The organism is Chryseobacterium sp. MMS23-Vi53, from assembly GCF_047651245.1.
GTDB lineage: Bacteria > Bacteroidota > Bacteroidia > Flavobacteriales > Weeksellaceae > Chryseobacterium.
Genome location: NZ_CP180265.1, coordinates 3,443,014 through 3,500,684, shown reverse-complemented (window position 1 = coordinate 3,500,684; position 57,671 = coordinate 3,443,014). Strand labels below are relative to the sequence as shown.

Sequence of the window (57,671 nt, the reverse complement as noted above, 5' to 3'; positions counted from 1 at the left end):
TATACTTTCTTGCACGAATTCTTTTCGCATTGTCCCATGCAAAAACCAATGCAGAGATAATTACTCCAACCAAAACTGCCAAAGCTAAATTGTGAAGAACAATCGTAATTAAAGCAACCGTAATTCCAACAAAAATATCGGATTTCGGCATTTTGTTGACAATTCTAATTGAAACCCACTGAAAAGTACTGATTGCAACCATCATCATCACACCAACCAAGGCAGCCATCGGAATTTTTTCTATAAATGGCGCTCCAATCAAAATGATAATTAAAATCATAGTCGCAGCAATAATTCCCGAAAGTCTTGCTCTTGAACCTGCATTTAAATTTACCAAAGTTTGTGCAACCATCGCACAACCACCCATTCCACCGAAGAAACCGTTGGTAATATTTGCGATACCTTGCGCAACAGATTCTTTATTCGCACTTCCTTTAGAATTGGTTATTTCATCGACCATTGATAACGTTAAAAGTGATTCAATCAAGCCGACTCCGGCCATAATCAAGGCATACGGAAAAATAATTTGCAAAGTTTCTATTGAAAAAGGGATACTCGGAATGTGAAAACTTGGAAGATTTCCACCGATATGGGCAATGTCTGCAACTGTTTTGGTATCGATATTAAAACCTAAAACGACTGCAAAAACTATTAAAATAGCAATTAAAGAAGCGGGAACTGCTTTTGTGATTTTTGGGAAAAAGTAAACAATCGCAATCGTTAAAGCAACCAATCCCGACATTATAAATAAAGATGTACCCTGTAACCAACTAGTAACTCCATTGGAGTTTGTAATTTTAAATTGTTCGACTTGTGCCATAAAAATAATGACTGCTAAACCATTTAAAAAACCGTACATTACAGGTTGTGGAATAAGTCTTACAAATTTTCCAAGCTTGAAAACCCCAACCAATAGTTGAAAAATACCCGCCAAAACTACTGTTGCAAAGAGATATTCTACACCGTGAGTTTTAATTAAAGCGATTAATACAACGATTGTTGCTCCTGCTCCACCAGAAACCATTCCAGGACGACCTCCCAAAATAGCGGTTACCAAACCCATCATGAAAGCAGCATAAAGTCCGGTTAAAGGGGAAAGTCCTGCAAGAATGGCGAACGAAAGCGACTCCGGAATCATAGTCATTGCGACTGTGAATCCTGCTAAAAGTTCATTTTTATAATTTATTTTCTTCGAAAAATCGAATAAAGTGATAATATTTTTCATTGAACTACAAAGGTATGGAGTTGATTTTTTTTACACAATCATTAAGTTTCATAATTTAATTTTCAATAAAAAATCCGCATTAATATTATCTTTTTCGTAAATGAACCTTAGTGAATTATTTCACCATACCATCCATATATTTTGTGGTATCATTAACCAGATTTAATTTTTAACAAAATTTTTTAATTCATTTTTTTGATTTGAACTCTATTTTTTCTATATTTGGTTTCAAAGCCGTTATTTATTTTTATGTAAATTTTTAAATAATTTAGAGTAATAAATTAAAAATTTAAAGCATAATAAGACGACAATTAAAAATTTAATTTATAAAGAGAAAATTGCATGGAAAAAGCTTTAAACAGGTAATAATATATTATTTCTACTTTTATCAAAAAGAGTTTAAAAATATAAAGATTTTACTAAGCGAAATGGATGATATTAAAAGGATGATCGCTGAAAGCATTGACGAAGTTTGATATGAATGCGCAAAAATTCTTTAGGACATAAATCAAAATCAACAATCTGACCTACTAAATTTGTTTATAATTTTTAAGGATCTTGTGAAAGATCTTGACATTATTGATATAAATATTGATTCTATTTTACTTAATTTTTTTTTATTACGCTATATTTTAATAAAATTTGAAACTAAAAATTTACTTTCCTGTTTTGTTTTTGCATGCAAATTGTTTAATAAAAGCTAAGGTTTATTTAATAAAATGTTATACAAAGAAATACACATAGGACAATTTATTAAAGAGAGAGTGGATGATCAGGGGATTACAATTGAAAGAATTTGTAATTTTCTGAAAAAAGACGAAGAATTTATTGAAAAAGTTTATACAAGCAAATCAATAGATACTGATCTCCTTTTAAGATGGTCGAAATTATTGGAGTACGATTTTTTTAGGTTGTATAGTTCACATCTTATCCTTTATTCACCGCCGTCGGCTGTAAATAAAAGTGCAACGCAAAAATCTGAAAAAATTCCTTATTTCAGGAAAAATATCTATACACAGGAAATTAAGGAATTTATTATTAAAAGAATTCAATCTGGAGAAATGACTCAGAGTGACGTAATTAAAGAATATTCTATTCCCAAAAGCACGCTTCACAGATGGCTTCAAAAGAATGATACAAATTAAAAACAGAAAAATCGAATGCGTCCCAATTATATGAAAATTTACCAGGATATGCTGAAGCAAGAGCATCCTGATAAATTACAAGATCCTAAAATTCAGTCACTTCTAAAAAATTTAAAGACTACGGAAGATGTTCTTAATTTTAATGAATTGGTTTTTAAACATACCAAAGAAAGTCTAAGAAATAACCAAAAACTGAAAACTTATGACAAAAAAACGATGCTGAAATTATTACAATATCAGAAAAAGCATGGTTTTTCAACAAGTTTCATGTCTAAAAAGTATAAAATAAGCAGAACAACGCTCGCAAAATGGAGAAAAACATTTGAAGAAGAGATTAATTGAAAATTTAAAACCGGTAAAGTTTACCGGTTTTTTTTATGTTAATTTATTTTCCTAATTTAAACATTATCTTTACAAACTAATAATCAATCATAAAAGCTTTAAGGGGCGAAAGTTAAATATGATATCATCACACTCACTCATTAAAAACTGTATATATCTATTTGCTATTTTATTTTCAGAATTGATTTTCTGTCAAAATAAAGAGCTTAATAAAATAGATGATTTTTATAAAAGGTCCGACAAAGCCTTTGAAAATTATGATAATCTAAAAGCATTTAATTATGCTTTGTTGGGAAAAAATTTGGCTTTCAAAAAAGGTGATTCAAAATATCTTGCCGAAGGCTATTACAGACTTTCCTCCATCCTGTCTGATCTTGCTCTCACAAAAGAAAGTCTTTATTATGCAAATAAAGCTTCTGAAGAAAAATATACTCAAAAAGATAAGGTTCTTCAAGCAAAAATTCTGGATATAAAATCTTATAATTATTATATTACAGGACTTAGCCAGACTTTAAAAGAAGAACTAAAAGCTATAAAAATTATTGAAAATGAAAACAGTGTAGAAGCCAACGAACTTCGAGGAAGGTTGTACTCTAGTATCGCAGGATATTATGAAAATACAAAAGAAGATTTCGATTCTGCATTTATTTTTTACAAATTGGCAGAAAATAATTTTCGAAAAGTTCCAGAAAAAATTAATCTCGAAAATTTATCCTACTATTATATTAGGAGAGGTACCTTTTCTATCAAGAAAAATGATATTAATCCCGAACTCACAAAAGATCAAAAGAAAAGCAATTACGATTCGGCATTTTATTACTATAATAAGTCGTTCGAATTAGCTACAAAATACAAATCAGCTACTTTACAGCCACAATATCAATCCTTTGGAGACTATTATTACAGTATAGATGATTATCCAAAGTCCTTGGAATTTTATTTAAAATCCATTAAAGAAAAAAATTCCATTAACGAACCTTACAATATAAGAACTTATAAAAATATTTCGGAATTATATGAGCTTTTAGGAGATAAGCAAAATCATATAAAATATAGTAAAATTTTTGATCAGAAAAGAGCTCAATTGGAAACCGGAAATTCTAAAAATATAGATTATATTGTAAAAACAATTTTAAAAGATAAGCAAAAAGAATTCGACGATAATCAAAGAAAAAAAAATATTTGGATTTTTGGTGGCATTGCAGGTTTACTTATTTTCATGTTTTTTATTTATAAAATCTTACACAAAAAATTACAACACAAGCAAACAATTATCTCTGAGGTTACCTATACTTTACAGGAAAAAGAAAATCTTATTTCTCAAAAACATATCGAAACAACAGAACTAAAACAAAAAGTAAACGATGCTTATGGTGAAGTGATAGATCTTGCTAAAAACAATGATCCATCGTTTTATTTTCGTTTTCTGGAAGTTTATCCGGATTTCCAAAAAAAATTATTGGAATTTAGTCCGGGACTTCGAACATCAGAACTTGTTTTGTGTGCCTATACTTTTTTAGGTTTTAATATTAAGGATGTAGCAGATTACACATTCAAATCTGTGAATACTGTTCGTAATAGAAAACAAAATTTAAGAAAAAAATTTAACCTCTCAACGGAACAAGATATGGGAATTTGGTTAAGAAATTTAACTGGTGAAAAATAAAGAAAATAATTTATTCAACTAAAAACCAATTATTTAACCAAAAATAGTATATAAATAGTATACTATTTTTTTTGTGTTTTGATGAATTTTTTTTCTCTTTGTCCCAGAAAATCAATCGAAGCATTTGAGAATAATTTTAAAACACAAATGATTCAAAAAGAAAAAAATTAACCAATAGCGAAATTGATTTTTCAACACAAACACAAATGAAAAAAGAAATTCTGTGTCGGGTTTTAGCCCCAAATAACTCGACATAGATTTTTGAAAAACACAAATGATGAAAATCACCAATCAATTGGTAAAAAGTAAAAATGAAAGAAAAATTCTGTGTCGGGTTCAGCCCCAAATAACTCGACATAGATTTTCGAAAAACACAAATGATGAAAATCACCAATCAATTGGTAAAAAGTAAAAATGAAAGAAAAATTCTGTGTCGGGTTCAGCCCCAAATAACTCGACATAGATTTTCAAAAAAAACAAATGATGAAAATCACCAATGAAATTGGTTTTGACAAAAAAACACAAATGATGAATTAATAACAGCTTACAAAGGCAGAGATACCTCATCCTTTATCACTGCCTTTCTGTTATTAAATTTAAACCTTTGCCTTTATTTTTTCCAAGCATTAACATTTTTAATAGGATATTTTAAAACAAAAAAGAATATAATGCGAAAATAGAATTTTTACAAGATGATACCACAAATTATCCTTAATTTTAAATATCATATCGAATTCTAATTTAAAAAGCAAAAGTCACTATGAATCAAAAAATTAAACATTTATTATTTGCTTTTTTTATTTTATTTTCTATTTCAGGATTTTGTCAGAACAATAAATATAAACAGATTGATGAATTACTATTAAGAGCACAAAATAGTAGAAAAAGATTCAAAAATTTGGATCAGTTAAAATATGCTGAGCAAGCATATATATTATCTAAAGAAACTGGAGATTCTCAAAAAATAACCGAAAGTTGCTACTCTATAGCAAGTGCTTTATCTTTTCTGGAGCTGCCAAAAAAAAGTTTCGAATATATTCAAAAGGCTACTCAACAACCTTATTACCAAAAAAGTAAATTGATGCAAGCTCAGATAAAAGAGGTAAAAGCTTTCAATTATTATGGACTTGGACTCACTTCTCAGTTTTATAAAGAATTACCGGAAATTATAGAGCTTTTAAAAAATCAAAATGATAAAGAATCTGCTATCTTAAGGCAAAGAGCTTATTTGAATTTAGGAGTAAGCAAACCAGATTCTGTTAAAATATATTCCCAATTTTCATTAAGAGAGTTAAAAAAATTTCCAGAAAAAGAAGTTTATGCTGAATTATCTGATATATACAAATATATTGGTACAGATTGTCTTGATAAGAAGTCTGATTCGGCTTTATATTATTTTGAAAAGAGTATTAAAATCAATCAAAAATATGGTGAAAATGCCCTTTTCATGGATTTTACTAACATTGGAGATTTTTATTCCCAAAAGGAAAATTTGAAAGTAGCTATTAATTATTATCTGAAAGCTATAGAAAATATCAAACAACAATCCATAAGTCCATATAATTTTATTAACAATGATCTGTATCGAAAAATCTCAGAATTATACGGAAAATTAGGCGATTTTGAGAAGAAAAGCCAATATCAAAAACAATACATCTTATTGCAAAATAAATTAAATTCTGAGCAAAGTAAAAATATAGACTTAGCTTCCAAAATAGTTTTAGCAGACCAGGAAAGTGAATATAAGACAGCACAAAGAAAGAAATTCATGTTGATCGGTTTAGGCATTTTAGTTTTCATTATAATATGCTTCATTATTTATAGATTACTAAAAAAACGCATTATGCAGAAAGAAGATTTCATCCATAAAGTCACAGATAATCTTAGTAAAAAAGATGAAATCATCTCTATAAAAAATACTGAAGCCGAACAACTTAGAGAAAAAGTGAATGATGCATATCTCGAAGTAATGAATCTCGCAAAAGAAAATGATCCGTCATTTTATTTTCGTTTTCAGGAGGTATATCCTGAGTTTCAAAAATGCTTACTGGATTACAGACCGAGTCTTAAAGCTAGTGAATTGATTCTTTGTGCTTACACATTTTTAGGATTTAATACAAAAGATGTTGCAACATTTACTTTTAAATCGATCAATACAGTACGAAATAGAAAACAAAATCTTCGTAAAAAATTCAATATTCCGACAGAAGAAAATATGGAAAATTGGTTGAAAAATTTAATAAAATAAATTTAACCCACACAATATCAAAACTTTAATAAAAAGTAGTATACCGATGGTATGCTGCTTTTTTTGTTTTCACATCATTTTTGCTTCTCTTTGTACAAGAAAATCAAACGGAGCATTTGGAAAAAATAACACAAATGATCATAAGCAAAAAACATATAATAAGGGATTAAAATGCTCCGTAAGATTTTTACAAAATTCTATCAGTAAGAATTGCCCCAATTATTCTGATAAACTTTTTAACGTACACTAATGATGAAAATTTAATAGTAGAAAAGGTAATATTTGTCATTTATATATTACCTTTCTACTTTTCTTAACCACTTCTTATTGATTCTTTACCGTAATTTTTAACATTTATAGGATTTATTTATTATTTTATTAAGCTTTATATAAAATAATATTAATAATGACAACTTTGTTTAATTTTTCATTGATTTTTTCACAAAGTACTTTATTTTTGTATATATCAAAAAACGCATAAATTATAGAGCTTTAAGGGGCAAAGTTGCTATGATAAAAACTTTTACTTTTATTCGAAACAGTATTTTCCTGTTTATTTTTCTATTGTCGAATTATGTAATTGGGCAAAATAATCATCTGAAAGAAATCGAAAAACTACTTCTTGATGCAGAAAAGTATCATCAACAATATAAAGATATCAAGGAGCTGGAAGCAGCAAAAAGAGCAAATATTTTAGCAAAAAAAATAAATAACTCCGCAAAAATTGCGGAGAGCAGCTATATCATATCAAGAGCTTTATCTTGTTTGGAACTTCAAAAGGAAAGTTTTTTCTACATACAAAAAACTTTGGATCAAAAGTATACGAAAAATAATGATCTGCTGCAGGCAAAATTGAAAGAAATCAAAGCTTACAATTTTTATGTTTTATCGCTTAAATCTCAGAGTAACAGAGAATTAAAAGACATTGAAAAGATTCTTAAAAATAAATCTGATTCTTCATCTATAAGAGTTTTAGCAAGAGCATATGGAAATATTGCCAATCATTATTTTGATGAAAATAAAAATGATTCTGCATTTTTTTATTATAAATTAGAAGGTCTGGAATTACATAAATTACCTGAGAAAAATTCTTACAACTCATTATCGGACTATTATATTGCGGTAGGGAATGCTTTTTCTCAGAAGAAAATCATGGATTCGGCTTTCATCTATTATCAAAAAAGTTACAATTTAAAATTAAAATATAAAAACCCTATTCTTTTTACACAATATATGATTTTTGGAAATTATTATAGCGATACAAAAGAATACTCAAAAGCATTAGAATTCTATTTGAAATCTTTTCAGAATATGAAAGAGCATTCCATTAATTCTATTCCTTTCAATTTTATTAATAAAAAAGTATCAGATATTTATGGTATTCTAGGAGATAAAAATAAGCAAAAAGAATATGGTTCGATTTATCTTGAAAATGAAAACAAAATAAATATTGATAAGAAAAACAATGTAGATTATGCATTATCAACAATTATTAAAGATGAAGAAAGTCGATTAAAAAAACTTGAAATAAGAAAATATTTATGGATTTTAGGAGGAATTTTAGTCTTATTAATTATTTTCATATTTATATATAATATTTTACGGAAAAATTTAAAATATAAAGAAAAGTTAATTACACAAGTTCACAGCACTTTACAGGAAAAAGACAATATTATCTCTCAAAAAAGTATGGAAACTCAAGAACTCCAGCTAAAAATAAATGATGCTTATAATGAAGTTATTGCACTGGCAAAGAATAACGATCCATCATTTTACTTTCGTTTTCAAGAAGTTTATCCGGATTTTCAAAAAAAATTGATAGATTATAGTCCGGGGCTTAGAACAACAGAACTTGTCCTTTGTGCTTATACCTTTCTGGGTTTCAATATAAAAGATGTTGCAGAATATACTTTTAAATCCATAAATACCGTACGAAACAGAAAACAAAATCTTCGTAAAAAATTTAATATTCCTACCGAACAGGATATGGGAATATGGCTGAGAAATTTAACGGTAACAAAGTCGGATGATTAATATTTTACTTTTAAGAAAATATCAAACTATAAAATAACAAATTAATATTCAATAAATTACATAAAAATAGTATACAAATGGTATGCTATTTTTTTTTCTATTACTTCAAAAATCCTTCAATTTGTACTTATAAAAAGTAAAAATGATGAAAAATTAATAATAGAATAAAAAGCAATATAAAAATACATTTTTAGTATTGCTTTCTATTGTTAATAGTTAAGATTAAAAAAAAACAACCGTCTAGAAATATCCAAAATTCATATAACATTTATAGTTAAGTTCATTTTTCTTAAAAATTTTCATTTTAAAGTCCAGTTTTGAAATCTGGACTTTTTTAATTCCTTTTATGACTTAAATTGAAATAAAATTTAAACGGAAATCCAACCCCTATATAAATAGTGAACATTTCCTCTCCTAAAAACAAGTAATCAATGAATTTTCAAATCTAAAACAAAAACAGTTTAACAATAAAATTAACCACTAAAAATCAACAACTTACACAAAATAGTATTTAAATGGTATGCCTTTTTTTTTGAATTTGCATGATTTTTCTTTCTCTTTGTATCAGTAAAATTGATCTACAAATCTTACTTTAAAAACATTAAACACAAATGATGAAAAATTTTTATATCAATAAATTTGCCCCCATTTTTTTTGATATAAACATAACCAAAAACACACATGATGAAAAAAATAAATTTGCATATTATGCAAATAGTTAGATTAAATTTTACTAAGAACACAAAATGAATTTTATTTTTTTAAGAAATTAAACGTTTCATTGAGATTAAAATTCATAAATGATGAAAACCTTTAATGAAAACAAGGGCAATATCTTAATTGATTATTGCCTTTGTTTTTTAAAACTAGCTATTCGAATAATATCCTTTTTACTATATTTCTAAACAACAAATCCGATGAATTTTCTATTCATCGGATTATTTTAAAAGTGAATAAGGCAACAGGCAAAAAAGGTGTGCTCTTTTAAGAGCGCCGCTCTTACCCATATTAGGGGCAGTGAGCCGGCAATTCAACATCTGCTAGAGACTTACGCTTTCTCACGAAAACTTTTGCCCGGTTGGTTTTCAACCCAACTTCGCTAGTTCGGTAACCCGAATTACGCTACCTTAGGACCGTTATATTACGAAGAAACCTTTTTCTACGACACTTATTTGTTTAAATTTTATAATAAAAGAGGCAATATGCGAGAAAACTCTTATAAACCTTTTCGGGTTTATTCTGGAGTCGAACCAACATCATAAGATTAACCGAAGTAAGTTTTCTCTAACGGCACTCTTTTGTTTTTTTAAATCAAGGTAATACTTGCAGAATCCTTTCTTTACCATTTGCTCTACCTTCTGAGCTACATCTCGTTTACAACAAAGATGGCAGGAATCGAACCTGCGACCCAATGAGCCACAATCGAAGTATGATTCTAAAACGACACTTGATTTTTTATGTTTCAATAATAATTTTAAAATCGAGCAATTTTCAAAAAGAGATTAGGTTTTCAATGTAAAGTAGAAGTAACTCTTTTTTACGGCATCGATTATTTTTAAGTAAGGTAAAAAAGCAAACAGACACTTACAGCGGCGCGCTACTCATTTACGCCATTCCAAATGTTCGGAAACAGGACTCGAACCTGTATAACCGCTCCCAACGAAGCAATTCTATTTTACGACACTTACTTTTTAGTTTTCCATTGGGTTTTTCTGTATTTTTTCCAATTTCTCTGAAACTTAATTTCTTTTGAATTAATAGTTTCAATGCCATGTGGAAAGCAATAAGAACATCCCATATCAATTCCATATATAATTCTGGAAACCTGGACATTTGAAATTTTTTTCGGAAAATCAATTAATCTATATTCATTGATTCCGAAAGCTTGTTTTAATGACTTAAATATTTTCATAAGTATTGAGTATTTAACCTCAATACAGTGCTTCTTTAAGACATTTTTTATAATAATGCATGGTTATTGTTTTTGTTGATACAAATTTATTTAGCTAGTGCGCATTCTTTTTACGCAGTTAATTTTTTTTAAATTAAAAACCAAGTAACAAGTTATAAGAGTTTTTTAAATGTTGTTCAAATTGGAAGTTTGACGATGGAACTCTTAAGATAACGACATTGGTCAGTTTAAATCGAGCAATCTAGCGAAAAGACTCTTGTTCAAGTGGAAATCGAAGGAATTCTTTTCTTACGGCATCGATTATTTTTTTAAGTTTTTATGGTTATTGTTTTTTTGTTAGTGCAAAATTATTGTATTAGTGCGCAATCTTTTTGCGTTGTTAAAATTATTTTAAAACCCAAGTAACAATTTTCAAAAGTTTTGAGTGTTGTCAAATGGGAAGTTCTTTAATAAAACTCTCATTCATAATTTAATAATTAGTTTCTATTTTTAAAAGCAGTGCCCTTTACAGCACTACTTTTTTTATCATTTCTACCGCAGATTTTCTGTCTTCCAAAGCATTCAAAACGTCGAAAATTTTGTCCGACCAACCGGCGATAAGATATACATCATTTTTTCTGACATCCAATGGTTGTTTTCCGTAACCTGCCAAATCAAAAATATACAATTTTGCATTCGGATTGAAACTTTTATACAGATTCCAAGATTTTTCAAAAGAATTTCCACCTCTGTTACTATCCCAAAGCTGAGTATCGGTGAACAACATTACTTTGTCCACTTTTTCGTTTTTTCTGATCAAATCATCAATTACCAGATAACCATTTGTGGAGTAACCAACTTCACCTTCTCTTTTATAATATGCATCCACGTTTCTCAGGATACCGTTTTTAGGCATAGGAACTCTCTTCCAGGTGTCACCAAACATACCTGAAACCACATTTTTGCATTGTGATTGCAACATCATCGACATCAGCAAACCGATATCATACAACAATACTTTAGATTTCGGAGAAACAGGCTGTTGCATCGAACCGGAAACGTCTGCCGCGATCACCACCGAAGTATCGAAGCCAAAACCTTTGATATTTTTAGCACTCACCATCACCGCATCTTCCAATGCTTCCAAAATTGATGACAAATAAGGCGAATCGATTGTTTTCAATTCTCTGTACGCCGCTAAAAATCTGAATGGTAATTGTTTTGAGTTTCTCACCGCTTTTTCATCCGACAAATAGTTGCACACTTTGTACATCGCATCTGACGAAACATTAGCTTCTAAAATATTTCTTAGGTTTCTCAAGGTAGCCATATAACCCAATTTGTTGCTGAAGATCAATTCTTCCCATTTGTTTTTGAAAGCTGATTTTCTTTCTGCATCATCTGCAAATTTTGTCTGACCTAAAACAGAAAGTTCTACTTCCCAAGTATAAGGCGTTTCCAACGAGTCGTTGACGATTTTGTTGAAAATTGCTTGTTGATTTTCATCTTTAGCTTTTGGATGAACCAAGAACAAAGCATCTTTCAAAGTAACTTCTGCTTTTCTGTTGTATTTTGCGAACTGGTATTCATCAAATTTATTGAATGATTTTACCAGACCTTTTTGGATTTGTTTTGAAAGTTTATTCAATTTTTTCAAATCTGTTCTTTCGTTGGCTAATTGGTAATATGCCAATAGCTCTGTGATTTCATCTGCTCTCTGGATAACGCCGTCAACAGTTCTGCTTACCAAGTCTGTACCCGAAGTATGTTTTGCCAATTCGGTCGTCAAAACCAATGGAATTGAACGCAAATACATATCTTTTCTTGTATAAACCGCTAATTTAGCAACGAATTCCGGATCATTTTTCTGAATCAGAGACTGGATTCTTGCCAATCTGTCATTTCCTTTTTCATAGGTTGTGCTTGATAATCCTGTTGTAACAACAGCACTGTACAATTCTTCTGCAGGTGTCATGGTATAAGCTTTTGCACCTTGGTAGTTCGTTACTACTTTATTCTCTTTTCTTAAAAAATTAAATTTCATGGTTACTGTTTTTAAGTTAAACATTTTTGGAGGATTATCAGTTCCTCTCTGATTTCTGATGCAAAGTAAGGACGCTTTTGCGCAATGTTTTTGCGTAGAATATTTTTATATGAAAAATTTTTATTTTTTTGATTTTGAATATAAATTTTGGCATAAATGACACTATATTTTTTACTTGTCGAGTTTGTGAAAATATTAGTGGTATTTGTGTTTAAATAAATTCATTACGATTTACCTAAACTAAGAAAACAAACAACTATAAACCATTAACGATCAACCAAAAGAAAAAATCTATCATTCATTTTATATAAAGGAATCAACAGTTTCAAGTTTATGAAAATCTCTTTTATAGCTTTGTTTCATTAAAATTAAAACTATGATTAAAGGATTATATGAAACTCATGTGCAAGTAAGCAACTTAGAAAACGCAACAGAATTTTATACAAAAGTGTTAGGATTGGAACTTGCTCACCAAGATGAAACCCGTCGAATTGCTTTTTTATGGATTGGGAAAAATAAAGAATCAATGTTGGGTTTGTGGGAGCAAAAAGAAAATTTACAAACAAGACATTTCGCTTTTACAGCCGATAAAGAAGATATTTTGAATTATTCTGTTGAGTTTTTGAAAAATAAAAATTTAAAACCTTATAATTTTTTAAAAGACGGGATTGATAAGCCTATGGTTTTCGCATGGATGCCTGCTTTAGCTATTTATTTTAATGATCCTGATGGAAATCAGCTGGAATTTATTTCGATTTTGAAAGGTGATGGAAAACCAGAATTGGGTGTACTGTCTTATGATGAATGGTTGGAAAAAGCAAAAAATTAAAAATAGTATCAAAATGGTATACTATAAATTAGAATTAAAAATCAATACTTTAAACAGTCTAAAAATATAAAATCTTCCCATTCAGTATAAAAATTTTCCCATTCAGAATAATCGTCTATTTGAAAATCAGCATTATAGATAATTTTGCTTCATAAATAAATATTTTACGTATGAAAAAAAATTCTCTTAAAATCTTTTTTAAAATAGCTCTGGTTTTGGTAATGGGAGCTACCGTTTACAACTGTAAATCTGATGACGAATCTACAGTTGTTATCGATAACAGAACTATAAAAGTTGTTGAAAACCCAACATTTGGGAAAATTTTAACCGATAAAGACGGAAAATCTCTATATTTCTTTTCAAGAGATTATAAAGGTACTTCTGCTTGTACTTCTGCTGCGTGTTTAGATGCTTGGCCGATTTTCTACACTCAGGATTTAAGTAAAATAGATGCTTCTCTTGCAACTTCAGATTTCTCAAATATTACTCGTACAGACGGAAAAATGCAAACAACTTATAAAGGATGGCCTTTGTATTATTATAAAAATGATACTGCAGCCGGACAAACAGTAGGTGATAAAGTAAATAATGTTTGGTATATCGCAAAACCGGATTACACAGTAATGTATACTGCTGCACAGCTTTTAGGCCATGATGGTAAAAACTATGTAACATCAAATAATGCAAGCACTTATACCGAAGGAACAGGAAGCACTTTTTATCTAACGGATGGAAAAGGAAGAACATTATATAGATTTAAAAATGATACTCAGAATTCCAATCATTATACACAGCCAAACCTGGCCAATAACGGAAACTGGCCAATAGTAGAGCTGAATAAAATGAGGTTTCCAAGTATCATGAATGCTGCAGATTTTGGTACTATTACAGTACAGGGAAAAACACAACTTACCTATAAAGGATGGCCGATTTATTATTTCGGGCAAGATGCCGCAAGAGGCGATAATAAAGGAATCAGCTATCCAGTACCAAATGTGTGGCCTATTTTGAATCTTGATACTGCTACGGCCCCTTAATTTTCAATATAAAAGTTCATAGTTTCCTGCTATTTCGATGGCAGGATTTTTTATTTTCCAATCCAAAGCTTGAATTCGCTTACTCTTGCTTTACTCACAATAATAGGGACTTCAGAAATTGGATTGGTGACAGCTTTCAACTGTGTAACACCGTATTTTTCAATATTCTTGATTGATTTTAGTGATAAAATAATTTGTCTTGAAACTCTGAAAAACTGCTCTTTATCCAAATTTTGATAGACTTCATCCAAAGAAAGATTCAATGTTGATTTTCCTCCATTCATATCCACAACATAAGTAATTTTATCTTCCAGATAAATAAAAGCAATACTTTCAACTTCCACAGGAATCAATTTTAATCCTTTTTCTGCTAAAAATCTTTTTACCAAACGATTAGGTTCTTTTTCCTGAATAATTTCCTCTTCATATTTTTCAATTACATGGTTTTGAATATCAATATTTTCCTGAGCAATTTTATTAAAATATCTTTGATATAATAAATTAATTAAAAATAAAATTAAAGCCACACTACAAACCCAAGTCAAAATAAAAAACAACATAAGCTTGGTCTTTATATTATCCAATGTCTGTTCTAGCGATTCAAGATTACTATGAGAAGCCATAATCCAATCTGTATTTCTTACAGGACTTAAATAAATAATTTCCGTAATATTCCCCACTTTACGAACACCTCCATAATCAACTGATTTACTAAGAACATCTTTAAAATTCAGTTCCAGATCCATATTTGAAAAAGATTTGATATAGTCGTTTTCATTAGGAATCACACTTCCGATTTTTTTTCGGTCAGGGTGACAGACTTCTCTCCCATTTTTGTCGAACATACATAGAAAAACAGGTTCTGTAGAAGATTTTTCTAATGCTTGCTGAAGACCATTTTTTACTTCATCTTTAGATTTACCACTTTCCAGTTCATCAGAAATCATATTGGCAACCAATTCAGATTGATATTGAGCAACCTTTAACTGCTGCTCCATCAATTCATTAGAAGAAGACTGATAGGTAAAATTAAATCCCAGATAAGAAATTCCGGCAAGTACTATAATGATACAGACTATAATTAAGACATGTATTTTGTTCATTTGTGCATTTTTACAAAAATATAAATTCTGTTTAAAGTTTATCTCACAAAACATTACCAATCAACAAAATGGATCATTAATAAAGTTTTTTAAATGTTTTTATAGAAAATTTTCAATCAATAAATCTTAAAACAAAAAAAAGAGTAACAATTGTTACCCTTTCCTCTATTTATTGATTTAAACACCAATATAAAATTTTTGCAATATTTTTCGCATCATCCACTCCTCTGTGATGTGTGCCTTCAAGCGCTAAATTTAGTTCACCCAAAGCTCTTGTCATACCGACACTTTTACGAACTGTCGGATGCAATTCTCCGAACAAAGTTTTAACGTTAATATGATCATCACTTAAAGGATAATCTACATTGAATCTTCTTGCCTGATTTTGAAGCATGTTCAAATCATAGTTTCCATAACTTGCCCAAGTCAGATTTTCAGAATCGTATTCTGCTCTCAAAATATCTAATGCATCTTCCAACAAAACACCTTCATCCTCAAGCATTTGTTGTGTAATAGAAGTCAGTTCCGTACAAAATGGACTCACTTTCGAAAATTGAGGTTTAACTAAAATGCCCTCGTTTTGTGAAATCTTACCGGTTTTTGCATCCATTATGCAAACTCCGATTTCTATGATTTCGCTTTCCTGACCTCTCGGCGGACGATCATTCCAACATGTGGCTTCGAGGTCTATAATTAATATTTTATCTGTTGTTTTCATTTGTTTAAAAATTTAATATTTGTGGCTGAAAGTTTGAAACCGGAGGCTGGAAATAAATTTCGCACTGAAAAAACTTCCCGCTTCCATCATCCATCTTCCTGACCAAATTATTACCGTAAAATTTCTCTTAAAATTTTGGCGGCGTTGTAAGCATCGTCTGCTCCACTGTGATGATTGCCTTCAAAATCCATATTCAGGAACTTTAAAGCTCTTTTCAAACCCATCATTTTAAAAAGTCCGTTGTATTGTTTGAATTGATACATTACATTGATATAATTTTCAGAAAAAGGATTTTCGATTCCGAGATAATCGCATTGCTCTACGATCTGCTCTTTATCAAAATTTCCAAAACCTGCCCAAGTAAGCTGATTTGAGTGATATTCATCTCTGATTTTCTCACAGGCTTCTTCGAAATAAATTCCTTTTTCTTCAATTAATTGTGGTGTAATTCCGGTCAGTTCAGTGCAAAATTTATTAATTTTAGATCTTTCCGGAATTATATAAATGCTTTGTTTCTTGGAAATTGCTCGTGTTGTTCTATTTAATTCGCAAATTCCTATTTCTATAATATCGGTTTTTTGTCCGGCGGGAATTCTGTCATTTTCCCAACATGTGGCTTCCAAATCGATGATTAATATTTCATTGGTTGTTTTCATTTTTATTATTTTTATTTACATGGTTTTCATTCATCTGCATTTGGTTTTTCGTTGGAGAAACGGGAAGAAATACCCTAAAGAAGAATTGCTGCTACTGCTAAAGTTGTGCAAAGATAAAACCGGAAGTACGCATTCTATTTACGTAGTAAAAATTAATTTAGAAAAAACTCCCCGAAGGGAGCTTATTTAATTTCTTGGGGCAAAAGGTGGTGTCCATTTTTTCTTTTTCATTAATTCCTTGACTTCTTCGTAAGAAATCGGATAAAAATTATGACAATCAACACCGACATCGAAGCTAAGAGCCATTTCATCATCGGGCAATGTTCCGTGTGAATGACCGTAAAGCTGCCAAACTCCCCGATGTGAACCGTTCCATGTTCTCATGGCGTAATGAAAAAGGATGATTTTCTGTTTGCCGTTGCTGTTTTCTGGCTCATCGATTTTCAGTTCATGATAATCTCTGATTGAGGCGAATCGTTTAGGATAAGTCAAAGCTGCACCTTCGTGATTGCCTTTTATGAGATGAATATTTCCATTGAGCCGATCCAGAATTTCTTTTGTGAAATCCGGTTTGCCCAAACTCATATCACCCAAATGGTAAACAGTATCGTCTTTGGCAATCCTTTCATTCCATCTTTTGATGAGTTCTTCATTCATATGTTCCAGAGACTCGAACGGTCTTTCGGAAAATTTTATAATATTTTCGTGACCAAAATGGTGGTCTGCCGTGAAAAATATATTGGGTTTCATTTTTTTTTAATTGTTTGTTTTTTTAACTACAAAATTTCAGCGTTTCCATTGTCATTCTGACGAAGGAAGAATCTCAACTTAATTTTTACAGATTCTTCACTCCACTTCGTTACGTTCTGAATGACAACTACATGCATAATTAATACGCTTTTGTAGTTTTAGTTTAATAAAATTAATTCGTTAAGGTTTAATCACCATCCACAGGTCTTTTAAATCCGGAATGTGAGTTGTAATCAGTGATGAATTCTGTCCGGAATTCTCCTGTACTTCCTTAGAACCCCACTCACCACGTTGTCTGTAAGGAATAACTTCCGCCCAAACTGCCTTTGAAGGATCTATCGCCAATAAAGCTGCCACAGTGTCGTGAAGTGCCTTTTCTTTGAGCTCCACTGCTTTAAGAAATAGCTTCAATCCTTTATTGTCATTTTGAAACGGAATCAACATTTCTGCATCTTTTTTCGTAAAAACCGCAGCATGACATACATTTTTACTGATCAATCGCCTTTCAATTATTGGTAATGAGAATAGCTTTTCTGCAGCCAACGGATTTCCGTTCAGGTTGAATGTCGCACAAGTAAGCTTCCCATCAAATTTTTCCAACCGATGTTCTTTCGGAACAATATTATCGCCGGCAAAACCGCCCTGGCAAAACCATCGATCAAAAAAAACTCCGGTTTCCCACAATGAACGCGGATTCGTAAGTGCTGCTCCGGTCAATAAAGTACAATCGGGAAATTGACGAAGTGTTTCAGCCATAATAATTGCTGCGGCATCATCTGCTTCCGAATTCTCAAATTTTCCAATCCAGTCTCGGTAAAAACCCGAAACACGGCTCGCTGAAGATTTCGGAGTTCCGGCTCCAATGCGGACATCTTCCCTGTCCAGAATTTGCAAAACACGTCTTACAAAGCCTATCTGATCTTTTCCTCCCGGATGTATGGAAACACTTGCCAGATGAACCTTCGGATGCGTTGCCAAAATAGCCAGCGTCATCGAATCATCAGGATCAGCCGTTTCCATATCGAAATGAAAAGGTATTTTAAATTGCATGATTATTTTTAGTTTTTTAATTTTAGTTTAATAAATATTTTTAATTAATTTCCTCGAAATGCTTTATAAAAAGCCGTTTCAATTTCCAGTTTATCGCTTTCGACATATCTTCTTGAAAAGTGAATTGGAATGGCTTCTTTTACCTCACATTCATTCATGATCTTTCCGGATGCAGATGCGAAGCTGTGATAATTGATCTTTGCAAATTCCTGATCTTCATCTTTATAAAATGTTTCGATATACACCATATCCGCTGCTTTGAAAACTGTTCTAATTTTTTTATAATTGTCCTCACAAACTGCATGGTCCATAATGACTCCTAATTTATATCCTGCATTTCGTGTCAAAAAATGAAATAAATCTGAAGCTTTATAAACTGTTTCTTCAATCTGAATTTCTTTGTGGGAATCATTGTTTTCAAAAGCTATTTTCAATTCACTGATCCATTTTCCTTTTTTAAATTCAGAAGCATTTTCATTAAAAGTGACCGAATCTTTTTCCTTGAATAAATAAGCGATGGAATCTGTCTTGTGATCGAGAATGGCAAAATCAACATTTACATATTCATCTTCAAAAAGGAAATTCTGAGTTTCAATGAATTCAAGATTCCAATGGGGCGGACGAATTTTATAGACATTGATTTCTTCTTTTGAAACAATTTCTCTTATCTCGTATTCAATTGCTTTTTCGTCAATTAAGTTCCACGTGTAAGATTTTAACCTTGCTTCAATTTGTTGATGAATATTTTTCGGCCCGCAAATCACAATCTTTTCACCACTTCCAATCTGATGTCTGAAAATTCCATCAAAGTTTGAAAAATGATCAATGTGAGTATGACTGATGAAAACCGCAGAAACTGACTGAACTTCTTTCACCGTCAATAAACTCGCTTCACCACAATCACATAAATAATGCTTTGCCGAGTTTGGAACTTTTATTAATATACTGATGTCTTCTTTTAAAAGACTTTTTATTTCTGCTTGTAACATCTCTTTTTAATTTTTTTATTAACCTCAATCTCCTTTTTCAATGTTTAGATTCTTGCGGAATGACAAATTCGATGGAAAATTTTATGGTTCAATTTAATACGTAAAAAAGTTTCGATAAAATGAATTACCGAAACTTAATCTTTATTTTAAACAACAAGTTCTTTTACAGCTTTTCTACGCACACCAAAATCAGATTTCCTGATCTTGCACATACGATGATCCGTTGTATGATGGAAAACGATACCTTCCATATTATTCTCAGGATTGCTCAAAAAATTCTTGATAAATTCAAAATCCAAACTTTCTAAACTAAGAATATGATGTCCATGTTTTACCAATAAATGACCTTTAATATTTTCTGGATTTCCTTGTACTTTTTCGCCAATAAGTTCGTAAGTACCGTCTTCTACCTGACCTGATTCAGCCAAAGCATTGAAACCTTCCCAGAAGTATTGATCGTCTTTATTATCAATATCACACGCTAACCAATGTGGATGATGACCGGTAATAAGATCCGCTTCCTGACACGGAATGGCACCTTTGGGGGCTGTTTTCCCTTTCTTGGCATCGTATCTTTTATATAATTTACCGTTGATTACTGCACATGCAGAACCATCAAACTTTTGCGTAGCAAAAGCTTTTCCGTTAAAAACCCAGTTGTTTTCAGGATTAATTTCGTTAATAACTCTTCCTAAATTATTTATATCTTTTTTGAATAATGTACTTATCTTTTTCATTTTTAATAGTTTTAAAATTGTTTAAAAGGCTTTCAATATTTTTCTTTCCAACAGGATTCATTGAATGGCAATAGAATTTTGGTAAGTCTAAATAATTATCCATACAATATTCTATGAGCCATTTTGCACAATCGTAGCCTGTTTTTTCAACAAATTCCTGAGAATTTGGTTCCAAATAATGTTCATCAGCAAGGTCGTGGTCAAAAGAAATCATTTCCGGAAGTCCTTTTTCCAAAATCCTGCTGACAAACTGCTCGTAATTTCGAACAATATGCCAATCTTTTCTGAGGAAAATGTCCTGCTTGGTATAATGATATGCCTCAATCGGATATCTTATATCATCCAGAAACAATAATCTTTTTGTAAGTTCCATTGCTTTAATTTATTTTTTTGTGGAAGTTAGAAGTTGGACGAGGGAAGTTTATTTAAGCTTTCAAAAAACTTCCATCTTCTTACATCCCGCTTCTAGCTTATTACACCATCATATCAGCACAATTTGAACTTGCGAATGCGTAAGGTTTTGCTTTAAACACATATCCCATTCCCAGAATGTATCCCATTGCATCTATCAAAGCGACGTTGGATTTAAAATCCGGATCGGTGTTAATGTCTGCGTGTACCTCCATTTCCACATCATAAGTTTCCAGAATAGAGCAAATTGCATAAGCAATTTCCACGGATTTGTTCACCTCGTTCAGCATACGCTCTTTGATACTGATACTCTGTATTTCTCTTTCTTTTCTGATAAAGGTAAACGCTCCTTTTCCCTCACGAATAAAGACAACTGCCGTAGCATAATTAATGGCATCACCATAAACGTGGGAGTCTGAACCCACACATACTTTCAGTCGATGCCCGTTTGCCTGTTCGCTGATGATGGCTTCTTCTACCAACTGTGTGATAGAGTGTTGGAAAATTTTTCCCGTCATGTTCTGCCATGTTTGTTGTTGCGTTTCCATTTTTTCTACATGTTTTGTTTTTATTTAAATATTTGTTTTAACGCAAAGTGCGCTAAGTTTTTTTACCTACTATCTGTTTTTAAGTTCGCAAAGGCGCTTCACTCAGCTAAGAACACAGAGTTTTTCTTAATACAAAATTTGTTGATTCATCAGGACTCGAACCTGAACAACAAGAGTCAAAGTCTTGTGTGCTGACCAATTACACTACGAATCAGTTTATAAATAATGAGTAATGGGTAATTAGTAATATTTTTTGCGGTTAATTGATTACTCATTGCACATTACTTATTACTCATATTCTGTGGAACAGACAGGAATCGAACCTGTACCTTTAGTTTTTCAGACTAACATGCAGACCTGCTACACCACTCTTCCATGTTTTTATAGGTAATGAGTAATTAGTATATTAAAATCATATTTCATAGTTGCTCATTGCTCATTGCTGATTACTCATATTTTGTACGGAAAGAGGGATTCGAACCCCCAAAACCTTGAGCCTAAATCAAGTGTGTCTACCATTTCCACCATTCCCGCGAATTTTATAAGTCATGAATAATTGTTAATTAGTAATAAAAAATTATGTTCTATAAATGCATCATTAATTATAACTATTGCAATAATTACTCATTGCACATTACTCATTACTTATGTATTAGGTCTGAGAAAGCTTGTCTATATTTATAAACTATGCCTGTTATATTCGTAAAGATCTTCTGCGCTCGACAAACTTTCCCTTTCCATTTAAACCTATTTTCTTATATAAAAAATGAATGATCATTGATAAATGATTTTTTGATACTTAATAAATTTCTTTTATCTTTTATCTTTTATCTTTTATCTTTTATCTTTTATCTTTTATCTTTTATCTTTTATCTTTTATCTTCTATAAAATCTGTACTCTATAAGGGAATCGAACCCTTATTTTCTGCTCGAAAGGCAGGCGTCCTGAACCGTTAGACGAATAGAGCATTTTTGTGTGAATTCTGAATTGTCAATTTGCTTTGCAGTCAGTTTTAAAAAATTGACAACTGACTTATTCACCATTCACTTCTTTGACCACTAACCAGGAGTCGAACCTGAACAACAAGAGTACATTTCCTGCATGCTGCCATTACATTATCAGCGGTTGGTGAAAGTAGTAGGATTCGAACCTACTCAGCAATGAAGCAACAGATTTACAGTCTGCCCCGACTCTCCAACTTCGGCGTACTTCCCTTTTTGATGCTAGTTGATGGTTGTTGGTTGATAGTTTTTGGATAATATTATATCTCTAATTTCTAGCATTTAACTTTTTTTGAAGAAAAACAAAGCCTGTCTTTAATTTTTTGTTTGATGTAAGAACTTCTGCGCTCGACAAACTTTTTTTCTTCGGAACTAATCTCATTTTAGTTATTTGAGATGGTTATGGGATTCAAACCCACTCAGCTTACGCAACGGTTTTGCAGACCGCCCCGACTCTTCCACTTCGGCGAACCATCATTTTTATGAGTAATCAGCAATGGGTGATGAGTAATTTCCCAACATTCTGATTATTCTTTTTATTTAAATTTTCATAAAAAAAATAAAGCCTGTCTTAATTTTTTGTTTGATATAAGAACTTCTACGCTTTGACAAACTTTATTTTACCTAAAAATTTATATTATGTTTAAAACTTTCTTCATCAAGTTTCAAGTGAGTTAAGAAAAAGCTTGTCTATATTATATCGTGTTTTTGGCGTAAAGATCTTCTGCTCTCGACAAACCTTTTCTTTTTCTCTTTTGAAACAATTAACATTTAGTTTTTTGCGATTCCGGAAAGGCTCGAACTTTCAACTTCTGGTTTAACAGACCAACGCTCTACCATTGAGCTACAGAATCATTTTTTGTAATTTCGGAAGGGCTCGAACCTTCAACCTTCGGCTTATGAAACCGATACTCTAACCCATTGAGCTACGAAATCTTTTGCACTCCATAAGAGAATCGAACTCTTATCTACTGCTCGAAAGGCAGCCGTCCTAAACCATTAGACGAATGGAGCAAACTGTCTGGAAAGCAAGATTCGAACTTGCGACCTCCCGCGTCCAAGGCGGGTAAACAACCACCGTTATCTTTCCAGTTTTGCAGATTCACTTCAAATTCTTTTCCGAGAGACAGCCGGATCTGAAAATTTTCCGTGAATCTTTGCGGTCTATGCGAGAATCGAACTCGCAGTGCCCGAGAGACAGTCGGGAAGGTTAACCATTACCTCAATAAACCATTTTTGCGGAGAGCAAAGGAATCGAACCTTCACTACTGTCGTAGAACTCATTAGCAGTAAGCCGCAACAAACCAATATTTGCCTACTCTCCTTCAGTGATTCCGACAGGACTCGAACCTGTAACCCTGAGTTTAGAAAACTCATGCTCTATCCAATTGAGCTACGGAACCTTGGTAATCCCAGAAAGATTCGAACTTTCAACCCCCTATTTAAAAGACCGGTGCTCTAACCATTTGAGCCATGAGATTTTATTTTGTAATCCCAGAAGGACTCGAACCTTCAACCTTTGACGTATCAGGTCGACGCTCCAACCAATTGAGCTATGGGATTTTATAATTGGGGTATCTCCGGGGATCGAACCCTGCTCTTCGGTGCCACAAACCGACGCTTTACCAAATAAGCTAGAGAAACCATAAAAAAAGCGCCTCTTTTTGGGAGGCGCTTTATATATATTGACGTGTCGCTACATTAGCTGACCCATTTATATAAGCACCTTTTATCCACAAATTCACTATCAAGAAGAATAATACAAGCATATCCCTGCCCCATCGGCTCTTGTCCGTGCAATCTTGAATGTGGATTAGATATGTTATTAAATTGTTTCATTTTATTTTTCTTGTTTTAAAAAAGTTTTTTTGAAAGGCTGAAAACTTGTTGCTTTCAATTTTCGGTTGCAAAGTAAGGATGATTTTTTTTAACTCGCAAATTTATTTTTCATTTAAATAATTGAAAATCAATTGATTAAACTTTAAATTTAGAATAGAAGATTTCCGTCCGCAATATTTTGCAGATGTCTTAAATACCTAAATGACTGTCTCTCATCGGGTTACTTATCACGCTCTATTTCCTTATTAATTGTTCATTTGTTATTAAATAATTTTCATTTTTATGGTTATTTTTTTTCATTCTAAATAATTTCTGCTCTAAAAACACAAAAAACGCCCCGATCATCGAGGCGTTTCTGCAATATTTTGATTAAATTTTTACGAGTTTACAGTAAATAATTTTCAAAGCAAGCACATTTCGCCTCATCCAATATCATCCATTCATATCCAAACGATCCCTTTACTACAGGGCGATCGCATAGATTTAAACTGATATGTGCTCTTTGTATTGTCATAATTTTATTGGTGCAAAGATAAATGTTTTTATTAACGTTTTAATATATTTTGTGAGTGATGAATAAAAAATGGGTGACTTCGAGAACCTTAGTTACCTTTTTTTTCAAGCATTTTTATTTTCGTTTTCTACATTCGTTAATCTATCTAATTCCTCAAGATCCGAAAAAAAACTTCCTTGATAGTCATATAAACTTTTATGTTCAGAAGTTCTGATAATTACAATCTCTTTTGCTTCCATTAATGAAAGTTGAGGAAATATTTCTCTGATTTTTTTAATTGTAATCAAAGGTGATTTATATTTTTCCATTATCTCATCTACAATTTCAAATATATTTTTCTCTTCATGTTTTAAATGGAGATATTTATTTGTGTTATCCATCTATGATATATTTATTCCTAAATCTTCTTTATTTTCCAAAGCGATTTCAATAAAGCTCAACAAATTATTAATTCTAAACGTTATAAACTCTTCAGAATAATTTGTTACTAAACTGATCTCATTAATATTTTTCAAAATAATCTGACAATCTTCGTAAGTCGTTTGAAGTTCATCATTTGTTATATAAAGATCTGCATTTTTTAATTTTGGAATAATTACACAGCCTAGATCTTTTAATTTTTGATTTCCCCAAAGTTGCTTTCGACAAATTTCAAAACCAAACAAGTCACTTTCTAATTTAATATCAGAATTATTAAAAGATTCAGATAAATATATAAATGATATGGTAAGACTCATATTAATTCCTAAACATTCTATTTCTCCCCGTTTTATACCTAGAAATATCTTTCAAAATCACCTCATCATCAGGATTGAAATGTTTTAATTCATTCACAATTTCTGAGCGGGTTGATACTTTTTCTGCAATGATTTCGTAGGCAATATTTCTTGTTGTACTTTGAAGTTTCGGATCTTTTTTAAATTCATACTTCATCGCTTCAAGATAAGTGATCTTTTTATCGGAAGGTGTTTTTTCATACAGCTCCTGAATTTGCTGATCGAGTTTTTTAACGTCAAAAATATTCGCAAAATAATTATTCAGACAATTGAATGCATCAAGATCTTCCTCCCAACCTTTCAGCAAAATTTTCTGAGCTTCATCGGGCATTTCCATTTTTTTACGATAAATAAGCGATCCTTTTACCATTTGACTGTTGTTTACATAATCGTCCACAACCATCTGATAATAGGTGTTTGCACTTTTAACATCATTAATTTCACGATACAAATCTCCTACTTTTTCTTTTTGCTCGAGTTCTTTATACAAATCAATAGCCTTTCTGTATTGTTTGGCTTTTTCATAACAATGTGCTGCTTCGGATTTATTTTTTAATTTTTTAAGATAAATCACTGCCGCTTCATTATATAAACCGCCGTCTTCCAAGGTTTTTGCTCCACGATAATTGTCACGAAGCAAATTCATATACACTTTCGCTGCTCTTCTGTAATCTTTTTCGTTGATGTATTTTTGAGCAAGATCCTCATATTTATTCCTGATTTTATCGAAAAGTGAAGCTTCGAGATAGAAATTTCCGCCACCATTTGCACCTCTTCTCCCCGATTGATTTTTCTCTTTTTCTTTCTTTTCCAACTGCATTAACACCGCAAAAATGATGAAAGCTACAATCGCAAAAATCACCAAAGTCCCGATCACACTCCAAAAACTCTGATGAAAAAGCTGAGCAAAAATCCCGATAACCTTAATGATTACCAGAATGAAAAATGCCGCCATGAATTTGTCTATAAATTTCTGCCTATTCATCTTTGTCTGAGTTTAAAATGGTTTTGTCTTCGCTGAAAAGACGGTAAAGAAGCAACACAACACCGATAATGAGAATCCACACAAACCAGTTGTAGCCGAACATTTCGATCAACGGATAGAAAATATATGCCAACATTCCGACAAGCACGATGACAAGAAAAATTTTAATTCCTCTTGGTACATTGTCTCCTCCGATGTTTAAAGATCTTTTCCTTACGATAAAATTATACAGCCCAACAACGCCTGTCATGAAAATTATTAACCAAATAATTTCCGAGAAAGAAATATTGTATTCTGAATAGGGCTTTTCACTTTCAGAACTTGTTGCTACTGGAGGTGGTTTACTCTGAACAATTGGTGGTTCAACGATCTCTTTTGTTCCGTAAAGTCGACCTAAAGAATCTTCAATCAACTTTTGTTTTTTCTTTAAAACTGTTTTTACAATTCCTTCATCGGCTGGTTTTCCTGAACTTACATTTTTTAAAGAGTCCGTAATTTTCTTCTTATATTTTTCTTCGCTTTGAGCTAAATATTTAATAATTTTCTTGCGATACACTCTTTTTAAAGAATCGGTCGCAGAAATTGTTTTGTTATTCAATTTAGAAATATCATTCTGAATTTTATCAATCGGTCTTCCCCCATTCTTTAAATATTCTTCATAACTTTTCTCATTAGGCATATTCTTTTTAAATGAAGCATTTAAATGTTCATCCATCAGGTTTTTCCGCTGTCTTCCGTACATCGAATCGATCTTCATATCAATATCCGTAACTCCAGATTGATAGGCTACGACAGGTTTCATCATATTTTGATCCACGTTTGAAACCTTTCCTGATGATGCAATTGGAGGACTTTGCCCAGGTTCGTCTTTACTCACATGCATGAAAAATCTGAACAAAGCAATTCCTATTAAAAAAGCCCAGAAAACCCAGCGATATTTTTCGGAATATGTAGATTTTTCGCCATTTTCAGAATTTCCTCCGAATAATTTTCCCAACCACGAATTTTGAAATTTAAAAATCCCAAAGCCGTCACCTCTCGAAGTTCCCATCACATCAAGCGGAACTCCTAATTCTACAGCTCTATCAGGATATTTTTCGATATATTTTAAATATTTTTCAATCTCCTTTTTGTTTCCGGCCATTACTTTTTTAAGGTCGAAAGGAAGATTTTTCATCCATTCTTCTTCAGTTTGCGGCTTTTGAAGAGCTTCCAGAATTTTCTCATCATCCATTTCAACGGTGTAACTCTCAATTTTCTGAGGAATTTTCACCCCATTCAAAGGTTTTCGGATTTTATCTTCCGAGTGTTTTGGATTTTGAATAATAGAAAGCCAATCGATTTCTTCAGTTAATTTTACCAATCCGAAATCAGGATGCATCATTAAAAACTCAGCATCGATATTTTGCCAGTCTTCAGGATTGAGTTTCGGATAAAAAGTCGTGTTTTCAGGAATGAAAAATTTACTATCAATACACTGAAAATATGAATTTCTTCCAATTTCGCTTGGAGCAGTATTTGGAAAAATCAAAAAACAGCCATGCAAAACATTTGGTTCGTTGGAAGGAATTGGAAATGATTGAATTTGATTTAAATCTACTCCTAATATTTCCATTTCGCGAAGCCACGTCAATGGTGAAGAACCCTTTATTAAAAGTCCTTTTTTAGGATAATTATTTTTCGGAAAAGGTTTAATTTTAAGTTCCATATTCCCAAATTTGGTCTATAAATCTCTCGAGACACTCTTCATACATCTCTTCCATTTTTTTCACTTTCAACAGTGTACTTTGAGGTAAATAATATTCAGAACCGCCAAATTCCGTGTTTGTCGCCAACGCCAAAAACCCATAATCCGTCGATGGAATGTAGAATTCCGGAATATTTTTATTGCTACTTTTGAAAGTCAGCATTCCTCTTGAATCTGTGATAATCTCGCTTCCGTCGGAAAACGTAAATCGGTTTTTATTCTGTTCCGCACAAATTCTCAACGGATGTCTGTTTCTATACAACGTTATTGATCCATCATATAATTTATTCAACTCGCTATTCGAAATCACAAGATTTTTTTCTGTATTGATTCCGATATTGCTGAAATTATTTAAAATTTTAATTCCGCTGTTTGAAAGTTTTTTAATTTCTGTTTCAACTTTGGACGTATTTTTGTCCATTTCTTTATCCTTTTCAAGTACTTCTTCTAAATAAATATTTCCGTCAATAGGTATTTTATAACTATATGGAATATCGTGTTGATGAAGATAAAAGCTCTTGTCATAATATACTAGCTTATGGTTTAGCGGAATTTTTTGTCCTGTCAAATTCAGTTCAGAATATTCTTTTGTATTTAAATTTAATTTAGAAATCAATTTTTTATCCGGTTGATACTGACATAAAATAAATTCCTGCTGCTTATTTCTTGCCAAAGCAAACTGACCTTTTGGTTTCACAGAAATATCTTCAATTAAAACTTCACAGCCGTGATGAATTTTATAATAATCGTAATAATTTTTATTATAATAATTATCAGATAAATACGTTCTCAACAATTGTTTTTTATTGCTTAAAATATAAAATTCGCCTTCATATAAAAATGTTGCCATTTTATTAACCGGCGCTGGAAATAAGATCGGATAATTTAAAGGAACATCAGCTCTTTTTCCGTTGCTGGAAGCGTTACTTTCCCTTCTTTGTCTTCTCTGAGGTGGATTTGCCCACAATTCCTGAAGCGGAAGCACAATTTTTTGAATATGTTTTCTCGTTCCTTTGTGATGTTTGTAAAAATTCAATTCGCCATCTGAGGAGGTTGTAACTAAAAATTTCAACCGATCCCGATTTTCGTGAATGACTTTTTGAAGATTTTGATTGACTAAATTTTCCTGGTTGGTGATAAAAAAAACTTCCAGATCTTTTTCTGTATGCTCTTCATTAAAGAACTTTTCCAGTGCATGAGAAACTTCAAGAACCGGACTCACCTGATTCAAATTTTCCACAACTTCATCTACTTTATCCAGTGAAATAGGGATATTGGTTTGTCCCAATGCAAAAACTTTACATTCTGAATGTGCTTTTGGATGCTTGATGACCGCAATCGCCGATGCAAACGCCAAAACTTTAGGCGTTCCCCAGTTTTTCAGGGAAGTATCAATTAAAATAATTCGTTCAAAAATATTTTCTTCAGGCGGAATTTCACGTTGAATGTACAACGCTTCGTTGTTCGCGACACGATTCATGAAAACCTCGTCTTCATTGGCAAATTCGGACAAAAGCATTCTGTGGAGTTCGCCTTTATTGGTCATATCGGAGATTCCCCCAATTGGCTGTTCACCTGGTGAAAGGTGACGCATTGGGATTTTCAGACCACTCCAGATTCTTTTAATTAAACTTCCGACTTGGAAAGTTTTTGGTTCTTCAATTAATTGTTGGATAAAGTCTTTATCGGTTTCTACAGTTGTTTCTTCTTCAATAACTTCGTCTTCAATATCTGTAATTTTCAAGTTACCTTTCATTACTTGAATAATCATTTCACTTGAAGGAAACTTTTCATTCAAAGCAACTAAAATTCCCAGATCTTTGGAAAATTTAGAAACAGTAATTTCTATTTTCTGCGCTGACTCGGCAATTTTTCGTGAATTTCGTAAATATCCGTTTAAAATATATTCCGATTGTTTTTCCGAAACTTTTTCGGACGAATATTTAAATACCGTCTGTAAAAGGAGAACTCTATTCCTTCCTCTTTTATAATTACTCGGCAAAGATTTTAATGTTTCTAAAAATTGAAATGCCGGGCGAATCAAATGTTTAATATATTCATGACCTGCCAAAGGATGTTTTCTCAGATTTGTTTTAATCCCTTTAATATCCAAATAACCTTCGTTTGTTGCATATAAAGCCAGTAAAAGTGGACCTAAAAGAGGTAGGCCTGTAAGTTGAAATTCCTTTAAAATTTCTATTAAATAAGGTCTATAGACAACCGCTCCTATTTCGGGAATCGAAATAAGATTGTTTTCATTATATCCGGTGTCGTCGGGAACGTCTTCGTCTGTCGTCCACTCCCAGAAATAATTTTCGTATGATTGGAAATAATCTTTTACATCCATTCCTGTGATTTTTCAGTCAGACGGAATGAGCTTACGGATAATTTGCGGAAATCATTTTTATCAAGATGTAAAACACTTCCGTTTTCGTTCCATAAAAGCCATTTATCCAGACTTGCATTATATTTTCTTTGTAACAAAGAGCTCAAATTTTTAAACTCAAAATCGAAACCAGTTGGCAAAAGATGGTTGTCTTTCATCCAGAATGTTTTTCCGGGAAAACTCAGTAACGGAGTTCCTAAAAATAATGCTTTATTATTAATGACAATCCAATCCAATTTTTCCAATTTAAATTTTGGTAAGGCGATTATTGCTTCTTTGATATCATGAATCGAACTTAATAAAGCTGCTGTTGGTTGCTCTTCTTCGCTTGGTTTTAATTTAATTTCAACTTTTTCATCAATTCCGAAAAAATTTTGGTTTGATGATGGAAAAGTTAATCGTAATGCTTTATCAATCGGTGTCCAAAGCAAAGCCGTTCTTACTTTTTTACTCGGAACCAACGCATCTTTTCGGAATAAAAGTCCGTCTTTTAATTCATATAAAACAAAATTGGGCAACTGCAGAATTTCCGAAGAAACTGCTTGTTCATCAGTAAAACCTTTCAGCCAAATTGTATCTTCTTCCAATGCGATCTGAACATTTTTCCAGTCTCGGATCGAGCCCAGAAAATCTTCATCAACACGGGGAAGCTCTGCCCAAAAATCTTTTAAACTGTCTGAAGAATCTTTTGCCATAGACTTTCGATTTCTTGTTGAATGTATTGTTTCTGTTCAGGATTTTTGATCCAGTCACAACGCGTTTGAAGATATCTTAATTTATCTTTGATTACGTTTTGTTCTTCAAAGCTCAAGGTTTCATTATTCCATTTTTCAACCAGAATTTTCACGTCCTTCATCACTTCTTCCGGATTCGGCGTTTTGTTTTGCAAAGCCTGTGGATGAGATTTCGGATTGTCGTCTTTTTCAATCGTTCGGTTGATAATTCCTTCTAAAATTTCGATCTGTTCTTCGGTATCCCAAATGTGTTTCAATACCCATAAATCCGAAAGAATGGCTTCATTTCTGCCGCAAATTAATGCACTTGCTGCGATCAGATTCTGTAATTTCACTGCTCGACGGTCGGAAATGGCAATTCCTGTATTTCGAAGATTGATAATTGTATTTAAATATACTTCGTAAATTGGCTTTAAATCAATTGTTTTACAAACATTTTGTAATTCTTTTATTTCGTGCGAAAGAATTTCCGGAGTTTCAGTTTCGATATTGTTTTCCAGTTTTCTTCCAGCTAAAAGTACCTGTTGAAGAAGATCGGGATTTACATAATCTACATTAATTCTAATCAAAAAACGGTCGAACAAAGCGTTCAAGGCTTCATCTTCGGGAAGAACGTTACTCGCTCCGACGAACATCAACGCAGGAAGATTTTTCGTTTCTTTTCCTCTTTTGAAAATCTTTTCGTTTAACGCCATCAAAAGGGAATTCAGAATCGCAGAATTGGCATTAAAAATTTCATCCAGAAAAACCATTGATGCTTCCGGCATCATACCTTCTGTGTTTGTCAAGAGTTCACCTTCTTTTAATTTTCTGATATCGAAAGGACCGAAAATCTCGTTCGGTTCGGTGAAACGTGTTAAAAGATATTCGAAATTTTTTCCGTCTTTTACGGTTTTTGCTAAAGTTCTTACAATAGCGGATTTTGCTGTTCCAGGAGGACCGTACAAAAAGGCATTTTCTCTTGCCAAAAGACAGATTCCCAATAAATCTACTACGTCATTTTTTCCGACAAAAGTGTCTTTAACGTAAGTAAGAACGGTATTTAATTTTTCTATATTTTGAGTCATTAATTATTGTTTTTTTGTTGCTTCTTTTTTAACGCAAAGTCCGCAAAGTTTCTTTTTGACTACTAAATTTTTTCAAGTTCGCAAAGACGTTTCACTTATATAAGAACGCAAAGGTTTAATTATTCTTTATTTTCAATTCTCTCCAAAAGATATCTTTATACATCCCAAATTCGGCGATGAGCAGTTGATTGATGTACGGAATTTCTGCCAAAGAATAGGCTTTCTTTTCCACAATCCTTTCTAGATATAATTTTCGGTAGGTTTTGTCTTTTAATTCTTCTTCCCAGTTGATGTTTTCCAGTTCCAAATCGAATCCGATGGCGGAATAATGAAATTGTTTTAAAATATTCTCCAACATTTTAATAAGAGCATCTTCTGGATCTGCACTTTGTAGAACAGCAATGATTTGAGGTAAAAATCTTAAAGATAAATCGGCAGATAATATGGATGAAATATCTCGTTTTCCTTTAAATGAAGGAATTAATTTATTTAAATCTTTTGCTGTATTTTCTCTGATCAGATGCAATTGTGCGCTGTGATACATTACTTTTGCCGCCCAAACAGCAGTTTCGCGGTCGCAGTTGATCTGATCGGATAGAAATTCTAACCGTTCTTTTTCGAATTCAGATTCAAAATAATCAGCAGCATCCTGTTCTTCTTTTTGAGAAATTTCCTGAATGTCTGTGAAAATTGTAATGCATTCTTCTTTTCGAAGCAGAAACAATGTGTCTAAAAATGGGGATTTAGTTTCCATCATCTAACAAAAATAAAAATATTATTTGTGAATCATCAATTTTGTTTGCAAGTTAGTAAGTTGATTGCTTACAATTGATTAGGAAACTTGGGAATGAGGTAATTATTGTTTAAATCATATTTAAAATTGATTTTTTTTGAATTATCGTTTTGATCGGATTTCATCCGACCCTGAATTAAATCGTCCCTTCGGGACTCTTTCTTTTTGATGAAAAAAAAATTCGGCTCAGATCTTCGATCTGAGTCGAGCCAAAATAAATTTTAGATTTAACTATTTTAAAATTTCAATGATATTATTTTCAGGATCTAGAATGACACTTTCGTAATATCCATCACCGGAAGTTCTAGGTTCACTTACCACTTTGTAGCCGTCATTTCGTAGAGTTTCAGTCAATTCATCAACTTTTTCTTTGCTTCCTGTTTCAAATGCAAGATGAATAATCCCAAATTTCTGAGCTTCAAAAGAATTATCTCCTTCCTCTATGTCAGGTCTTGTCATGATTTCCAACCTGCTGCCGTTTTCAAAACTTAAAAAATAAGAGTTGAAATTTTTTACAGGATTATGATATTTTTCATTGGAAACAGCTCCGAAATATTTTTCATAGAAACTTCTCATGATCTCCAAATCTTTTACCCAAAACGCAACGTGTTCTATTTTCATTTAATTTAAATTTTATTTAAAGATAATAATGTCCATTGGCTTTACAAGTGTTTTTTGTCATTACTAAACATAAAATAGCTTAAGTCTTCAGTCTCTTTTGCGGTTAAATAATTCACTATTCACATATTTGTTATCTTTGCAGTTCGAAAATAAAATTATGAGTATTCACATCAGTGCAAAAAAAGGAGAAATTGCAAAAGTTGTTTTACAGCCTGGGGATCCATTACGTGCTAAATATATTGCAGAAAACTATCTTGAAAACGCAAAATTAGTAAGCCAAACAAGAGGAATCTTCTATTATACAGGGCTTTATAAAGGTAAAGAAATCACCGTGGGTGCAAGTGGAATGGGTTTTCCGAGCATCGGAATTTATTCTTTTGAGTTGTTTACGGAATACGAGGTTGATACAATCATCAGAATCGGAACTTGTGGCGCATATACAACCGATCTGAAAACTTTTGATATCTTAAATGTTGAAAAAGCAGCAAGTGAAAGTACATACGCAAAATTTGCCTGGGAAATTGAGGATGAAATTATTTCACATCAGGGAAGTATTTTCGACACAATCAATGCAACAGCAAACGATTTATCTTTAAAAACTAAAGCAATTAACGTTCACAGTAGTGATATTTTCTACAGAAAAGATCCGGCTGTTCCGGCGATTGCGACAAAATATAACTGTCCTGCTGTTGAAATGGAGGCTTTTGGATTATTTGCGAATGCTCAACATTTAGGAAAAAATGCAGCAACAATTCTTACTGTAACGGATATTATTCCGACTCATGAGAAAATTTCTGCCGATCAAAGAGAAACAGCTTTGAAACCAATGATGGAATTAGCTTTGGAATCGGCAATTAAAAGTTTATAAAAAAAATAAAGCTGTTATTATTAGCTTTAAAATATTCAATGAAAAGAGTTTTACATGAACTGTAGAACTCTTTTTTATATTCTGAAAAAATTTCTTGCGACGTCTGTCGTTTCGTCGGCGACTTCCGAAATGCTTATCTTTTTTAAGTTAGCGATGGTTTGAGCAACGTAAGGCAAAAATGATGGTTCGTTTCTGCGATTCTGCATTCTTGGCATATTTTTCGGCAGCATAAAAGGCGCATCGGTTTCGATCATCATTCTATCAAGCGGTACATATTTAATGACTTCTTCTAAATGTTTAAATCTATTCTGATCACTGATCGCTCCGGTAAATCCTAAATAAAATCCTTTGTCTAAATACGTTTTCGCTTCATTTAAAGTTCCGGTAAAACAATGAACGACTGCTTCTGGAAGTTTGGATAAATATTCGTCGGTGATTTCATTAAATTTTTTAAAGGCAGATCTTTCGTGGAGAAAAAGAGGTTTACTGATTTCAATTGCCAGTTCAAGTTGCGCACGATAACACTTTTCCTGCATTGGTCTTGGCGAAAAATCTCTGTCGAAATCCAGTCCGCATTCTCCGACGGAAATGACATGGTCATGTTTTAGTAGTTTTTTTAATTCATTAATGCTTTCATTGTTGAAAGATTTTGCATCATGCGGATGAATTCCTGCCGTTGAAAATAAAATCTCAGGATAATTTTCTGCAATCTCTGCTGATTCTTTACTTCCACGAACACTTGTTCCTGTAAGGATCATTTGCTCTATCCCATTATCGAGGGCACGGTTGATAGTTTCTTCCTGTTCGTTGTAAAATTGTTTATTGGTTAAATTGGTACCAATATCGATGAATGTGTTCATTTTTTTGTTTTTATTAAATTTATTTTGTTTTTCTGTAATATTTTTCTTTTGCCTTGAAGCAAAAGAAACAAAAATTCAAGACAGGGAAACTTACGCTAAAAATTAATCATGTTCTCTAAAAATTCTAAAACTCACGCGAATTTAAAGTTTGTTCTTCGGTTCTGAGTTGGTGTCGCGCTCAAACAGTAGAATTTTCTTAACGTTCACATTATTAATTTTCTTTACGCTCCAATTTCCTAGATCGGTTTTAGCAGGGTAATATTAATCTGCGTCATCTGCAAAATCCTCGAGAGAAAATATTAATCCTTTATTCAATTTCATTAAAAAAGGGAAACAGGCAAGATTTGAACTCGCAACTTCTCGAGGTTTGAGATATTTTTCCATTTAAATTACTGCTTCCGTTTTGGGAGTACAGCAGGAGTCGAACCTGCAACCTCTGATCAGTGAGGTCAGTGTTCTTCCAAATTTAGAACTATGTACTCCAGTGAAACGGGCGGGACTCGAACCCGCAACATCTAACTTGGAAGGCTAGAGCTCTTCCTTTGAGCTACCGTTTCTATTTGGGAGATAAGCAGGATTTGAACCTGCAACTCATTTTAGCAAAATGTATTTTTCCAATTTTATTACTATTATCTCCGTTTTGAAAAGCGTGTGGGACTCGAACCCACGACCTCCGCCGTGACAGGGGCGGCATTCTTCCAGCTGAACTAACGCTTTCACTATATTTTACCAGTTATTAATTTTATAATTTTTCAATAAAACCCCATTGAAATAATTTCCGTTGATTCCTTCCACAATCGGATGCAGAATTCTCGCAGCTCCATCTACAGAATCCAATGGCGGAATATATCCCTGCTCAAACTGTTTCTTTCTTAAACTTTCCTTTGCTCCTGTGGAAATCCAACCAACATCAACTGCAGTCATATAGATTTGATCTTTTTCAAATTCTTTTGCGGAAGTGAGCGTCATCATATTCAATGCAGCCTTCGTCATATTTGTGTGCGGATGAAAAATTGTTTTATTATCATAGCTGAAAATACCTTCCGAAGACGTCACATTGACAATAAATTTTTCTTTAAAAGCAGAGTTTTTCATTAAAGGTTTTAATTCTTTAATCAAAAAATAAGGCGCAATGTGATTAATTAAATTTACCTCCACCAATTCATACATGGAAACTTCTTCCAATGTGGAATTCCAGCTTGTTTTATCTCGATTATCGACAGGTTGCCCGAAACGCGTTAAAGCAACATTTGTTTCTTCATTTTGTGCATATTCCAGTTTTCCGATTTCCGTGGAAATTGCTGTTGTGTTTGGAATTAATTTCTGATTGTTTTTAAATTCAACCAACATTTCATTTTCACGTTTAATGATGGGTAAATAATATTGATCCGGATATTTAATTGTCTGCGCTGCATTGTTGATTAAAATATCTAAAGTCTCAAAATTCGATTTATAAAAATCTATAAATTCCTGAATTGCCTTTAAATTTCTAAGATCTAAACCATATATCCAAAGTCTTTCTTTCCATTCATCATAATCTGCCTCCTGCTGCAAAGTTTCCAATGCCAACGCCGGAAAGCGGGTCGTCAAAACCAAATTGGCGCCGTTTCTCAACAATTTCAAAGCTGTTGCGAAACCTACCTTTACTCGTCCTCCTGTTAAGATTACGTTTCTTTCCTTCAAATCTGCTGATAGAAAACGTTTTTCATAATTTTCATCGGCACATTTCGGACACAGTCTCGTGTAAAAAGAATGGGCATATTGATAACTTTGGTTACAGCAGTAGCAGTTTTTGGGAATTTGTAATTTTGTAAGTTGTGTTTCGTTTTTTTGGTCGTCATAAAAAGCAGAAACTCCCGCCAAAGCCTTTTTCATCAGAACAGATTCGGAATTGATTTCCAAGTCATGTGTTTTCATTTCGGCATAACTTTCCTGACGGTTTTGCTTTTTGGCGTTTTTATGAATTTTTGTAATTAATCCCGAAAAAATATGATTATCCGGATTAGAAAAAGGTTCATCTTTCAAGGCATTCAATACCTTGAGACATGATTCCCACTCGTTTTGCGTAAAGTTGTGATTAGAAAAATCCATTGCTTTTTATTTTACTTCGACAAAATTATCGGAGCAGTGCGCAATGTTTTTACGTATTGTTTTTTTTTGTTTGGAAGATGGTAGTTTATTTCCAATTTTTATGTAGCCGACTTTCACCATAGCCCCGATTGACGCGGCATCCTTTTGGGTTGCGGGCGGAGCGAAGCGGAGCCCGTAACCCAAAAGATATAGCAGAAAGCGGGATAAAGCTTCAAATAAAAAAGTGTAAACAACCGATTGTAAAAGCTATTTTTACCTTATCAGCTTTATTTATTTTTTACGATTTATTCATTAATAAAAACTTCCAGAAAGCCAATCAATTCCTTACCTCCGTGGCTCCAGCGGATTCCGTGACCGCCTTTTTCTCTGATCTCAAAAACCAGTTCGTGCTTGTAATGAAAAAATACATTCCACCATGTTTTGCTGTCTAATATGAAATTAATTTTTTCCATCACAATCTTTTGTTTCTGTTGATTATTTCCTTTTACTTCACCCCAAAACTGGTCTTCCATTCTACCTACGTGTTTTTCCCAAGCTCTTTGGGCGATGGTAATTTCTTCGTTAAAGGGTTTTTCACAGGCTTTAATCAACAAACTTTTAAGAGGAGGAATTGCATTTTTGTCCCGAAGACTTGCGGACGTTATTCTCTGACCTAAAATATTCAGCCAAAATTCGAAAGGAATTTCCTCCAATTGTTGAGTTTTAACCTCATCCGTATTTTGTGATTCAAGAATCGTGATGAATGTGTTGAAACTTTCTGCACGATCGATTTTAATTTCTTCATTGAAAAAAGGTAAGTTCCAATCTAAATTTCCATCCTTAAACTGTTGGATGTTTTCACTTAAATTAATGAGATGCTCTTCCGCTAAAATAGCTTGATATTTTTCTTTCCAATCCTGAGAAAATAGGAAAATATAGGGTTGAAATACATTCATGGTTACATTTTTTAAACACAAACTGCACTAATTTCACAGTAGAACATAAATATTTAATGGCAGTATTTGTGAAAAACATTCGGAAAAATTTGTGTTTAAACATCAAAACATTTTTACAAGGTTAACGAAGAGCTTTTCTTCTGTCATTAAATATTTCCCAAGATTAAACCAATTTTTACAATAATCCAAAATCCAGGCATCGGAAGAAACCACAATTTCGGCATTCTCCACTAAAAATTTGTCGGGATTGAATTGAAGATCGACTTCCCAATTGAAGTTATTTTCAACCGCAAAATCAATAATAATTTGTTTGATTCTTCCGCTATTGGAAACGGGTTGATCGAAAATCCAGAACAGTTTTTCGGCATTGGATTTTTGAAAAAATAAAGCGACCAATTCAATAGATTTCATCGTTTGGTTGACTCTTTTATACGTTCCGTGAACACCGGAAAGATCGCGAAAACAGCCATCAACTCCTTGAAAAATATAGGCTTCGGAAAGCAGACTTTCCAATAATATCAGGACATTAAAACCATCTAAATAAATTGTTTTATCCTTCAAATCTGAAATTTTAAGCTCTTTCAACTTCCTATTTTGAATTTGATTTTCTGACGCTGAAGCGCCCCGCAGAGCCTGAATTTGTCGGGTTTTCAATTTATAACGATGCGCCACCAATTCGGAAGTCGTTTTCTCAGGATAATCTCTGCTCAGTAAATACTGCATATCCTGAACCGCTGATTTCAGTTTGTCAATTTGTTTTTCTGAATTGAAAAGAGTGTCGTCGCCTGTGTTTTTGCCGCGGTTTCTGTTGTTCATGGGTAGGAAGTTATCTTTCGAAATATGTATAATAATTCACCTTAGAATCGAAAATAACCAGAGTATTTTCTTTTATTCCAAAAGTAGCATCATCATTAATATAATCAAAGCTTTCTAATAATATTTCTCCATTCACTTTCAAAAGATTGTATTTATTGTCCTTTTTAAAAGCTCCTATAACTCCCACCTGATAAGCCGGAGTAATACATTCGAAGGGGGTTGAAAGAATTAAATTAAGTTTATTATTTTCATACACATAATAATTCCAAGTATTATTTTCAAACAACATAAAATAATTTCCTACGAATTTGGCATTTTCATATTTTATTTTCAAAATTTCATGTCCATCGGTATTACGTAAGCCATATTTATTTTTCTTTTTTACTATAAGCAGATTTCTAATCGAGTTACCTTTATACAACAAATCTTGTTGCTTAATGATAGAGTCTACTTCCGTTTTAAAGATTGGCTCATTTTTCTCATTATTTAAATTATATTTCCCATTTTTTGCTTTTAATACAAAATAATCGGGTGTTGCCGGTTCTGCACAATAAATTGCATTTTCTTTAGGCGTTCCTGAAAGTAAATCATACATTCCATCTTCCAATATTACATATTTTTCATATGAAGATAATTTAACACCATAGGAGTCTGAGTAAAAGATGAATTTCCCATTTTTATCGATTATTCCCCAACGCCCGTTATATTTTACAAGTGCCGATTTTCCTACAAAAGGATAAGCTATTGTATATCCATAAGAAAATATTTTCTTTTTGGTTCTGCTATTATAGTAGTAAAAGCTACTCAAATTGTTGTCACCAGAATCATATTGTTTCGAATTGCTTACAAAAATTGTATCATCAACTGACCTACTAATAAAGCTACTCAACATATAAATATCAATTTTATCTCTAAACTTATTAAGCTGATTTTGTGAGTAAGCACTCGTCGAAAAAAGCAAAAAAATAAAAAATATATAAGTAATCTTTCTTTGGAATTTCATACTAAAAAGTTTTTTAAAATAATATATAATAAGAAGATGGGTTCTGTAAGGAAAAATCTTTTGAAGAAATAAAATAATTTTATTTCAACTTTAATGTAATTGTCCTCCTGTAAATATTCTAATTACAAATTTATAGTTTAGGATTAAATGTCTTCTAGAGTTTTTATTAGTGTAATTCAGCATCATTCGGCGCATTCACATTAATATTCCCCGCTCCATCCATCAAATATGTATTCCCACTTGGATCTTCAATAAAAACCGAACCTTCCGAATCATTTAAAATAATCTTAGTTCCTGATCGTGTGTGGATCACTTTTTATCATTCCCGGAAGTATGATAAGAACTTGTTTCGCTTCCGTTGTAATGTGTTCCCATTACGAAAGGTTTTTCGGCGTTTTGAGATTTAAAACCAATCAAACTTCTTTTCCAATTTCGGGGATAAAGTAACTTTTATAAATAGAATTTTTAAATCAGGTCTAATATTATTGATCTAAATTTTAGTTTTATGCTCAATGTATCTAAAGAATATTACAAAAATAACAGCACTTCCAATTATTATAAAAAAATATGATTTAAATATAACTGCGATAATTTCTTCTTTAAAAGTATACGAACTCCATGAAGATACTCTATCTGAAAATATACTATAACTGTTAAATATGCTTAATATAATAAAAAATAAAGTTGAAATAAAGGCGAATATTATTTTTTTTAATCTTATCGTTTTCAGAAAATAAATTATTATAAAAAAGATAACTAATGCCAACATTGAATTTACGAATACATCTTTAAAAAATGTACAACTTAAACATGATGCTGATGGCATATTTGAATACGAATACATTGATGAGTAAGAAATTATAAATAAAATCAAAAAATAAAGTGTATTAAATAATATAGTTTTAAAATATTTCATTTTTATTTCCTTGGTTTTTTACCTTTTTCAAAAATAAACATCCCTCCTTCTAAAATTCCTGATGGAGAATCTCCCGATCTAGGTTCTAAAAAAGCTCCATTCGAATTCCAAAGAGATTCATCCCAATTACTACCTCCTAATGTTGCTCTATACCAATCTTTAGGGTTAAATGGACTACTAACATCTTCATCTTCAATCGTCATATATTCCGATTTATATTTCTTATCGCCATCATCTTTCCAAGTCGAAATATAATTGCTTCTTCTCAAAAATGCATGCACTTTACCATCTAAATAATCTGCAAACTCTTGTGCCAAACTCTCTTCCGGCTTAACCAATTTTATAGTTTCAGAATCATATTTGTAAGAGGGATTTGCTGTTACAATTCTTCCATCACTATTACCTGTTCTACAAGCATAAGAATATATAATAGGATGCTTAATGAAAGATTCTTTTTTCAATTTCCGAACATCTTCTTTTTTAAACCTTTGCTGTTCTTCATGTTTACCATCTAAACCAAAATCCAATACACTTGGTAAACCATGAGAAAATATCTTTATAGTACTTATTTTATTTTTTTTCCTATCAATAGTTACATCTCCATTATTAATATAATTTATCAAATCAGTAATCGTATTAATTTGTTTAAAATAAACATTTTTATTCCATTTTTTTGCATCTCTTTTAATTATACTAATTTGCATAGTTGTAAATTTATCTTTAAAAATAAGTATATTAACAAACTTACTAAATCTATAATTTTCCTTAATTTCTCTTATTGCTTGTGCTGGAAACATTAATTTATTTCCATATGATTCAGAGTGTTGCTCTGTTCCAACAACTAATAATATTTCACCTTGTTCAATATCACTTTCACTAAATACTTTTTCATCTAGTAATTTAAAAAAAGCGTATATCTTTAACTTAGAAGAACTATTATTTTCTAATATTTTATGAGCTATATCTTTAAATCCTTTACACGAAACATCTTTGAGATCCCTTACAGAACCTTCGTCATATTTTACTGCCCATCGTAGGCTTTGCAATTCATCTTTTGTAGGTTCTCTATTAAATTTAACTACTTTATATGTATACCATTTATTTTTTTCAGCAATATCAACTCTTTTATTGTTTGTATCAAACGGTCCATCAATCTGTAAAACTTTTAATTCTTGTGAAGGTTTTTTGTCCTTATTTTTTGCATTAATTACTCCACCTTTTTTTCCAATCTGAATATGTTTTCGTCCAGAGATATTATATGTTTTTTTACTTTCCTCAAGTATTTGGCCTGTTGATTTCCCCTTAATACTCTTAGCAAAAATCTTAATCTGACCTTTTTTTCCTGTGATGACATAAGTTGTATTTTTTATGAATTATGCCCTTTTTCTCCTGAAAGATTATGTACAGTTTCTTCACTATTTTGTATATAATCTTTTCCTGCTGAAACATCAATATTTTCAAAAGCATTTTTATGAATATCTGTCGCTTCATAAGAATAACTTTCACTAGCAATTTTTGTAATATTTGTGGCATTAAGCATATAATCTTGTACCACATTCTGCATCATCATTCCACCCGCAAAACTACTGTGATTCACACCTGCTGTTTCAGAAATGTTCATTCCCGCATTAGATGTTATATTCATACCTGCTGTTATCGTAACATTTTCTCCTGCTGTAAAAGTCATATTCTTCGGCGCATTCACATTAATATTTCCCGCTCCGTCCATTAAATACGTATTTCCACTCGGGTCCTCTATAAAAACCGAACCTTCCGAATCATTCAAAATGATCTTAGTTCCGCTTCGTGTATGAATCACTTTTTTATCATTTCCAGAAGTATGATAAGAACTCATTTCACTTCCATTGTAATGTGTTCCCATTACAAAAGGCTTTTCGGCATTTCCACTTTCAAAACCGATTAAAACTTCTTCTCCGATTTCTGGGATAAAATGAACTCTTTTCCGCTGTCAGAATTGAGGCTGTATTACAACGTAATGTTTTTATATTTTTTAATAGAAAATGTAATATTTAATATAAAAATTAATGATATGAAAATATATAATATATTTTCAACTGATGAATAATTTTGATTGTAATAAAAAAGCTCTGAAATATTTGAAAGCTCAAATAAATAAATACATAATAATAATATTATATTAAGAATAAGCAATGATTTGAACCTCTCATTACTAAAAATTTGAAAAGGAACTAATAAAATAAAAAAATTAAAAATAAACAAAAATGGTATAGATGAACCAGAACCAAATTGAAGAGTGTTAAAAATTAGCCCTACAAATAAAATATTCGCATTAAGGTATCTGTACCTGACTATAGAATTAAAAATTAAAATTAAAATTAAAGTTAACAACCAATTGAAAAAAATAATTGTTTTTGTTAGAGAGAAGCATTCTGTACTAGAATCACAAAATAAGCCTAAATCAAATTTTGAATTATATATAATTATATAGCCTAAATAACTAATTAAGCCCACCGAGAGATAACCTAGTAATAATAATTTTTTCCCTTTCATATATTAACCTTTTGGAAAAGCCATTGTTTCGCACGGAATAATAACATCCTTACTTTTTTGAAAAATACACATACAGTTTGGTGGACCTAGGTGGAAATCACCAGCTTTTATATCATGATAAGCACCTTGAGGTTGCCAAGGGTATTTTCCATCTATTTGAATTTCATGCCTTTTATACTCTTTGAACTTATCTTCTTTTTTTGTATAGATATTTACTTTTTCCAAATTATCAGCTATTTTTAAATCTATTCTATCCTGCTTGCTTCCCCACGTATTTTCATAATTACTTCTTTTAAGAAAAGCATGAGTCTTACAATTTATTCTATCTGCTAGCTTTTGTGCTAAACTTTCTTTCTCACCCCATGTAAACCTTTCTATTTCGGAGTCATTGTCCACACTTAATCCCGTTCTACAAGCAAAAGACCAAATTGTAGCTTCTTGTGAAAAACTGTCTGGATTTAGCATTATATAATTACTTAAATTTAGTTCATTACTATTTGCATCCTCTAAAGATTTTATATTATTATTTTTTTTGTATAAATCCCAATCTAGCATAAAAGTAATCCTGCTTGGCATTCCATGGGAATATATATAAAGATTATTAACTTTATATATACTGCCATTTTCATCAGGCTTGTTTCTATAATCTCCTTGGAAGCTTTTTGTATATCCTAAATTAATATAATTAATTAGTTCTGAAATATTTGTGATAGCAATAATTTTTATATTTTTCTTATAATTCCTAAGAGATCTTTCAAACTCAACTATCATATTAGAAGAATATCCATGTGTAAAATATAAAACAGTTTGTACACTTGATATTCTAACTCTCCTAATTGCCTGAGCCATAAACATTAATTTGTTTACAGATTTTTTATCATGTACCTCAGAAGCTACGATAACAATATTTTCATGATATAATTTGATTATTTCACTTTTATTTGGTAATATCATTTTTTCATAATTACCAATCTCATTTCCTTGTTCACCTTCCCATTGATTCTTTTCTCCTGCAGAAAATTGTAAATTTCCATTAAAGGCATGAAATAATGTATTTTTTTCACTAGTAAGAACAATTTTTCCTTCACAATATGTTTCTTTACTCATAATTAAAAATTAAGCATCATTAGACTTTTCACCGCTAAAGCGAAGCATCTTTTCAGAAGCATTAGCCTGTATCGTAGCTTCAGAATTTATCCCCATACTTTTTGAATGCATTTTTCTTTCTTCTTCTGTATGAGACTCTATACTTCCTTTCACATACTCTGTCATTTTTCCTACAACATTAGTAATAAAGTCAGTACCAACATTAACCATGTTAATCATACCAACTCCCACAGATTTATTCATTCCAATAGTTTCCGAAGAATTCATTCCCACAGTCGTCGTCATATTCTGTCCAACATTAATATTCATATTTTTTCCGGCAGTGAATGTAATATCATTCGGTGCATTCACATTAATATTCCCCGCTCCATCCATCAAATACGTATTCCCACTCGGGTCTTCAATAAAAACCGAACCTTCCGAATCATTCAAAATAATCTTAGTACCGCTTCTTGTGTGGATCACTTTTTTATCGTTTCCAGCAGTATGATAAGAACTCGTTTCACTTCCGTTGTAATGCGTTCCCATTACGAAAGGCTTTTCGGCATTTGCACTTTCAAAGCCGACTAAAACTTCTTCTCCAATTTCTGGGATAAAATGAAAACCTTTTCCACTTCCCGAATGAGGCTGAATCAACCTCAACCAAGGTGTTTGCTGACTTTTCTTTTCCTGCCACGGAAATTGAACTTTCACTCGTCCCATTCCCATCGGATCATCATTATCCATCACTTTTGCAGACTGTTCTTCTCCAAAAGGCAGTGCTTCATCACTTTGATAAGGCGGCGTAAAAACATCCGGAATTCCTATAAATTCATTATAATAATTATTCCCGTCATGATAGTGTTTTACCTCCATCACACGATAAGTTTCCATCGCTTTTCCGTTGATGTCTTTCAATTTTACACGACCTCCGATTTTTAATTCCGGATCTTTTGCTTTTCCGCGGACAATGATGAGATTTTCTCTTTTTTCCTTTTCATTTTTTACAGCATCGCCAAGTTCCCTTTCTGTAAAAGAAGAAATTCCGGAAGCATTGAAATACATTTCTGGTTTTTTATTGAAAATTTTATTGGAAGCATTGACAGCAATGGTCTGGAAAGGATTTTCTTTATACTGTGCCTGAACAGACGAAGATTCTTTTTCTACTTTGCTCCCCCCTTCTGCATCGTAGGTAAGAAAAGTGAAGCTTTGAGGTTTAATATTTAACTCAAATTCAATATCAATTAAATCTATATTTTCTTCTAATGTAATGATGGGCTGAACTTTATTTCCGAAAACAAGATTCTGTCCGTTGTAGTAAAAATATTCTCCGTATCGGGTTGCCAGTCTTTTGATAAACTGATAATCCGATTCTTTGTATTGCACCGTATACGGAATCTGATGTTTTGTATTTGGATTTTCAATGGAAATTTTACAGTCTTCCGGATATTCTGCCGTAGATTCTTTAATAATCTGATCCAGATTTTTATTTTCGAAACTTTGACAATGCTGTCCGTTTTCCAAAAGGACACTTGGTGAGTAACCACTGATTAAAAGTTTTCCGTAACCGTTTTCCTTTTTGTTTTTAATATTGGCAACAATTCCTGTGAACATCTGTTTCACTTCCCCAAATCGATGAAGGTTGATCGTGATTTTTTTACCTAAAATATTTTTGGAGTTTTCCATGATATACCCCTCAAAACTATCAAGAGAATCGTCGGGGGTTGTGATGGTAAAAGTATCGTGATCGTTGGTATTTTGTTGTAAATGAAGATCAAAATGAGATTTATCCAAAAACGGTTTTCCTTCCAGACTCAATGTGCAATACACGAGCGGACTACTTTTATCTGTCAGAAAGTCTTTAAAGGTTTTGGATGAAAAATATTTTTTAATATCCTCAGGATCATTTAATTTCATATTGTCCATAGAGATAATTTTTATGATTTGTGTTTTTTATAATGAGTAGTAAAACTTATCCCAAATTTTATTCTTTCCAGCTTTTTTCGTGAGAAGCTCCGTTGAGGTCGAACTTTTTTGCGATAAGATGCATTTCAATCTGCAATGGCTCTTCATTTTTAGATTCAAAATGCTCTGAAAATTTGATGCAGTAAGCTTTTTCGAAACTTAATTCCTGAAGTTTGCTCATCGCATCTCTTCTATAATAGATTATTTTTCCGTTTTTGGTTTGGTTATGATCCAGCATCCAACCCAACAATTCGGGATTTCCTGTGCTTTCAATTCGGATGATAATTTCTCCGCCTTGTGGCATTCCCTGTGGTTTTCCTGTTCCGTCCGTCTGTTGTGAAAAACTGTACTTACATTCAAGGATATTGTATGATTTTCCGTCTAATTCTAATTTGGATAAAAATGACATAATTTGTGTTTTATTAAAGATTAAATTGAAACAATGAAAATCTAAATTTCGGCTAAAGCCAAATCGAAGTTATTTCTTTTTTTAAATGGGCTAAAGCCCATTCCTATTGATAAAAATAAAGAAAAGGGCAACAATTTTACTCATTGCCCATCACTTAATATTAATGGATTATACCCATTCGTTTTCGTAAGCACCTGAACCCAGCTCTATTTTTCTTGCAGAAATAGTGAATGTTTCAGTCAAAGGATTTTCTCCTGTAGAGTCGAAGTTTTCTCTGTGTTTTACCAAGTATCCTTCCGTAAATTTCAGTTCTTTCAACGTTGCATCGCTGTCTCTTTTGAAGAACACTACACTTCCGTCTTTTCTTTCGAAAGAATTTGTCATCCATTCGAAAAGATCTGTAGAACCCGTTCCTTCGATGATTACTTCAATTTTTCCACCTCTTGTTACGGTCGAAGGTCTTCCTGTTGCGTCTGTTTCCTGAAAAAGTCCGTACGTTACATTCAGAACATTGTATTCTTTTCCTGCTACTTTTAATTTTGCTTTAAATGACATAAAATATTTTTTTTAATTTTTTTGTTTAATGTTAAACTTTTAAACTTTTCTTCTTTGCTATTGAAAATTTATGCTTCTCATTATCGACAAAGCTTTAAATAAACAACCACAACCCTAGCCCCGATTGTCGCGACATCCTTTTTTGTTGCGAGCGGAGCAAAGCAGAGCCCGTAACTAAAAAGATACAGCAGAAAGCGGGATAAAGCTTCAAAAAAAGTCTAAACACATTCGTTTAATACAATAATTTCACAGGCATTATACCCATTCATTTACGTGTTTTCCAGTCCCTAGTTGGATTTCCTTCGCGGAAAGTGTGAATGTTTCAGTCAAAGGATTTTCTCCTGTAGAATCGAAATTCTCACGATACTGGATAATGTAAGCTTCTTTGAATTTAAGTTCTTTCAGAGTTGCATCACCATCACGTTTCAGAAATACGATACTTCCATCTTTTCTCTCAAACGAATTGGTCATCCATTCAAAAAGATCGGTTTCTCCTGTACCTTCTACGGTAATTTCGATTTTTCCTCCTCGCGTAACGGAAGACGGTCTTCCTGTAGGATCGGTTTCCTGCAGCAAATCATAATTCACTGCCAAAACGTTGCGGTCTTTTCCCGCAACCTTGAATTTGGTTTTAAATGACATAATAATATATTTTAAATTTTAATAATAAATAATACCAACTATGGAAATATATTACGAACAAAATTATGTGGTATTTACCTCCATACAAGTTTTAAGATCATTATTTGATTTTTTGCATCAAATTCTTCTTAATTAACATAATAATCAGTAAATTATTAATTATTTTTGCTCATATTCAGTATCCCATTCGTTGCCATCATCACCTTTGTGACCATCCATTTTGATAAGGAAATTTTTCGCCGGAAAATAGGGTTTCATATGAATATCTAAATGTATTCTGTCTTTTTGTAGCGGATCTTGCTCGAATTTCTTCACTTCAAAGTTTTCTATTAATTTCCCTGGTCCTGTAATGCTATCCAGAAAACGAACAATTTGCCCCATAATTTCCTTTCTGGTAACTGCCGTGAAGTTTTCAAACGCTCTTCTGTTTAAGAAATCCATCAAAACTTTTGTTACATAATCGAAAACTCTTACCACAGAATACGTCTGCAACCCAAGATTATCTCCATTAAATAATGTCTTTCCTGAAAACGCCATCACCTTTCCGTATTCATTTACCATCGGAATCAAACCGAGACTTTCCAGATTGGCAATTTCGCTTTTCTTAAGGTCAAATTTTACTCCGTCGATTTCATTAATTCCACCAAACTTTTTACCTGCCGTAACTTGAGACATCAAAGTCTGATAAATTTTCCCCGCCAAAGCTCCAGAAGGTGGAATAAACAGATCTTCCGTCTCCTGAATTTCCTCAAATCTTCCTCTTCCGACAAGCCAGTTACACGTCATTAAAACATTAGATTTATAGATATCTCCGCCTGTAAGATATGCCTGATCAAACATTTCCATCACATCATCCGGTTCGTCTAAATGTTCGAAATCGGTTACTAACATTACTTTATTTTCGTGTGCGATTTTCGCCCATTTTTCAACCACTTTATTAGAACCCAAATATCCCGGAATTACCAAAATTCCATAGTTATTTTTAAGGTCTAATCTGTCATAATTATCAGACAATTCGGAATGAATAGAATCGATAAATCTTGTATTATCAAGGTCTTTCAGCTGTTCCAGATCGGCGTTCATCACTGTTACGTTTTTTACTTTGTCGGCTTCCGTATTTTTGTAGAACATGGCTACCGTTCTGTAGTTGGACTCCAGCTCTCTGGTTACCTCAACGGCTTTGGAAAGATTCTTCGTTAATAATTCTTCCGCTTCTTTTCTTTGATTTTCACAATCGGACACCATGTCTGGCAAAGAATTGCTTTTATTGATTACTTCTGCCCAAAGCTGTAGTGTTTTTTTAAGCGTCTCGCGCTCTTTCTGTTTACTTTTTTCTGTTAAAAAGATCTTTCTTCTCGCTTTTCTGTCAGGATTGATGTTCTGAACGCCTTCAATGGACGTTTCCAGAAGATCAAAACCTCCGTATCTTACCAGTTTTTCTAAGCTTTTTTCTGTTGAAATTTTCTCGGAATGAGATCTGTGCTGTTCCACAACAGAGGCTTCAGCCTGTTGCGCTTGTGGTTTGTTCGACATAATTTTTTTCTTTTTGTGATTCTTATTTATTTTCTTCCAATTCTGTAATTAAAGATTGCAGCGTATCATACAATGCCTTTTTAGCCTCCGGATCTTCCAGTGCAGCCTTTAAAATTTTATTGGTTTTAAGCTGTTTGATGATCTTCTGATACTGATCTTTTTCCGTTTCCAAACCTGAAAGAAACTTACTCTGTCCTGTAATTCCTTTCGTTCCGAAGTCTCCAAGATTTTTAAATCTTAAATTCTCCATTCTCACCGCACCGTCTGAGTCTTCAAAATCAACTTTGAATTCAGGTTTAAAATGTTCAAAGACTTTATCAATTGTCGTAAGACCTTCCACCAATTCAGGCTTTACAGGATCATCTGCCGTCAGTTTGTGGGCAATAAGTGTTCTGTTTTGGGGGATCTCTGTGATCGCCTCGTTTGCGTCGCGTGGAACTTCATTTCCACCAATTCCTTTGTTTATTAACATAGATTTTGTGTTTAAATTGTTTTTAATTATTGTTCAAAAAGTCTGTAAGGATAAATGTTTGCCGACTTTTTCTTTAAATCAAGAAGAAAACTTTCACATAGATAATTCCATTCCGAGTCTGCAATCTTCTGTGTTGTTGCTTCATTTTTAATCAAATAAATATCTATCGTGCGGCTAAATCCTCCTTTTAATGAGACTTCTTTCTTCGTTCCTTTTTTTACTTCAATATTTTTAATGGCAGATTTAAAATGATTCATTCCAAAAGCTCTTATATCGGCAACAGTAACGATTCTGCCTCTTGTCAAAAGTGAATTTCTGTATTCTAAAATTTTATCTTTTGAGGAAAGACTTTTTCTACCTCCGACTGATGCAACGATCATTACTGCGGATTTGTCGAGGACAGAATTTTCTGATTCTTCAACAGAAAAAACAGTTCCGGGTCTCATATCATTGCCTTCTTCTGCAAGTGTGAGCCAATATGAAACACTGCATGTGATTTCCTGATCCTGAGAATCTGAAGTAATCAACAAATACGGATTGTTTGCCTGTGAAAAATTTTTCTCTTTCGCCAACTGATGAAGCGCTGCAATATTTTGGCTGATCTGTCTCAAAGTTTCCTTCGCCGAATCTGCGCCAATTCCTGCAAAAGCTGCCGTTTCATCTTTCACCAACTCCAACATATATTGCAAAAGTTCGGAAGCGCTTCTTTGATCGAATCTTGAAATTCCACCTTTTCTCAAAACCACGGAAATATTTTCCGATTCAGCATTATAGTTTTTCACATCATATCTTCTACCGTTGTCATCGCTTACAAAATCAATATCCAAAAAGCTGTCCTCAGAAACAATCGGAATGATATTCAATCTTCCGGAAACTCTGTGATAAGACCTTGTATTGTTGATATTAACAGCCGGAATACAATTCAGAGAAATATGAACATTTTCCAAAATTTCACCAACAATGGCTTCGGAAAATTTAAATTTCAACCAAATAATATCATCTTCTTCCGACAATTTATTATTGATAAAATATTTTGTAAAAAGCTCTTCTTTTTCGGGTTTTTGGTCTTGTCTAATTTTTCCTTTTAACGTAAAATAATTTGGAAAATAATACTCATTCACATTATTGTAAATCTGCTCCAGATCGGAATAATTTTTAGTGATAATATTTTCCAGATTCAAATCCTGACTTTCTACGTTAAAACCTTCTGAAAGGGAAATTTCATAATCTCCAAAATAAACTTTTGCCTGTTTTAAATAATAGAAAAAAAGTTCTTTCTGATAATTGTTGTTGATATCAATGTAAAGCATCAGATTTTCCAAATTGTCTTTGTTTTGACATTTCAAACCAAGCCATAATTCACCCGACGGAATATGATTTTCGCTTCTAGCAATAGTATCCGAAAAAAAGAAACTTTCAATGTGATTCAGAACATTTCCAAAAGCGATATATTCCGTTTTTGCCGTCGTTAAAACCGCTTCTATAGTTGGTGTGAAATACACGTCTTTATTACTACTTTCAGTAGGATTGTAAACGTTATGAATCCTTTTTGTTGCTTTAAAATGGTTGTATAAAGATACTTTTGCATTGTTTTCCAAAGGCTTCACCTGAAGCAACGTTCTCGCCGGAATCATACCCGAAACTTCTTCCGGAAACATGATTTCCAATACACGCTCGATGATTCTTGACTTTGAACTTTCCAGCTCAAAGCCCAGCTTTTCCAATTCGGAAGCCACCGCAGAAAGCAACAGACTTACAATCGGGTCGAATGATGTTTCTGCTTCGAGCTCGTTGTACCCCCAAAGTCGGGCAGCGCGTCTTAGAATTCGGTCTTTTATGCGTTCTTGATTCATTTGTGTTTGAGTTTTTAAAAATTTATCCAAATAAGTTATCCCAAAAACCTTTCTTCTTCATAAGTTCCGGTTCATCATCCGCCAAGAAACTATTTGTTCTTTTTGGTTTATTTGCGAATGCTTCCTTTTGTTCTTCAGTGGGAATATAACCAACTGTTCCATCTACTTTTATGAAATCCCAACCGTTTACTTTATTTACATATTCAACCTCTCCTTTAGGCTGTATTTCTTTTGAAAAACTGTTGAAATCTGAGCGGTCGTAGATTCTTAAAACTGAAACAGAATGATTATAAGATTTTATTCTGCTTTTATGAATATATCCTGTTTTTCCTTCCTGCGTTTTTACTTTCCACCAATCTCCTGTGTTGTCTAAAACATCAACTTCTTCTCCTGATTTTACTTTTTGCAGAACTTCTGATGTTGTATTTTTTTCTTTTCTAAGATTGGTGTAGCCGTCGGGATCTTGGATAATATAATTTTGTTCATTATTTTCGGATCTATCATCGCTTGATAATACATTATAATCATTTGTAGCTTCTTTTAGCAAAGGAAAATCATAGAACTTATTTTTAGAAAATATTTTCTCTAATTGTTTATTGTGATTATATAATCTTTCTAATTGCCAATAACCCAATCTATCATTTAAATCGAGATGATTTTCTTTTAAATCATATTCTAATAAAAAATTCATCAATTGAGCATAACATTTTGTTTTCCATTCTTCATTGATTTTTATTTTGGAGTCATTCTTCATTAAATAATCAATTAAACTTGTTATAATATAAATATCTTTTTCAGCTATTCTTTTTAACAATTTCTCTCTAATTAGATTATTTTTATTTACGTCATTATAAACTAATAACGATTTAATATAATAAGCTGGTTGTTCATTAATTTGATCCAAATTTTTTATAGCTGTATCTATCAAAATATCATTTTTTTCATAATTGAATAGTACAACAATATCGGATGCTAAGTCTTTATTTTTAACGATTGAAAGAATAGATGTAAGGTCATCATTAAAGATAATTTTGTTTAGGCAAATAAAATCACTAATGTAGGGCAAAGCCTTTTTCTGTGTTAGAACTTGGTATTCTATTGAATCAAGATCTTGCAATAAATCTTGACCAAGCTTTATAAATTTACCTTTTTTAGAAATTACATAATCAGATTCTTCTCCATTAATATATATGTTGGAATATCCTATATCTAAAGTATCTGTTGACAGTCCTAACAAAGATTTTGTTTTTTGATCAAAGACATCTTGTTTTAGAACATATCCTTCTTTATTTAATATTTTTTCTAAAAATTCAGTTTCATTTTCTTCCATATCTAATTCAGCTTTTTTTGATTTATTAGTTTGTCCATTACATGCAATAAATAGGTAAAAAAATACTGTGATATATAATGTTATTAACTTCATAAATTAATCATTACCCAAACAAACTATCCCAAAAACCTTTCTTCTTCATCGGTTTCGGTTCATCATCCGCCAAGAAACTATCTTTTCTTTTTGGTTTATTTGCGAATGCTTCCTTTTGTTCTTCAGTAGGAATATAACCTACTGTTCCATCTACTTTTATAAAATCCCAACCATTGACTTTATTTACATATTCTAATTCTCCTTTGGGTTGTATTTCTTTTGAGAAACTGTTGAAGTCTGCGCGGTCATAGATTCGTAAAACTTTATCAACATATTGATTAATAGTTTCATGAGAGTCACTTTTGGTAATATCCGGCTGTACCCAATTATCTGTATTTACACCTCCTGTCCGTGCTTCTTCATATACTTCTTGGAAATCAGGAATATTGTAATAATTATTTTTCTTAAATTCTTCATCATAGTTTTTACCGCTCAACATTGGAAAGAAGCTGTATGCGTAAGTATTATCTATATTTCCGATTTGTGTTGCATAGTAAGAAATCAGTCCTAATAATCTAGCTTTTTGAGAGAAGTTAAATTCAGAATCGGATTCAAAATCTTTTTTCATATTCTGAACAACAAACAGCGCATACATAAGAAAAGTATGTCGATCTTCTGTAGGCCATTTCTTGACTAAATCAAACACCTCTTTATTGACCGTTATCTCACCATTACATTTTTTGTTCCATAATATTTTGCTTAGTTCTTCTTCTTTTTTGTAATTATTTTTTAAAACAAAAGTCAAAAGATCTTTATCTTTTACATATCCGAAAGTTTTTACCAGACTTTCAAGAAAGGGAATATCATTAAATTTTAGCCATGCGAAATCTGCTTTGCTGTCGTTGAAAAGGTATTTGTTGCGGGCGAAAATCAAATGTTTATTTTTTTGTTGTTTTAATAGAAGCTCACTATCATCCATCCATTTACTTATCGTATATGAAGTTCCCTCTATTATTATTTTGTTAGACATTTTCTTTTCTGCCTGAAGTAAATAAGGATATTCATTCCGATAATCAATCACTTCAGGAATATAAAATGCTTCCAATAAGATTTTCCTTCCAAAATCAATTTGAACAGGCTTATAGCTACTCATAATCCCACTTCCATCATCGGAAGCATAAAATATTGTTTCATCTGGAGAACAAGGTGAATCCAAAAAAATGGAAACTAATTTTTTATCATTTTTAATACCGAAAATGGAAAAAATTTTTTCCTCAAAATTTTCAGTTTTAAACATGTTACTTTTTAAAAATTTTTCTATTTCATTACTCGCAATATTATAATCTTCTAAGGAATATAAATATTTTGAAGTTGGATCTAAACCATCTTCTTTCAAATATTGTCCTGCTTCAAGTTGCTTTTTTAATATATTTTCAGGCATTTTATTTAAATTTTCAGAGATATAACTTCTTGAATAATTTTTTTTATTTTATCCTTTTCTTGACATTGGTTCAGAATAAATATAAAAATCAAAAAATATTTAGCTTTCATATTTTTATATATTAAGGCAGAGCTGTTATACTTTATCCATTGTTTAATTATAGAAAGATTTTTTTAGGAGCTTGAGTTTTATAAAAAAAATCATCCCAATCTACTTCTTTAATAAAAGTTTCCATTTTTATAATCTTCCATTGGCTTCCTTTTAATTTTAATAAAGCATTTATATGATTATCTTCACCAGGTTCTAAAAGTATATTTCCACCATCTTTTTTATGTACGAAACCTTCAAACCAAGCAAACCCTGCGGAGACATTTAATTTATTAACTACAAAAACGAATTTTTGATCATAGTTTTTTTGAAGTTCAATTCTTACCAAGTCTAATATCTTTGCTCTATCTTTAGCATTCGATGTAGTTTTTACCCGATAGTCATAAACATTTTGAGAGTAAAATTGATCATAGGAAAATGCCAATATTAATATTATAAATATTTTTTTCATTATTATTTTTTTATGTTGTTTTACCTCCTTCTTTATATTTTATTGCATCTGAACTCAAATCAGATGGCTCAATTTCCTCTAACGGCATTAATTCTCCATTATAATCAATGGGAATTAAACAAAATGGATGAATTTTCGTTTTGGGCATAGACCAAAAACGAACACCATCATCCTGATTTCCACCTAGAAACAAATAATTATTTGTATTACTCTTATCAATACCTACCACAAATGTTGTATGACCATTGTTTAACCACACAACTATTCCTCCCATATACATTGTAGTATGCTTGGTCGCCCAAATTTCTTCTGTTTCATAAGGTCCATTTTTATTACGCTTAACTCTATTTACAGATTTGTACCAAATTGCTCCAGGATCTTGTTGAGATTGATGTCCAGAAGTTTCTAAACAATAATTAACGAAAGTCGCGCACCATGCTGCTTCGGAGCGTGAACCTGTACATTTAGTTAATTTATAATTGTCTGTACTAGCTTCATAAACATCTATTATATACTGGCAATGGGTAGCTTCTCTTATTATTTTCTTCTCCTCTGCAATAGCAACATCTATCCATGATGGATATTTCCCATTAGATTTCTTTTTTTCTTCAACTATATTGTCACATTCTTTATTAAATTTAGATCCTTCTCCAGGAGTATAATGCTTCTTTTTCAAAATCTGATCAATCTCCCAAACGTAAGTTTTGCCATTATGAAAACCATAACGTTCTTCATACTTTTGTCTAGAATATACCCATTTTCTGCGCTTCGTATATTCGTCCTTCTCTACCATAAATGTAGCGTTTGAAGAATATCCATATTTAGTAACCCAAGGCTCTCTCGTGATATTAATATTTCTTTGTTCTTTCGATGTACTATTTCCGTCTCCATCAGGAACAGAAATACTTTCATCAAATACAGCATGATTTGGCTGATCTCCTTTACCAACATCAGAGGGTTTCAATACCTGAAGATAAAAATCAACTAATGTCTTCATTTTATCTTTATTTTGTTTCAGATATTTTTCTACATAATTCATTTGTTCAACAAATGTCATTTTACCTAATGCATCATAAGTTGTTCCTAAACTTGTTGCTGTTGTAGCGCTAAATTGTACTAAACCAATATATTTAGTTCCACCATTACTAATCCCTTTTTTAGAAGGGTCGAAAGAAGCTGCAGTTTCCAAATGCATAATCGCCATCAACATATTTGCTTTTTCAATCTTTTGATTTTCACCCCAAATATTTTTACATACTTCAACAACTTTTTTTCTTTTTTCACAAGTCATTTTTTCATGACCTCCCCAAATCAAACCATACTCTTTACACACACAGGTCTTATTCTCTTTTCCATTATCCGGATCTTTTACCGTAACCGTCTTACTTGTATTAGGCACTTTTTTATTCGGATCCTTATCCTTAGTCGCCGTCGCCTTTTTACTTTCAGCAAAATCAAAAAGCTCTTTAAATCTATCAATAATCCCCTTCTCCTCTTTCTTACTCTTAGGTTTCTGCTCAGCCGGAGAACCCTTTACTTTCGGTTGATGTTGAGCAGGTTTCTTTTCCTGAACAGGCGCTTTATGCTTTACTTCCTGAGCCTTTTTGTAAAGAGGATTATTTACGGTTACATTTTCAGATTCATGCTTTTTATTTTTAAAATATTCTACCGTCACATAAAATTCCAATTGCCCGTCATGTTCACCTCTCATTGCTTTTTTCATGAAGCCTTCCGTTAATGTAAATTCTGCTGTGGCAATACCATTGCTTACTTTTACTTTGGCGGATTTACTGGCTACAAAAAGATTTTTAGGATCATGTCCGTCACCTTTTGCGTCATCTTCCCAGAGGGTAAAAATGAGTTCCTCATTGGCAAGATTCACGCA

General features: G+C 32.1%; 48 protein-coding genes, 18 tRNA genes and 1 pseudogene (2 of these 67 only partly in view). 8 read left to right on the top strand and 59 right to left on the bottom strand.

Features of this window, described 5'->3' with window-relative positions:
- Positions 1-1,225, bottom strand: partial view of a SulP family inorganic anion transporter gene (locus ACKX2A_RS15755; RefSeq protein WP_415325728.1) — the 5' portion only. 314 nt of this gene lie to the left of the window's left edge; 1,225 of the gene's 1,539 nt are visible here — the first part of the coding sequence; it begins with the start codon at positions 1,223-1,225; its stop codon lies off the left edge, out of view.
- Between the two features lie 719 nt (positions 1,226-1,944).
- On the opposite strand from ACKX2A_RS15755, the gene ACKX2A_RS15750 reads away from it, so the two are divergent.
- From ACKX2A_RS15750 to ACKX2A_RS15730, 5 genes are all read left to right on the top strand, one after another.
- Positions 1,945-2,370, top strand: a complete 426-nt coding sequence (locus ACKX2A_RS15750) for a transposase (RefSeq protein ID WP_415325726.1) — start codon at positions 1,945-1,947, stop codon at positions 2,368-2,370.
- Between the two features lie 30 nt (positions 2,371-2,400).
- Positions 2,401-2,712, top strand: a complete 312-nt coding sequence (locus tag ACKX2A_RS15745) for a helix-turn-helix domain-containing protein (protein ID WP_415325724.1) — start codon at positions 2,401-2,403, stop codon at positions 2,710-2,712.
- A gap of 118 nt (positions 2,713-2,830) precedes the next feature.
- A complete protein-coding gene (locus ACKX2A_RS15740) occupies positions 2,831-4,378 on the top strand; it encodes a helix-turn-helix transcriptional regulator (protein WP_415325722.1) in 1,548 nt (515 codons plus the stop codon).
- Positions 4,379-5,138: 760 nt separating this feature from the next.
- A complete protein-coding gene (locus tag ACKX2A_RS15735) occupies positions 5,139-6,626 on the top strand; it encodes a hypothetical protein (RefSeq protein WP_415325720.1) in 1,488 nt (495 codons plus the stop codon).
- Between the two features lie 510 nt (positions 6,627-7,136).
- A complete protein-coding gene (locus ACKX2A_RS15730) occupies positions 7,137-8,660 on the top strand; it encodes a helix-turn-helix transcriptional regulator (protein WP_415325718.1) in 1,524 nt (507 codons plus the stop codon).
- A gap of 1,684 nt (positions 8,661-10,344) precedes the next feature.
- On the opposite strand, the gene ACKX2A_RS15725 is transcribed toward ACKX2A_RS15730, so the two are convergent.
- Complete coding sequence (locus tag ACKX2A_RS15725; protein ID WP_415325716.1) at positions 10,345-10,572, bottom strand: phosphate ABC transporter substrate-binding protein; 228 nt, start codon at positions 10,570-10,572, stop codon at positions 10,345-10,347.
- A gap of 505 nt (positions 10,573-11,077) precedes the next feature.
- On the bottom strand, positions 11,078-12,595 hold the full coding sequence (locus ACKX2A_RS15720) for a TROVE domain-containing protein (RefSeq protein ID WP_415325714.1): 1,518 nt from the start codon (positions 12,593-12,595) through the stop codon (positions 11,078-11,080).
- Positions 12,596-12,971: 376 nt separating this feature from the next.
- On the opposite strand from ACKX2A_RS15720, the gene ACKX2A_RS15715 reads away from it, so the two are divergent.
- Complete coding sequence (locus tag ACKX2A_RS15715; RefSeq protein ID WP_415325712.1) at positions 12,972-13,424, top strand: VOC family protein; 453 nt, start codon at positions 12,972-12,974, stop codon at positions 13,422-13,424.
- Positions 13,425-13,594: 170 nt separating this feature from the next.
- The gene (locus ACKX2A_RS15710) at positions 13,595-14,461 is read left to right on the top strand and encodes a hypothetical protein (protein WP_415325710.1); all 867 of its coding nucleotides are present in this window, start codon (positions 13,595-13,597) and stop codon (positions 14,459-14,461) included.
- 50 nt (positions 14,462-14,511) lie between these two features.
- Here ACKX2A_RS15710 and ACKX2A_RS15705 read toward each other — a convergent pair whose 3' ends face one another.
- From ACKX2A_RS15705 to ACKX2A_RS15545, 33 genes are all read right to left on the bottom strand, one after another.
- Complete coding sequence (locus ACKX2A_RS15705; protein WP_415325708.1) at positions 14,512-15,564, bottom strand: LytTR family transcriptional regulator DNA-binding domain-containing protein; 1,053 nt, start codon at positions 15,562-15,564, stop codon at positions 14,512-14,514.
- 169 nt (positions 15,565-15,733) lie between these two features.
- Entirely contained in the window at positions 15,734-16,282 is a 549-nt protein-coding gene (locus tag ACKX2A_RS15700) for an exonuclease domain-containing protein (protein ID WP_415325706.1), read from the bottom strand.
- A gap of 110 nt (positions 16,283-16,392) precedes the next feature.
- Entirely contained in the window at positions 16,393-16,938 is a 546-nt protein-coding gene (locus ACKX2A_RS15695) for an exonuclease domain-containing protein (protein ID WP_415325704.1), read from the bottom strand.
- A 186-nt stretch (positions 16,939-17,124) separates the two neighbouring features.
- Positions 17,125-17,688, bottom strand: a complete 564-nt coding sequence (locus tag ACKX2A_RS15690) for a metallophosphoesterase family protein (RefSeq protein WP_415325703.1) — start codon at positions 17,686-17,688, stop codon at positions 17,125-17,127.
- Positions 17,689-17,868: 180 nt separating this feature from the next.
- Positions 17,869-18,738 carry a nucleoside hydrolase gene (locus ACKX2A_RS15685; protein WP_415325702.1) on the bottom strand — a complete coding sequence of 290 codons (870 nt, stop codon included), beginning with the start codon at positions 18,736-18,738 and terminating at the stop codon, positions 17,869-17,871.
- A 44-nt stretch (positions 18,739-18,782) separates the two neighbouring features.
- Positions 18,783-19,727, bottom strand: a complete 945-nt coding sequence (locus ACKX2A_RS15680) for a peptidase (protein WP_415325700.1) — start codon at positions 19,725-19,727, stop codon at positions 18,783-18,785.
- A 146-nt stretch (positions 19,728-19,873) separates the two neighbouring features.
- A complete protein-coding gene (locus ACKX2A_RS15675; RefSeq protein ID WP_415325698.1) occupies positions 19,874-20,464 on the bottom strand; it encodes a DUF5565 family protein in 591 nt (196 codons plus the stop codon).
- Positions 20,424-20,837: a cyclic-phosphate processing receiver domain-containing protein gene (locus tag ACKX2A_RS15670; protein WP_415325696.1), complete on the bottom strand. Its 414-nt coding sequence runs from the start codon at positions 20,835-20,837 to the stop codon at positions 20,424-20,426. The genes ACKX2A_RS15675 and ACKX2A_RS15670 overlap by 41 nt, the downstream gene beginning before the upstream one ends.
- 100 nt (positions 20,838-20,937) lie before the next feature.
- Positions 20,938-21,423, bottom strand: coding sequence for a ribonuclease H-like YkuK family protein (locus tag ACKX2A_RS15665; protein WP_415325694.1), 486 nt, complete (start codon positions 21,421-21,423; stop codon positions 20,938-20,940).
- A 141-nt stretch (positions 21,424-21,564) separates the two neighbouring features.
- Positions 21,565-21,637: transfer RNA gene (locus ACKX2A_RS15660), tRNA-Gln, on the bottom strand.
- Positions 21,638-21,725: 88 nt separating this feature from the next.
- Positions 21,726-21,798: transfer RNA gene (locus ACKX2A_RS15655), tRNA-Phe, on the bottom strand.
- An 85-nt stretch (positions 21,799-21,883) separates the two neighbouring features.
- A tRNA-Leu gene (locus ACKX2A_RS15650) sits at positions 21,884-21,957 on the bottom strand.
- Between the two features lie 361 nt (positions 21,958-22,318).
- A tRNA-Glu gene (locus ACKX2A_RS15645) sits at positions 22,319-22,391 on the bottom strand.
- 159 nt (positions 22,392-22,550) lie between these two features.
- A tRNA-Tyr gene (locus ACKX2A_RS15640) sits at positions 22,551-22,637 on the bottom strand.
- Positions 22,638-22,819: 182 nt separating this feature from the next.
- Positions 22,820-22,901: transfer RNA gene (locus ACKX2A_RS15635), tRNA-Cys, on the bottom strand.
- Positions 22,902-23,207: 306 nt separating this feature from the next.
- Positions 23,208-23,279, bottom strand: a tRNA-Asn gene (locus ACKX2A_RS15630).
- Positions 23,280-23,287: 8 nt separating this feature from the next.
- A tRNA-Met gene (locus ACKX2A_RS15625) sits at positions 23,288-23,361 on the bottom strand.
- A gap of 5 nt (positions 23,362-23,366) precedes the next feature.
- Positions 23,367-23,439: transfer RNA gene (locus ACKX2A_RS15620), tRNA-Glu, on the bottom strand.
- Between the two features lie 6 nt (positions 23,440-23,445).
- Positions 23,446-23,517 (bottom strand) — tRNA-Pro (locus tag ACKX2A_RS15615).
- A gap of 147 nt (positions 23,518-23,664) precedes the next feature.
- Positions 23,665-23,749, bottom strand: a tRNA-Ser gene (locus ACKX2A_RS15610).
- A gap of 5 nt (positions 23,750-23,754) precedes the next feature.
- Positions 23,755-23,828 (bottom strand) — tRNA-Arg (locus tag ACKX2A_RS15605).
- Position 23,829: 1 nt separating this feature from the next.
- Positions 23,830-23,906 (bottom strand) — tRNA-Lys (locus tag ACKX2A_RS15600).
- A gap of 8 nt (positions 23,907-23,914) precedes the next feature.
- Positions 23,915-23,988 (bottom strand) — tRNA-Ile (locus ACKX2A_RS15595).
- 7 nt (positions 23,989-23,995) lie between these two features.
- A tRNA-His gene (locus ACKX2A_RS15590) sits at positions 23,996-24,069 on the bottom strand.
- Positions 24,070-24,882: 813 nt separating this feature from the next.
- Positions 24,883-25,158 carry a hypothetical protein gene (locus ACKX2A_RS15585; RefSeq protein ID WP_415325692.1) on the bottom strand — a complete coding sequence of 92 codons (276 nt, stop codon included), beginning with the start codon at positions 25,156-25,158 and terminating at the stop codon, positions 24,883-24,885.
- Positions 25,159-25,515: a hypothetical protein gene (locus tag ACKX2A_RS15580; RefSeq protein ID WP_415325690.1), complete on the bottom strand. Its 357-nt coding sequence runs from the start codon at positions 25,513-25,515 to the stop codon at positions 25,159-25,161.
- A 1-nt stretch (position 25,516) separates the two neighbouring features.
- Positions 25,517-26,539, bottom strand: a complete 1,023-nt coding sequence (locus ACKX2A_RS15575; RefSeq protein ID WP_415325688.1) for a hypothetical protein — start codon at positions 26,537-26,539, stop codon at positions 25,517-25,519.
- A complete protein-coding gene (locus ACKX2A_RS15570) occupies positions 26,532-28,247 on the bottom strand; it encodes an APC family permease (protein ID WP_415325687.1) in 1,716 nt (571 codons plus the stop codon). The genes ACKX2A_RS15575 and ACKX2A_RS15570 overlap by 8 nt, the downstream gene beginning before the upstream one ends.
- A complete protein-coding gene (locus ACKX2A_RS15565) occupies positions 28,237-30,633 on the bottom strand; it encodes a hypothetical protein (RefSeq protein ID WP_415325685.1) in 2,397 nt (798 codons plus the stop codon). Before ACKX2A_RS15565 ends, ACKX2A_RS15570 begins: the two co-directional genes overlap by 11 nt.
- Positions 30,624-31,367 carry a hypothetical protein gene (locus ACKX2A_RS15560; protein ID WP_415325684.1) on the bottom strand — a complete coding sequence of 248 codons (744 nt, stop codon included), beginning with the start codon at positions 31,365-31,367 and terminating at the stop codon, positions 30,624-30,626. The genes ACKX2A_RS15565 and ACKX2A_RS15560 overlap by 10 nt, the downstream gene beginning before the upstream one ends.
- Complete coding sequence (locus ACKX2A_RS15555) at positions 31,340-32,473, bottom strand: AAA family ATPase (RefSeq protein WP_415325682.1); 1,134 nt, start codon at positions 32,471-32,473, stop codon at positions 31,340-31,342. The genes ACKX2A_RS15560 and ACKX2A_RS15555 overlap by 28 nt, the downstream gene beginning before the upstream one ends.
- A 115-nt stretch (positions 32,474-32,588) precedes the next feature.
- Positions 32,589-33,230, bottom strand: a complete 642-nt coding sequence (locus ACKX2A_RS15550) for a hypothetical protein (protein WP_415325681.1) — start codon at positions 33,228-33,230, stop codon at positions 32,589-32,591.
- A gap of 267 nt (positions 33,231-33,497) precedes the next feature.
- A complete protein-coding gene (locus ACKX2A_RS15545; RefSeq protein ID WP_415325680.1) occupies positions 33,498-33,887 on the bottom strand; it encodes a VOC family protein in 390 nt (129 codons plus the stop codon).
- Positions 33,888-34,044: 157 nt separating this feature from the next.
- Here ACKX2A_RS15545 and deoD point away from each other — a divergent pair, with 157 nt between their 5' ends.
- Positions 34,045-34,755 carry a purine-nucleoside phosphorylase gene (deoD, locus tag ACKX2A_RS15540; RefSeq protein ID WP_415325679.1) on the top strand — a complete coding sequence of 237 codons (711 nt, stop codon included), beginning with the start codon at positions 34,045-34,047 and terminating at the stop codon, positions 34,753-34,755.
- 74 nt (positions 34,756-34,829) lie between these two features.
- Here the strand turns inward: deoD and ACKX2A_RS15535 are convergent, their stop codons facing one another.
- The 23 genes and pseudogenes from ACKX2A_RS15535 to ACKX2A_RS15425 form a co-directional block, all read right to left on the bottom strand.
- Positions 34,830-35,615, bottom strand: a complete 786-nt coding sequence (locus tag ACKX2A_RS15535) for a TatD family hydrolase (protein ID WP_415325678.1) — start codon at positions 35,613-35,615, stop codon at positions 34,830-34,832.
- A gap of 329 nt (positions 35,616-35,944) precedes the next feature.
- Positions 35,945-36,014, bottom strand: a tRNA-Val gene (locus ACKX2A_RS15530).
- Positions 36,015-36,100: 86 nt separating this feature from the next.
- Positions 36,101-36,172: transfer RNA gene (locus ACKX2A_RS15525), tRNA-Gly, on the bottom strand.
- An 86-nt stretch (positions 36,173-36,258) separates the two neighbouring features.
- Positions 36,259-36,332: transfer RNA gene (locus tag ACKX2A_RS15520), tRNA-Asp, on the bottom strand.
- A 9-nt stretch (positions 36,333-36,341) separates the two neighbouring features.
- Positions 36,342-37,706 (bottom strand): SDR family oxidoreductase, encoded by a 1,365-nt coding sequence (locus ACKX2A_RS15515; RefSeq protein WP_415325676.1) that lies wholly within the window; start codon positions 37,704-37,706, stop codon positions 36,342-36,344.
- A 284-nt stretch (positions 37,707-37,990) separates the two neighbouring features.
- The gene (locus tag ACKX2A_RS15510; protein ID WP_415325674.1) at positions 37,991-38,641 is read right to left on the bottom strand and encodes a hypothetical protein; all 651 of its coding nucleotides are present in this window, start codon (positions 38,639-38,641) and stop codon (positions 37,991-37,993) included.
- A gap of 102 nt (positions 38,642-38,743) precedes the next feature.
- Positions 38,744-39,457, bottom strand: coding sequence for a DUF434 domain-containing protein (locus tag ACKX2A_RS15505; RefSeq protein WP_415325673.1), 714 nt, complete (start codon positions 39,455-39,457; stop codon positions 38,744-38,746).
- Positions 39,458-39,467: 10 nt separating this feature from the next.
- Positions 39,468-40,460 (bottom strand): hypothetical protein, encoded by a 993-nt coding sequence (locus ACKX2A_RS15500; protein ID WP_415325672.1) that lies wholly within the window; start codon positions 40,458-40,460, stop codon positions 39,468-39,470.
- Positions 40,461-40,641: 181 nt separating this feature from the next.
- Positions 40,642-40,906, bottom strand: a pseudogene (locus tag ACKX2A_RS15495) (type IV secretion protein Rhs); the annotation flags it as partial.
- Between the two features lie 472 nt (positions 40,907-41,378).
- Positions 41,379-42,422, bottom strand: a complete 1,044-nt coding sequence (locus ACKX2A_RS15490; protein ID WP_415325670.1) for a hypothetical protein — start codon at positions 42,420-42,422, stop codon at positions 41,379-41,381.
- 320 nt (positions 42,423-42,742) lie between these two features.
- On the bottom strand, positions 42,743-43,258 hold the full coding sequence (locus ACKX2A_RS15485; protein WP_415325669.1) for a hypothetical protein: 516 nt from the start codon (positions 43,256-43,258) through the stop codon (positions 42,743-42,745).
- 653 nt (positions 43,259-43,911) lie between these two features.
- Positions 43,912-45,015: a hypothetical protein gene (locus tag ACKX2A_RS15480; RefSeq protein ID WP_415325667.1), complete on the bottom strand. Its 1,104-nt coding sequence runs from the start codon at positions 45,013-45,015 to the stop codon at positions 43,912-43,914.
- 9 nt (positions 45,016-45,024) lie between these two features.
- Positions 45,025-46,920 (bottom strand): type VI secretion system Vgr family protein, encoded by a 1,896-nt coding sequence (locus tag ACKX2A_RS15475; protein WP_415325666.1) that lies wholly within the window; start codon positions 46,918-46,920, stop codon positions 45,025-45,027.
- Positions 46,921-46,978: 58 nt separating this feature from the next.
- On the bottom strand, positions 46,979-47,368 hold the full coding sequence (gene tssD, locus ACKX2A_RS15470) for a type VI secretion system tube protein TssD (RefSeq protein WP_415325664.1): 390 nt from the start codon (positions 47,366-47,368) through the stop codon (positions 46,979-46,981).
- A gap of 168 nt (positions 47,369-47,536) precedes the next feature.
- Positions 47,537-47,923 (bottom strand): type VI secretion system tube protein TssD, encoded by a 387-nt coding sequence (gene tssD / locus ACKX2A_RS15465; RefSeq protein WP_415325662.1) that lies wholly within the window; start codon positions 47,921-47,923, stop codon positions 47,537-47,539.
- A gap of 255 nt (positions 47,924-48,178) precedes the next feature.
- Positions 48,179-48,565, bottom strand: coding sequence for a type VI secretion system tube protein TssD (gene tssD / locus ACKX2A_RS15460; RefSeq protein ID WP_415325661.1), 387 nt, complete (start codon positions 48,563-48,565; stop codon positions 48,179-48,181).
- A 159-nt stretch (positions 48,566-48,724) separates the two neighbouring features.
- Positions 48,725-50,098 carry a DUF5458 family protein gene (locus tag ACKX2A_RS15455; protein WP_415325659.1) on the bottom strand — a complete coding sequence of 458 codons (1,374 nt, stop codon included), beginning with the start codon at positions 50,096-50,098 and terminating at the stop codon, positions 48,725-48,727.
- A 22-nt stretch (positions 50,099-50,120) separates the two neighbouring features.
- Entirely contained in the window at positions 50,121-50,570 is a 450-nt protein-coding gene (locus tag ACKX2A_RS15450; protein ID WP_415325658.1) for a hypothetical protein, read from the bottom strand.
- A 26-nt stretch (positions 50,571-50,596) separates the two neighbouring features.
- Positions 50,597-52,423 carry a type VI secretion system baseplate subunit TssF gene (locus tag ACKX2A_RS15445; protein WP_415325657.1) on the bottom strand — a complete coding sequence of 609 codons (1,827 nt, stop codon included), beginning with the start codon at positions 52,421-52,423 and terminating at the stop codon, positions 50,597-50,599.
- 22 nt (positions 52,424-52,445) lie between these two features.
- Positions 52,446-53,846 (bottom strand): SH3 domain-containing protein, encoded by a 1,401-nt coding sequence (locus ACKX2A_RS15440; protein ID WP_415325656.1) that lies wholly within the window; start codon positions 53,844-53,846, stop codon positions 52,446-52,448.
- 10 nt (positions 53,847-53,856) lie between these two features.
- A complete protein-coding gene (locus ACKX2A_RS15435; protein ID WP_415325655.1) occupies positions 53,857-55,227 on the bottom strand; it encodes a hypothetical protein in 1,371 nt (456 codons plus the stop codon).
- Between the two features lie 157 nt (positions 55,228-55,384).
- Positions 55,385-55,786, bottom strand: coding sequence for a hypothetical protein (locus ACKX2A_RS15430; RefSeq protein ID WP_415325653.1), 402 nt, complete (start codon positions 55,784-55,786; stop codon positions 55,385-55,387).
- A gap of 10 nt (positions 55,787-55,796) precedes the next feature.
- On the bottom strand, positions 55,797-57,671 hold the 3' portion of the coding sequence (locus ACKX2A_RS15425; RefSeq protein ID WP_415325652.1) for a hypothetical protein. The gene runs 405 nt beyond the window's last position; the window shows 1,875 of its 2,280 coding nt (coding positions 406-2,280); its start codon lies beyond the right edge, outside the window — the gene reads right to left on this strand; the stop codon is at positions 55,797-55,799.

Bases quoted from the DNA above. Each gene is read 5' to 3' on its own strand.
- ACKX2A_RS15750 (WP_415325726.1), top strand. From the start codon at position 1,945: ATGTTATACAAAGAAATACACATAGGACAATTTATTAAAGAGAGAGTG.
- ACKX2A_RS15745 (WP_415325724.1), top strand. From the start codon at position 2,401: ATGAAAATTTACCAGGATATGCTGAAGCAAGAGCATCCTGATAAATTA.
- ACKX2A_RS15740 (WP_415325722.1), top strand. From the start codon at position 2,831: ATGATATCATCACACTCACTCATTAAAAACTGTATATATCTATTTGCT.
- ACKX2A_RS15735 (WP_415325720.1), top strand. From the start codon at position 5,139: ATGAATCAAAAAATTAAACATTTATTATTTGCTTTTTTTATTTTATTT.
- ACKX2A_RS15730 (WP_415325718.1), top strand. From the start codon at position 7,137: ATGATAAAAACTTTTACTTTTATTCGAAACAGTATTTTCCTGTTTATT.
- ACKX2A_RS15725 (WP_415325716.1), bottom strand. From the start codon at position 10,572: ATGAAAATATTTAAGTCATTAAAACAAGCTTTCGGAATCAATGAATAT.
- ACKX2A_RS15720 (WP_415325714.1), bottom strand. From the start codon at position 12,595: ATGAAATTTAATTTTTTAAGAAAAGAGAATAAAGTAGTAACGAACTAC.
- ACKX2A_RS15715 (WP_415325712.1), top strand. From the start codon at position 12,972: ATGATTAAAGGATTATATGAAACTCATGTGCAAGTAAGCAACTTAGAA.
- ACKX2A_RS15710 (WP_415325710.1), top strand. From the start codon at position 13,595: ATGAAAAAAAATTCTCTTAAAATCTTTTTTAAAATAGCTCTGGTTTTG.
- ACKX2A_RS15705 (WP_415325708.1), bottom strand. From the start codon at position 15,564: ATGAACAAAATACATGTCTTAATTATAGTCTGTATCATTATAGTACTT.
- ACKX2A_RS15700 (WP_415325706.1), bottom strand. From the start codon at position 16,282: ATGAAAACAACAGATAAAATATTAATTATAGACCTCGAAGCCACATGT.
- ACKX2A_RS15695 (WP_415325704.1), bottom strand. From the start codon at position 16,938: ATGAAAACAACCAATGAAATATTAATCATCGATTTGGAAGCCACATGT.
- ACKX2A_RS15690 (WP_415325703.1), bottom strand. From the start codon at position 17,688: ATGAAACCCAATATATTTTTCACGGCAGACCACCATTTTGGTCACGAA.
- ACKX2A_RS15685 (WP_415325702.1), bottom strand. From the start codon at position 18,738: ATGCAATTTAAAATACCTTTTCATTTCGATATGGAAACGGCTGATCCT.
- ACKX2A_RS15680 (WP_415325700.1), bottom strand. From the start codon at position 19,727: ATGTTACAAGCAGAAATAAAAAGTCTTTTAAAAGAAGACATCAGTATA.
- ACKX2A_RS15675 (WP_415325698.1), bottom strand. From the start codon at position 20,464: ATGAAAAAGATAAGTACATTATTCAAAAAAGATATAAATAATTTAGGA.
- ACKX2A_RS15670 (WP_415325696.1), bottom strand. From the start codon at position 20,837: ATGGAACTTACAAAAAGATTATTGTTTCTGGATGATATAAGATATCCG.
- ACKX2A_RS15665 (WP_415325694.1), bottom strand. From the start codon at position 21,423: ATGGAAACGCAACAACAAACATGGCAGAACATGACGGGAAAAATTTTC.
- ACKX2A_RS15585 (WP_415325692.1), bottom strand. From the start codon at position 25,158: ATGGATAACACAAATAAATATCTCCATTTAAAACATGAAGAGAAAAAT.
- ACKX2A_RS15580 (WP_415325690.1), bottom strand. From the start codon at position 25,515: ATGAGTCTTACCATATCATTTATATATTTATCTGAATCTTTTAATAAT.
- ACKX2A_RS15575 (WP_415325688.1), bottom strand. From the start codon at position 26,539: ATGAATAGGCAGAAATTTATAGACAAATTCATGGCGGCATTTTTCATT.
- ACKX2A_RS15570 (WP_415325687.1), bottom strand. From the start codon at position 28,247: ATGGAACTTAAAATTAAACCTTTTCCGAAAAATAATTATCCTAAAAAA.
- ACKX2A_RS15565 (WP_415325685.1), bottom strand. From the start codon at position 30,633: ATGGATGTAAAAGATTATTTCCAATCATACGAAAATTATTTCTGGGAG.
- ACKX2A_RS15560 (WP_415325684.1), bottom strand. From the start codon at position 31,367: ATGGCAAAAGATTCTTCAGACAGTTTAAAAGATTTTTGGGCAGAGCTT.
- ACKX2A_RS15555 (WP_415325682.1), bottom strand. From the start codon at position 32,473: ATGACTCAAAATATAGAAAAATTAAATACCGTTCTTACTTACGTTAAA.
- ACKX2A_RS15550 (WP_415325681.1), bottom strand. From the start codon at position 33,230: ATGATGGAAACTAAATCCCCATTTTTAGACACATTGTTTCTGCTTCGA.
- ACKX2A_RS15545 (WP_415325680.1), bottom strand. From the start codon at position 33,887: ATGAAAATAGAACACGTTGCGTTTTGGGTAAAAGATTTGGAGATCATG.
- deoD (WP_415325679.1), top strand. From the start codon at position 34,045: ATGAGTATTCACATCAGTGCAAAAAAAGGAGAAATTGCAAAAGTTGTT.
- ACKX2A_RS15535 (WP_415325678.1), bottom strand. From the start codon at position 35,615: ATGAACACATTCATCGATATTGGTACCAATTTAACCAATAAACAATTT.
- ACKX2A_RS15515 (WP_415325676.1), bottom strand. From the start codon at position 37,706: ATGGATTTTTCTAATCACAACTTTACGCAAAACGAGTGGGAATCATGT.
- ACKX2A_RS15510 (WP_415325674.1), bottom strand. From the start codon at position 38,641: ATGAATGTATTTCAACCCTATATTTTCCTATTTTCTCAGGATTGGAAA.
- ACKX2A_RS15505 (WP_415325673.1), bottom strand. From the start codon at position 39,457: ATGAACAACAGAAACCGCGGCAAAAACACAGGCGACGACACTCTTTTC.
- ACKX2A_RS15500 (WP_415325672.1), bottom strand. From the start codon at position 40,460: ATGAAATTCCAAAGAAAGATTACTTATATATTTTTTATTTTTTTGCTT.
- ACKX2A_RS15485 (WP_415325669.1), bottom strand. From the start codon at position 43,258: ATGGGAACACATTACAATGGAAGTGAAATGAGTTCTTATCATACTTCT.
- ACKX2A_RS15480 (WP_415325667.1), bottom strand. From the start codon at position 45,015: ATGAGTAAAGAAACATATTGTGAAGGAAAAATTGTTCTTACTAGTGAA.
- ACKX2A_RS15475 (WP_415325666.1), bottom strand. From the start codon at position 46,920: ATGGACAATATGAAATTAAATGATCCTGAGGATATTAAAAAATATTTT.
- tssD (WP_415325664.1), bottom strand. From the start codon at position 47,368: ATGTCATTTTTATCCAAATTAGAATTAGACGGAAAATCATACAATATC.
- tssD (WP_415325662.1), bottom strand. From the start codon at position 47,923: ATGTCATTTAAAGCAAAATTAAAAGTAGCAGGAAAAGAATACAATGTT.
- tssD (WP_415325661.1), bottom strand. From the start codon at position 48,565: ATGTCATTTAAAACCAAATTCAAGGTTGCGGGAAAAGACCGCAACGTT.
- ACKX2A_RS15455 (WP_415325659.1), bottom strand. From the start codon at position 50,098: ATGTCGAACAAACCACAAGCGCAACAGGCTGAAGCCTCTGTTGTGGAA.
- ACKX2A_RS15450 (WP_415325658.1), bottom strand. From the start codon at position 50,570: ATGTTAATAAACAAAGGAATTGGTGGAAATGAAGTTCCACGCGACGCA.
- ACKX2A_RS15445 (WP_415325657.1), bottom strand. From the start codon at position 52,423: ATGAATCAAGAACGCATAAAAGACCGAATTCTAAGACGCGCTGCCCGA.
- ACKX2A_RS15440 (WP_415325656.1), bottom strand. From the start codon at position 53,846: ATGAAGTTAATAACATTATATATCACAGTATTTTTTTACCTATTTATT.
- ACKX2A_RS15435 (WP_415325655.1), bottom strand. From the start codon at position 55,227: ATGCCTGAAAATATATTAAAAAAGCAACTTGAAGCAGGACAATATTTG.
- ACKX2A_RS15430 (WP_415325653.1), bottom strand. From the start codon at position 55,786: ATGAAAAAAATATTTATAATATTAATATTGGCATTTTCCTATGATCAA.